Source organism: Ruegeria sp. C8 (genome assembly GCF_056537565.1).
On the sequence record NZ_JBQFRV010000004.1, the window covers coordinates 227,550 to 281,642 of the forward strand.

Here is a 54,093-nt window from a genome sequence, read left to right on the forward strand (position 1 = left end):
CGGATTGCCGAAGATCACGGTTTCGGCCCTTGGAAATCCAAGTTTCAGGCCGAGATTGCTGAAGGGCGTCTTGGGCACGAAAAGGTGCTTCTGATCAAGCCGCAGACTTTCATGAATCGCTCGGGTCAATCCGTGGGCGAGGCGATGCGGTTCTACAAGCTCGACTCGACTGACGTGATCGTTTTCCATGACGAGCTGGACCTTGCGCCCGGCAAAGTGCGGGTCAAGGCGGGCGGTGGTCATGCAGGGCATAATGGGCTGCGATCCATTCATGAGCATATCAGTCCGGCCTATGATCGGGTGCGTTTGGGCATCGGGCATCCCGGACGGAAAGAGATGGTCTCGCCCTATGTTCTGGGTGACTTTGCCAAAGCCGATGGGGACTGGCTGGAAGACGTACTGCGCGGCGTTGCAGACGGCGCGGGCCATCTTGCGGATGGTGACGGCGGCAAGTTCATGAATGCGGTGGCTTTGCGTACTGCGCCGCCCCGCTCTTCCACCTCGCCAAAGCCCGAAAAAACGGCCCCAAAACCTGAGGCGAAGCCTGTGCCCGAAGACGACAACCGCTCGGCCATGCAAAAGCTCTTGGACAAGTTCAAATAGCCTGCGCCCTTGGTGCCGTAAGGTCTTGATTGCGGAATGCGGCGTCTCGCGCTCCTATATCAACGGAGAGGGAGGCATTTCATGAAAGCTCTGTTCAAATGGGTGTTGCGGATCACTCTGGCACTGGCCCTGGCCGCAGTGGTTGTCGGCGTCTGGAAGCGCGAAGAGATTCAACGTCTATTGGCCGTGAACTCTTTGTTTTCCGAAGAGAAGATCGTCCAGAACTTCTCTCACATGGACGAGGCTTTCCTGACCGCCAATCTGCCTCGAGGCAACGGCCCAACATGGGAGCTGCCTTACGGCCCCGGTTTTGACCTGCCCGAAGGGACCGATGACTGGATCGAGGATCGCGCCGTGACCTCGCTTCTGGTGATGCAGGACGGCCAGATCCGGTTCGAAGAATACTATATGGGGACGGGTCCCGACGATCGCCGAATCTCCTGGTCGGTGGCCAAAAGCTATATTTCGGCGCTTCTGGGGATTCTGCTGGACGAAGGCGCGATCACATCGCTTGACGATCCGGTGGTGAAATACGCGCCCAACCTGACCGGCAGCGCCTATGAGACCGCCTCGATCCGCAACGTGCTGAACATGGCCAGCGGGGTTGTCTTTGACGAGGACTATTTTGACCCGAACTCTGACATCAACCGGATGGGCCGTGTTTTGGCCCTCGGGGGCGAATTGGATGATTTCACCATCGCGCTAGAGGACAGCTTCATCGAACCCGGGGAGAGCTGGCAATATGTGTCGATCGACACCCATGTCATCGGCATGGTGATCCGTGGCGCCACCGGGCGCAGCGTCACGGAGCTGATGACCGAGAAGATCGTGCAGCCCCTGGGGCTGGAACGCGATGGATACTATGTCACCGACGGGGCAGGCGTGGCTTTTGTGCTGGGTGGTCTGAACTTCACCACGCGCGACTTCGCGCGCTTTGGCCAAGTGATCCTGCAGGGCGGAGAGCATGACGGCGAGCAGCTGGTGCCCTCAGAGTGGATCAAGGAATCGACCTGGCCCAGCGCCCCGACCGAGCCGGGAAAGATCGGCTACGGCTATCAGTGGTGGATCCCCGTTGGTGCGCATGAAGGAGAATTTCTGGCCCGTGGGGTCTATGGGCAATATATGTATTTCGACCAGCCTCGTGGCGTTCTGATCATGACGACCGGTGCGGATCGCAAATTCCGTGATCCGGGCGTCAACGAACAGAATGTCGAAATGTTCCGCAGTATCGCGCAAAGCCTGTAAGGTGAGCCTCATGCAGAAAGAAGACAGCATCAATGTTCTCGGCGGCGTCCTTGCCGATTGCTCGAAAGACCCGTTGACCGGGTTCTTCCGGGATGGGGCCTGCAACACCTGCATCGAGGATCAGGGCAGCCACACTGTCTGCGCCGTCATGACGGCTGAGTTTCTGGCTTATTCGAAATACGTTGGCAACGACCTCAGCACCCCTCGACCCGAGTTCAACTTTCCGGGCCTCAACCCCGGGGACAGCTGGTGTCTTTGCGCCGGTCGCTTCCTTCAGGCGCATGACGAAGGCTGTGCGCCCAAGGTCCATCTTGAAGCCACGCATCAGCGCGCACTTGAGATCGTGCCGCTGGACATCTTGCGCCAACACGCAGCGCGCGCCATTTGACGGCGGGCGGGGAATACTCTCTATACCAACAGCCAGCCGACATTTCGTTTCGCCAGCCTGAATCAAGACAGAATGGGAATACCATGAGCTTTATAGCAATGAACCGTTTCAAGGTCCGGCCCGGCAGTTAGGCCGATTTTGAAAACATCTGGAAGGAACGCCAGAGCCGTCTGAACGAGCTGAAAGGGTTTCAGGAATTCCGCCTACTCAAAGGGCCTGAAGGCGACGGATATCGCCTGTATTCCAGCCATGTGATTTGGGATAGCCACGCAGATTTCGAAGCCTGGACCAAGTCGGAACAGTTCCGCGACGCGCATAAGAATGCAGGCAACAGCAAGACCCAATCCGCCTTGATGGGCCTGCCGCAGTTCGAGGGTTTCGAAACCGTCCTAAAAGAGGGCTAGAGAAAAACCGGCCCTTTCTGGGGGCCGGTTCCATCAACTTGACCGAATATTAGTCCGCCGTGCGGCCTTCGGTGTCCGACATGTCGAAGTTCAGGTACTTGGCGACAGTCTGCACGTCCTTGTCGCCACGTCCGCACATATTCATGCAGATCAGGTGATCCTTCGGCAGATCCGGTGCAATCTTCATCACGTGGGCCAGTGCGTGGCTGGGCTCCAGCGCCGGGATGATGCCTTCGGTGGCACAGCACAGTTGGAACGCCTCAAGCGCCTCTTTGTCAGTGATGGCGACATAGTTCGCACGACCGATATCGTTCAGCCAGGAATGCTCAGGCCCGATGCCCGGATAATCCAGACCGGCCGAGATCGAATAGCCTTCGAGGATCTGGCCGTCATCGTCCTGCAGCAGATAGGTCCGGTTGCCATGCAACACACCCGGACGACCACCGGTCAGTGAGGCGCAATGCTCCATCTTCTCGTTCACGCCTTTGCCACCTGCTTCGACGCCGATGATGTTGACGTCCTTGTCGTCGAGGAAGGGGTAGAACAGACCCATCGCGTTCGACCCACCACCGATTGCGGCGATGATCGTGTCAGGCAGACGGCCCTCGGCCTTCATCATCTGTTCTTTGGCTTCCTTGCCGATGATCGACTGGAAGTCTCGCACCATCGCCGGATAGGGATGCGGACCGGCTACAGTGCCGATGCAGTAGAACGTGTCGCGCACATTGGTCACCCAGTCGCGCAGCGCGTCGTTCATCGCGTCTTTCAGTGTCCCACGGCCTGAGGTTACGGGAATCACCTCGGCCCCCAGCAGACGCATGCGGAACACGTTCGGAGCCTGACGCTGCACGTCATGGGCCCCCATATAGACGATACATTTCAGGCCGAATTTGGCACAGACGGTGGCGGTGGCCACGCCATGCTGCCCTGCCCCGGTTTCCGCGATGATCCGGGTCTTGCCCATGCGACGCGCCAGAATGATCTGGCCCAACACATTGTTGATCTTGTGCGCGCCGGTGTGGTTCAGCTCATCACGTTTGAGGTAAATCTTCGCCCCGCCCAGATGCTCGGTCAGGCGCTCGGCGTAGTACAGAGGCGACGGGCGGCCCACATAGTTTGCCCAGAGGTCGTCCATCTCGGCCCAAAACGTCGGATCATCTTTGGCTTTGTCATATTCCTCTTCCAGCGACAGGATCAGCGGCATCAGCGTCTCGCTGACAAAACGCCCACCGAAAATGCCAAAACGCCCCTGTTCATCAGGGCCGGACATGAAGGAATTGAAAAGATCGTTGGCCATGGAAGTCTCCCGCGTCGTATCCGTTGTTCATAGGAGGTAGCGGCAGGTTTTGCCATGGGCAAAACGCCTCATTCGGCAGCCAAGGTATGATGCCGCCAAAGCTCAAGCGCTTGCTCAACCGTTGGGATCCCTATGCAAGGGAAATGGTGGAACTGGTTCACATCCGCCAAGCGGTTCGCCTCCAGCATCAGGCGACGGTGCGGGCCTGATTGGGCGAAGGTCAGCATCGCCTCGATATCGTGCCAGACGCTGAGCGAGAAATAGAGACCGTCTTGACGGAAAGTCGCCGCATGCAGGCATAGCGGATCGCCCCGCGCTTGCCGCAAGGCCTGCCTTGCTCGCCAGAAAAACTCTGGCGCGTTGTACCAGTGTTTCAGAGAAACGCCGCCTATTGCCGCCAGCATGTTTTGTACCCCTCCGTCGAGAGATACGGCGCGAATACGAGATCAGATCACTGCGTCGCGTCGATAAATGCCTTCATTAGGGCGGCATCTTTCACCCCCGGCGCGCTTTCGACGCCGGATGCGACATCAACCTGACGCGCGCCAGTCATGCGGATCGCCTCGGCCACATTGTCAGGTGTCAAGCCACCGGCCAGCATCCACGGCTTGCGCCAGTATTTGCGCCCTGCCAACAGACGCCAGTCAAAAGCCAAGCCGTTGCCGCCGGGCAAAACGGCATTCTTTGGCGGCTTGGCGTCAATCAACAGCTGATCCGCCACTTCACTGAACGCATCAATGGCGGCAAGGTCAGCCTCATCGGCCACCCCGATCACCTTCATCACAGGCAAGCCATACCGGTCTTTGATCTGCTGCACGCGTTCAATCGACTCGCCCCCATGCAGCTGCAGGATATCGAACGGAGCATTCTGCGTGATGTCGTCCAGCACCTCATCCGGGGCATTCACCACCAACGCCACCTTGGCCACGCCCGCCGGTACATGGGTCGCCAACTTGGCGGCCTGCTGGGGCGAGACATAACGGGGGGATTTGGCGAAGAAGTTGAACCCCAGATACCGCGCGCCTGCATCAACCGCAGCGCGCACGTGATCAGGGGCGGTCAAACCGCAGATTTTGACAGACACATCAGGCATTGCTTTGGCTCAGCTTGCCTCATCCAGAATGGCGAGAACCTCGTCCTTGCCTTCATTCTGCTTTTTCTTGAGCTTCTTGACCTCGCGCTCAAGCTTGCGAACTTCGCCTTTTTTGACGGTCGCATCACGACGATGCTTATGCTCGCGCATCCATTCCCACAGGAACCCGATGACCAGACCGGCCACAACGCCGCCCAGCACCACCAGAAACAGCGGTAGAGAAGTGGACAGGTTGAAACCCAGCAGCTCGGCCAGAGGGTCGGGCATCAGCTTGAGTTCAACGGATTCTACGTTAGCAAGGGAAACCGAGACCAAGATGATCCCCAGTGCCCCCAGGAAAGCATATCGAATGTAGCGCATCATAAGGTCAGGCTTTACCGTTCAATCGGTCCCTAAGCAACTTACCCGTCTTGAAAAACGGCACACATTTTTCTTCGACCTGCACAGTTTCGCCGGTGCGCGGATTGCGACCCACGCGGGCGTCGCGCTTTTTCACCGAGAACGCGCCAAATCCGCGAAGCTCGACCCGGTCGCCACGCGACATCGCATCGGTGACTTCCTCGAAAACTGTATTCACAATCCGCTCGACATCGCGTTGATACAAATGCGGGTTTTCATCAGCAATTTTTTGAATCAATTCAGAACGGATCATGCGCGCTACCCTCCCAGGCGACCGGTTTACCATCTCTAGTGTTCTGGACAGTATAGAAAAAAACCCGGTTCGGGGGAACGTAAACTCTGTGTGTAGAAGCTGCTATTTCGGGCAAACTCGCATGATTTTTAGCTTGAACACCCAAAATCCCGTTCATGCACATAGTATGTACATTTTAGCGCCCAATTTTGGAACTTGTTGATTCGCAACAAAAACGGCCCCGCACAGATGTTCGGGGCCGTTGAATTGTATCGGGTCAGAGACCGGGTTTAGTCGCCGGATTTCAGCGCTGCACCCAGGATATCGCCCAGCGATGCGCCCGAGTCGGAGGAACCGTACTGTTCCACGGCCTCTTTCTCTTCGGCGATCTCGCGTGCCTTGATCGACAGACCCAGACGGCGGGTCTTGCTATCGACATTGGTGACGCGGACGTCGACCTTGTCGCCGGTGTTAAAGCGCTCAGGACGCTGCTCGGCGCGGTCACGGCTCAGGTCCGAACGACGGATGAACGATTTCATGCCTTCGTATTCGACCTCGATGCCGCCATCTTCGATCGCGGTGACTTCAACGGTGATGACCGAGCCACGCTTCACGCCGCCCACGGCTTCGGCGAACTTGTCACCGCCCAGGGCTTTGATCGACAGCGAGATACGCTCTTTTTCGACGTCAACTTCCGAGACAACGGCCGAAACCATGTCGCCTTTGCGGTAGTTCTGGATCGCATCCTCGCCGCGCTCGTCCCAGGACAGGTCGGACAGGTGAACCATGCCGTCGATGTCGCCTTCGAGGCCAATGAACAGACCGAATTCGGTGATATTCTTGACTTCGCCTTCGACCTCGGTGCCCTCGGGGTGTGTTTCTGCAAACACTTCCCATGGGTTGCGCTGAGTCTGCTTCAGGCCCAGAGACACGCGGCGCTTGGCGCCGTCGATTTCCAGAACCATGACGTCGACTTCCTGGCTGGTCGAAACGATCTTGCCGGGGTGGACGTTTTTCTTGGTCCAGGACATCTCGGAGACGTGCACCAGACCTTCGACACCAGCTTCCAGCTCGACGAACGCGCCGTAGTCGGTGATGTTGGTGACGCGACCCTGATGGACCGAGCCCAGCGGGTACTTCGCAGCAACCAGATCCCACGGATCTTCTTGCAGCTGCTTCATGCCCAGGCTGATGCGGTGGGTCTCTTTGTTGATCTTGATGACCTGAACCTTGATGGTTTCGCCGATCGTCAGGATCTCGGACGGGTGGTTCACACGGCGCCATGCCATGTCGGTGACGTGCAACAGGCCGTCAACGCCGCCCAGGTCAACAAATGCACCGTATTCGGTGATGTTTTTGACAACACCCTCGACGGTCTGACCTTCGGACAGGTTGCCGATAACTTCGGCACGCTGTTCGGCACGCGATTCTTCCAGGATTGCGCGGCGCGACACAACGATGTTGCCACGGCGCCGGTCCATTTTCAGAATCTGGAACGGCTGCTTCAGACCCATCAGAGGGCCAGCGTCGCGCACGGGGCGAACGTCAACCTGCGAGCCGGGAAGGAACGCAACTGCGCCACCCAGATCGACGGTGAAGCCGCCTTTGACGCGACCGAAGATTGCACCTTCGACGCGCTGGTCGTCGGCATATGCTTTTTCCAGACGGTCCCATGCCTCTTCACGGCGGGCCATCTCACGCGAGATGACAGCTTCGCCACGGGCGTTTTCTGCGGCGCGCAGGTAAACTTCGACCTCGTCGCCTACAGCGATTTCAGGGGCTTCGCCGGGATTTGCGAATTCTTTCAGATCAACGCGGCCTTCCATTTTGTAGCCTACGTCGATGATGGCTTGGCCGGCTTCGATCGCCAGAACCTTACCTTTGACAACAGAACCCTCTTCGGGTGTGTCCATTTCGAAGCTTTCATTCAGGAGGGCTTCGAATTCCTCCATGGATGCGTTAGCCATGTGGCGTTGTTTTCCTTTACATACGTTTTTTCTGGCCGAGCGGTTGTTTCCGCCGGTCTTGTTTCATGATGTCCTGGGGCGTGATCCGGGGCGCATCTGACTACACAAACACAAAGGGCCGAGGTAACCCGGCCCTGCTCAGATACGTCATCCGGACGTTAACCGCCCTTGTTCAGACAGCGCGCGTATAGGCTGTTTCAGCCAGATACGCAAGGGCAAAGCCTAAATCTCGGCACCGCAACGGGTGTCGAAGAATACTCTGCCCATGCCTAAGCGCCCTAGAACAATTGCAGGTCCTTCGCACCGCTTTGGATTTCGGCCAGGTTCGGCATGTTCTGAACCACAACCGGAGCAGGCTTTGCGCCCGGCGTGGCCACAGTGGGCTTGACTGCAGCCGCCTTGCCAAAAGCTGGCTTCTTCAACTCACCCCGAATATCGCGCAGAAGCGTTTTGTGATCCGGCATTGTTTGCAGAATCTCATTGAGGTGCATGCGCGCGCCCTTCCACCAATGGAACCAGATCGGTTTCTTCAATGGACGCAGACGGTCGCGGATGCCTTCGCCATAGCCCGTATCATAGACCTGTTTGCCCAACAGAACCGTCTGGTAGACGCGGTGATCGAACAATGAGACGAACTCAATGTCATGTTCCATCGGCAAGCGATGCTGCCAAAGTTCAAGGTTCTCGGCCAACCGGTCAGGTAGTTTCATTTCGGTCCGCGCGTCGATCCAGTATTGATCATCGGTGCGGTTACCAAGGCGGTAGTGCAGACAGATGAACTCCAACACCTCGTTATAGAGCTTGTCCATCTGCCGGTTGTAACGCTTCCGCAAGGCTGGTTCGATGTCCTGCGTCGGCAGATGCTCGGCAAACCAGCGCACGGCATGGTCGATCATGTGGATCGCGGTGCTTTCCAGAGGCTCGATGAACCCGCCAGACAGACCGATCGCCACGCAGTTCTTGACCCATGCGTTCCGCACGCGCCCAACGCGCATCGGGATCACGCGCGGCGTCAGACCCTTGCCGCTGTCGCCCAGCCACTCAAGATATTCATCTGCTGCCTGATCATCCGTCCGGTGCGCAGACGAAAACACATAGCCCGTGCCGACTCGGTTGAAGAGTGGCACGCGCCATGTCCACCCCGCCCCAAGCGCGGTTGAGCGGGTCAGGCTTTCAATCTTTTCCGTATCCGGATGTTCAATCTGCAACGCCATGGCCCGGTCATTCGGCAGATAGTCCGAGTAATCCATGAAGGGTTCACCCAGAGCCTGATTGATGATCAGACCACGGAACCCTGTGCAGTCAATGACCATTTCGATGTCATGACGGCCTTTGCGCTCGAGCATCAGGTGACTGACATTGCCCTGCTCATCCAGCTCGACCGATTGCACCTCATCCTGAATATGCTCAACACCGCGCTTGGTGCAGACCTTGGTCAGCATGCCCGCGAACTTCACGGCGTCCAGGTGATACGCGTAACCAAAGCGCTGCTCGAATTCCGGTGCCCCCAAGGGCCGAGCGCCTTTGCACATCCGACCCAGATCATCATGCGGCGAAATGGACTGGGTGAAATCCCGATCCCCGTTGCCAAAACGCAGGAAATATTCGGCCGTCTCCAACCCCTCCAGCATCTGACCATGGGCAAACGGGTTCACATAGTCGATGCGATTGCCCTTGGCGTCCTTGTTCCAATTGCAGAACTTCACGCCCAGCTTGAATGAGGCATTGGTTTCGCGAAAGAAGTCCCGCTCGGAAATACCCGCCTGCCTGAGTGTGACCGGCATTCTGGGAACGGTTGCCTCGCCCACACCGACGGTCGATATATTGGGGCTTTCGATCAGGCAGATACGTGGGCGATCCTTGGGCGCGGAGGTGCGCGACAGCACCATCTCCAAAATCAACGCGGTCATCCAGCCCGCGGTCCCACCACCCACGATGGTGATTTTGCGCAAACGTTTGGTCATGTTTGTCTGTCCCTGTTGGCTTAGGGAATTTTGTGGCCACTTCCCCCTTTTTTGGAGGTTTCCGGCGGCCTTCCCTTTATTGCTTGTGTGGGGAGCATAACAGTTTTGTTACATCTGGCTAGGGCCCTGTCGATGTGGCTATTTTACCCTTCTTGAGCAGATACTTAATGGGTTTCACTTGGTCTTTTGGCCCCAAATTGATAGCGCCAAAAATCCGGCTACGCCGAGCTGTGTCAAATTGAAACGCGGTCACATTCCGATTTCAGATTTCCTCGCCCTTTTTCAAAAGATCGTCGATCAGCGCACGCTGCAGATCGCCGCTGTCACCCCCTCCGAACTCAGCCGCTCCGCCCGAATAAAGAGTGCCATAGGTGTTTGCGATGTTCACTGTCTGCGCCAGGCCCGAGATCAGCTGATCCTTTTTCAGCGGCGACAGAGGATGGATGAACACGGCCCAAAGGGTTCCGTTGGCAATCGCATAGCGCGCGTCCAGCGTGCTGTCGAAATTGGCCTGCATCATCCGTTGCAGATCCTCCACAGACAGATCTGCCGTGCTGCTGATAGGCACCATAGCGCGCATTCGATCGGCCACTACATCGGTGATCACCAGAACCGGCACATCCGCAATGGTGATCTGGAACCCTGGCCCGCTGGGCTGCGTCTCCGGATCAAGCGCAAAGAGGATCCTGCCCAACCGCTCATATGTCATCGGAGGTTCGCCCTCAGGTACGGGCGGTTCGGCCTGTTGCGCGCTCACGCTGCCGGCGATGAGGAACAAAATCACAGCTAGTCGGATCATGAGGCCGCTCCCATAGTTGCCCCCCTACCTTAGAAATCAACCGGGTCACTGGCCAAACAAAGCTGTGTGAAGTGTTTTTGCGTGTAATCCAGATGTTTGAACGATCTGCACAGCTTCATGGCTTATCTGCGATTACGCGTACAAAACACCTGTCCTAACTTTGTCACATCGGCGGAGGGATACCTCAGCCCGGATATGAAAATGAAAGGATGACCCAAATGAAATCGCTCGTCTTCACTGCTTTTGTTGCTGCGCTTGCCCTGTCGGCCCCGGCCTTTGCTGCGGATGAAATCAATGTCTCCAAAGGCATCTCGGCGGCTGGTGCGCCGCTTGCTGCGCATGGGGTGGATCTGGTCGCGCTGGTCAACAGCGGCAACCCGGTCGAGGGTTTTGCCACCCACTCGGCCACCTATGATGGCGCGTCCTACTACTTCACCACGGCCGAAAACCGCGAGGCCTTTGAGGCTAACCCAGCAGCCTACCTACCCCAGCACGGCGGCTTCTGCTCATTCGGAGTTTCGGTCGGCAAGAAGTTTGACGGTGACCCGGATCAATACCTGATCGTGGACGGCAAATTGTTCCTGTTCCTGAACGCAGAAACCCGCGCCGCGTTTCTAAAAGACGTGGTTGGCACTGCCAAAACCGCTGATGACCAGTGGGCAAACATCAAGAGCATCGCCGTCGGCGAACTCTGATCCGCTCAGACAACGGCCCGCAGTTACGCTGCGGGTCTTTTTTGTCTGATGATGTCGATGGCCGTTGCCAGAGCGTCGTCGATGCTCAGTTCGGACGTGTCCAGCAGAACGGCGTCTTCGGCGGGTTTCATGGGGGCGGTACTACGCTCCGCATCGCGCGCATCCCGTTCGCGCACATCGGCCAGGACCTGATCACGCGTTACATCAGACCCTTTGGCGCTAAGTTCCAAAAACCGGCGTTCAGCCCGCACCTCCGCGCTGGCGGTGACGAACAACTTTACCTCAGCCTCGGGGCAGATCACCGTCCCGATATCGCGCCCATCCAATACGGCCCCATCCGAACGTCGGGCAAAGGCGCGTTGGAAATCGACCAGCGCGGCCCGTACCTCAGGGATGACCGCAACTTTTGACGCCGCCTGCGCGATCTCAGCCGTGCGCAGATCGCCTTGCTCCAGTTCCTCTGCGGTCAGAGCTTGGGCCGCCGCGACGGGATCAACCCCATCCAACACGCGCCGTCCTACCGCTCGATACAACAGCCCCGTATCCAGATGCGCAAACCCGAAATGCGCCGCGACGCCTTTTGAGATCGTCCCCTTGCCCGCCGCCGCTGGGCCATCAATGGCGACGGTAAAGCTCATGTCCGTTCGACCTTGGCACCCAGCGAGGCCATCAGCGGCTCGAAGATCGGGAACGAGGTTGCAATCGGGCCGCCATCATCGACCGAGACGGGCTTTTTCGCACCCATGCCCATCACCATGAAGGACATCGCGATCCGGTGGTCCAGAAAGCTTTCGCAGGTGCCGCCGCCGGGGACGTTGCCGATGCCCAGCCCTTCGACCGACCACCAATCGTCGCCTTCATTCACGGTCAAGCCGTTGGCCCGCAAGCCGCGCGCCATCGCGTCGATCCGGTCGCTTTCCTTGACGCGCAGCTCTTTCACGCCGCCCATCATCGTAGTACCGGTCGCATTTGCCGCCACCACAGACAGAACCGGGTATTCGTCGATCATCGAGGCTGCGCGCTCGGCCGGGACCTCGATCCCCTTCATGTTGGGCGAGTATTTGGCACGCAGATCGGCAACGGGCTCACCGCCCTCTTCGCGTTCGTTTTCATAGGTCAGGTCCGCGCCCATCTCACGCAGAGTAGTGAAGAGGCCTGCGCGGGTCGGGTTCAGACCGATGCCCGGCACCAGCACGTCCGAACCGGGGGTGATCAGCGCCGCGCAAACCGGGAAAGCTGCGCTCGACGGGTCACGCGGCACGGCAATCACCTGAGGTTTCAGCTCGGGTCGACCGGTCAGCGTGATCACGCGGCCCTCATCCGTATCTTCAACCGTGATCTCGGCCCCGAAACCGGCCAGCATCCGTTCCGAGTGGTCACGGGTGGCTTCTTTCTCGACAACAATAGTCTTGCCGGGGGCGTTCAGCCCCGCCAGCAGAACGGCTGATTTCACCTGCGCCGAAGGAACCGGAACCTCGTAGCGGACCGGGGTCGGATCCGCCGCGCCCACGATGGTCATCGGCAGGCGCCCGCCCGAACGGCCAACCGACTGCGCGCCGAACAGCGCAAGCGGATCGGTAACCCGCGCCATCGGGCGCTTGTTCAGACTGGCATCACCCGTAAAGGTCGCCGTAATCGGAGAGGTTGCCATCGCGCCCATGATCAACCGCACGCCAGTGCCCGAGTTGCCGCAGTCGATCACCTGATCGGGTTCGGCAAAGCCGCCTACACCCACGCCATGCACTGTCCATTCACCGCCGCCATGGTCCGTCACCTCGGCCCCAAATGCGCGCATGGCCTTGGCAGTGTCCAGAACATCCTCGCCCTCAAGCAGGCCCGAGATTTTGGTTTCCCCAACCGCCATCGCGCCAAGGATCAGCGACCGATGCGAGATCGACTTGTCGCCGGGCACCTCAGCCGTTCCGTTCAACGGGCCGCTGGGATGCGAGGTCATCGGGATGGGCGTGCCGTGTCCGGACATGGGGGCTCCTGTTTTCGCTATCAGTCCATGCCGATTAGCGAATTGGGACCAGTTGGTCCAGCGGCAATGAGGGGATGGGTGCCTCTCAGCTCTCTCCCAGCCATTTTGCCGGGTTTTCCTCGGCGATTTGGCGAAAGATCTCTTCGCCCAGAACGTTGCGCAACCGGATACAGACCGCCTTTTCCGACAATGCCTGTTGCCGGGTTATGTAGTAGTCTGAGCCGAACAAAACGCGCGACCGCAGGCGTTCGCTTTCTTTATCTTCGCCCATCAAGAACAAACGCAGGAACGGCGCATAGTCTTCGAATTGGAAAAGAGTGTAGGAGATATCCGTCCACAGGCCATCGTGGTCTCCGCTGCCGATCATCGTGCGGATGGATCTCAGCCAATTCCGGTTGAATGCATCGTCCAAAGGGTCGCTGTGATCGGGATTGACGTAGGCATGCCAGTCTCGCTGCCCACCAAAATGTGCCAGACAGATCCGAAGGTCAGGAAAGGCCCGCATCACCGGAATAAACGCCTCAGGCTCTGTATAGCGGTCAGCCCAATAGTCGGAAAGATACCGCCCCTGAACCCCGCCACGCGAACAATGCGACATCACAGGCAGGTTCTCATCCTGCAACCGCGGATAGACATGCTGCATCAGAGCCGGGTCATTCGGTGCAAATCCCAAACGAGGATAGAGCTTGACCCCCCGAAACCTCAGATCGTCAATGGCGCGCCACAGCTCTGTGGCATTGGGATCAGCCCGCGGGTCGATCGTTGCGAAGGGAATCACCGAGGTGCCAACCTCAGGGTCAGTGGCCAACTGCGCCAGTTCGTCGTGCTGGTCGCGCAGGGGCACCTCAGGCGCGCCGAAGCCAAAGGCCGACAGATCCATCGGCAAAACGACAAAGCGGGTATTGCTGGGGTAATGTCGCTGCAGGTTATCCAGAATCTCACGCTGGCTGCCTTCATCCGTCTCCTGCTGAAAGCGATAGAGCCGATCCAGTTTATCGGCGACGCCGAGCTGGCCGATCAGTCTGGCACCAAAAGCCAGAGCCTTGATCAACCATGGCATCTTCTTGAACGGTTTGAGCGCCGGATAGGGATAGTCCTCGGGCACATGGCGCGAGTGAAACAGATGCGTGTGGCAGTTGGTAATCCGAATATCAGACATCGTAATCCTTGAAATAAGCTATGCTGAAAACGCGTAACGCGCACAGCCTAGCATAGCGTGCAGGATTACAGAAATTTGAAACGGGTCAGGCTTCCGTCCGGCGGAAGGTCAGATAGTGCGGTGTCCGCCCTTCCCGCAGGGCTTTTTGTTCATAGCGGGTCGAGATCCAGTCGCCCCAAGGCTCGCGCCAATCGGCAGGGCGTTCAGCCAACCATTCGAAACCAGCGCGAGGTACTTCCTCAAGCGTCTGGCGTACATAATCGGGAATGTCTGTGGCCACGCGGAAGATCGAGCCGGACTTCAGGACACGAGCCAGAGGCTCAAGATGCTCGGGCGTCACGAAACGGCGGCGATGGTGGCGTGTTTTGGGCCACGGGTCGGGATAAAGCAGGAAGGCGCGTGAAATGCTGGCCTCGGGCAGCACATCGAACAGGTCGCGCGCATCGCCGGGATGCACGGCAAGGTTCTCGACCCCAGCCTGACGGATCTTACCAAGCAGCATGGCAACGCCGTTGATGTATGGCTCGGCCCCGATGATCCCGATATCGGGGTTGTTCGATGCCTGATGCACCAGATGTTCACCACCGCCAAAGCCAACTTCAAGCCAGACATCCTTGCCGCCAAACAGCGCGTCGAGGTCCAGCGGGTGGCGTTCGGGGTTCGTCTCCCAATCGACAGCACCGGGGGACAGGGCATCGAGGTCTTCGTTCAGATACGTCTTCTGGCTTTGCTTCAGGGTTTTGCCCTTGAAGCGGCCATAGAAGTTTCTGCGGGGGCGTTGGGGTGTCTGGTTGCTCATGGCGGTGCCCTTACTGTGGCGCGCGTCTTGTGACAAGGGGCTGACCCTCGGAGCATCTCGAAAAAGAGAAAGGGCGCATCCTGCGAGACGCGCCCCTTTTGTCTTGGATCAGACCGCCGCCTTTAGGGCGTCGATGAGATCAGTGCGTTCCCAGCTGAAGCCGCCATCGGCAGCGGGTTCACGGCCGAAATGACCGTAAGCTGCGGTGCGCTGATAGATCGGCTTGTTCAGTTGCAGATGCTCACGAATGCCGCGCGGCGTCAGATCCATGACCTGACCAACAGCTTTTTCGATCACGGCGTCCGCGATCTGGCCGGTTCCATGGGTGTCGGCGTAGATCGACAGCGGTTTGGAGACGCCAATCGCATAGCTCAGCTGGATGGTGCAGCGTTCTGCCATGCCGGCGGCGACCACGTTCTTGGCTAGGTAGCGCGCGGCATAAGCTGCCGAGCGGTCCACCTTGGTTGGGTCTTTGCCCGAGAACGCCCCGCCGCCATGAGGGGCCGCGCCGCCATAGGTGTCGACGATGATCTTGCGGCCGGTCAGGCCCGCATCTCCGTCTGGGCCTCCGATCACGAACTTACCGGTCGGGTTCACGTGCCATTCGGTATCAGCGCTCAGCCATCCTTCGGGCAGGGTTTCGGTGATGTAGGGCTCGACGATCGCACGGATGTCGTCCGAGGTCAGCGCTTCATCCAGATGCTGCGTGGACAGAACGATCGAGCTGACGCCAACCGGCTTGCCATCGCGGTAAACAACGGACAGCTGCGATTTCGCGTCCGGGCCCAAAGCAGGCTCGCTGCCGTTTTTACGCACTTCAGCCAGACGACGGAGGATCGCGTGCGAATACTGGATCGGGGCCGGCATCAGCGCAGGGGTTTCCGTGGTGGCATAGCCAAACATTATGCCCTGATCGCCCGCACCCTCATCCTTATCACCCGAGGCATCAACGCCTTGAGCGATATGAGCGGACTGTTCGTGCAGCAGGTTCGTCACTTCGACTGTTTCGTGGTGAAACTTGTCCTGCTCGTAACCAATATCCTTGATACAGGCGCGCGCGATCTCGTCGATGCGGCCCATATAGTCGTGCAGCTTTTCCTGATCAGACAGACCTACTTCGCCACCGATGACGACCCGATCGGTCGTAGCAAAGGTTTCGCACGCCACGCGCGCTTCGGGTTCTTCATTCAGAAATGCGTCGAGTACGGCGTCCGAAATCCGGTCACAGACCTTATCCGGGTGCCCTTCGGAAACCGATTCCGAAGTAAAAGTGTAGTTCTGTCGGGACATAAATGTGCTCCATTGAAGTTCCTCTGCCACGCCAGGAAGCCGTTGTGACAGGCACCAAGGGCATACGCGCCTTGCGAAATGGCGTCAATCGGAAACTAGGCGCTGCGCGGCCGCGGCATGCGCCATAGCAACACGGCCAACAAGAGAAAGACCCCGAACACGGGCAGGTCCCCCATGCGGGAATAAATCGTCGGCGCAAGAGGCAACGGCAGATCGGCGTCCACAAACCCGGCCTGCCCCAAAGGAAGCGATGCGGTAATCCGCCCCAAAGGGTCGATCATCCCCGAAATGCCGGTATTGGCGGACCGCATAAGTGGCAGCCCCTGCTCAATCGCCCGCATCTGGGCCTGGGCAAGATGCTGGTAAGGGCCGGAACGGGTTCCGAACCACGCATCATTGGTGATCTGCAAGATGAAATCGGCGCGTTCCGGCGCGCCGTTTACGTCTTGGGGAAAGACGGCTTCGTAGCAGATCAGCGGCAGCGCCTGCCCCAGCTTGCCCGCCTGCATCACTGCAGGCCCCGGCCCCGAACTGAATCCATGACCAGCCGTTGTGGCCATGCCGTGAATACCGAAACGGGCCATCAGGTTTCCGAACGGGACATATTCGCCAAACGGGGCCAGATGGTGCTTGTCATAAAGACCCGTCTGCTGCCCGTTCTCATCGAGATAGATCATCGAGTTGTAGATGCGAGGGCCGTCCCCTCGCTGAATGCCCAGAATAACCGGAACGCCCTGAGCTGCATCCGTGGCGGCCTCAAGATAAGGATCGGCGCTGCTGAGCCACGCCGGAATTGCAGTCTCGGGCCAGACGATCAGGTCGGGACGTGGCTCTGCCGCGGTGAATTCGATCTGCCGAGCGAAGAAAAGGGGCGCGTATGCAGGATCCCATTTCTGATGCTGAGGCGCATTTGGCTGGATCAATCGGACAGTATTTTCGCCATATTCAATGGTCGGTCTGCCGGAAGCGTAGACCACGGCAAGAACCGTGGCACCTGCGAACGCAACGACCGGAACCAAAAGCGAGCGGAGAGCCACAGGTTGCGCCATCGCAGCCCCAAGCGAAAACGTTACCGCGAAGGTCAGCGCAGCCAGCCCATAGGGACCAACCAAAGACAAAATTTGCGCAACCGGTGTGTCGACCCAGACCTGCGCAACCCCGGCCCAGGGGAAGCCGGTCAGAAGATAACCGCGTCCAAACTCAGCCAGCGACAATGTCAGGGCCAGCGACACAGCCTGCCGCGCGGCCGGAGCTTCAACCCGCCGCGCCGCCCAGAATGCCACTGCCCAGAACAACGCCAGTCCGCCAGCCATGAAGACCAGCGCAAACGGAGCCATCCACGCATGGCGCTCGGCGTCCACTTGGAAAGGCTCGATGATCCAACTCAGCGCATGGGCGAAGTAGCCGGTGGCAAAGGCCCAGCCCAACCACGCGGCCCGCGCGCGGGTTTCACAGGCGAGAAAGAACGCGGGAATTAGGGTCAGCGCAATCAGCGTCAGCGGCCAGTAGCCAAACGGCGCCAAGCCATAAGCGCCCAGCGCCCCCAAGGCAGCTGCGGCACCAAGTCTAAGCCAGAAAGGCCAACCCCGGACAGGGATCATGCAGCGACGTCCGGCAACATGACGCGCAGACGCTTGATGCGGCGCGGGTCGGCATCGATCACCTCGAACTCCGGGCCTTCGGGATGCAGTACAACCTCACCCCGCGCCGGAACACGACCCGACAGCATGAAGACTAGACCGCCCAGAGTTTCGATCTCTTCCTCGTCCACATCCTCGTGGCTGGTCAGAGAACGTCCGATCTCGGCCTCAAAATCCTCAAGCGGAACGCGGGCCTGAACGACGTAGCAACCCGGCTTTTCCTGCAGCCAAAGCTGATCTTCATGCGCGTCATGCTCATCGGCGATTTCGCCGACGACCTGCTCAATCAGGTCTTCGATGGTTAACAATCCGTCAACGCCGCCATATTCATCGATCACCAACGCCATGTGACGGCGTTCGGTCTGCATCTTGGTCAGCAAAACACCGATAGGCATCGAGGGCGGCACAAACAGCAGCGTGCGCAGCATCGAGGTCAGGTCGAACTCGGCTCCGCCACCATTGAACCCATGGGTTAGAGCAAAGTCCTTTAGGTGGACAAAACCCAGCGGCGTATCCAGCGTACCTTCATACACGGGTATCCGCGACAGGCCGCTTTCGCGAAAGACCTGAGCCAGTTCATCCTTGGAAATCGTTGAGGGAACCGAGACGATTTCAACGGTCGGAATGGCGACATCCTCAACCCGCTTGCGACGCAGGTTAACCATGCCGCGATGTTGATTGTCGGCTATTTCATGCCCGTTGACCGGAGCGCTTTGCTCCTCTTCGGCCCCTGAGATGGCATCCATAATCCGCGAAAAGAAACCGCTTTTCTCTTCAATGTCCAAATTCTCAGACTGCGCGCTTTGCGCCGCCCTAGAACTGCCGTCTGTATCGCCCATTGTCCTCTTCCAATTGATCGGGTGAAATAACCCGCTTCACCTATTATATGGGTCATTGATACCCAGTTTGCCAAGTATCTTGACCTCAATCCCTTCCATCAAGGTCGCATCGGGGTCACGAATGTGATCATACCCCAGCAAATGCAACGTTCCGTGAACGATCAGATGCGTCACGTGATCAGACATGGATTTGCCCGCCTCAGCCGCCTCGCGCGCGCAAGTCTCGTATGAGATCGCAATGTCCCCGAGGGCAATTTCGCCGGTAAAATCGGGTTCCGGCAGTTCGGGGGTTTCACCTGCGACATCCGCTGCGAGGTCTTCGGCGGGCCAGCTCAGAACGTTCGTCGGTGTTGGTTTTTCCCGGAACTCGGCGTTCAGTTCCGCAATTCGGGTGTCATCGCAGGCCAGCAGGCTGACCTCACACAAATCCGGATCCAGCCCACAATGGTGCAGAACCGCTTCAACCGCGCGCGAAGACAGAGGCTCCAGCCCCTGCCAGCGGTCGTCTTCCACGGTGAGTTCAAGATTCATCCTGTCGCCTCAAAGCCTGACGTTGGACCTTGAGTTATCCTGTCTCGCGCCCTGAATCGGCCTCATACGCTTCGATGATTGCGGCGACAAGCGGATGCCGCACCACATCTTTCGAAGTAAAGTAGTTGAAGCTGATATTCGGGATCGTTTTCAGCAGCCGTTCGGCATCTGCCAGCCCAGATTGAACCCCACGCGGCAAATCGACCTGAGACCGGTCACCCGTGATAACCATACGGCTACCCTCGCCCAGACGGGTCAGGAACATCTTCATCTGCATGGTCGTCGCGTTCTGCGCCTCATCCAGCACCACAAAAGCATTGGCCAACGTCCGCCCTCGCATGAACGCCAGCGGAGCGATCTCGATTCGCTTTTCCTCGATCAGTTTTGCGAGCTGTTTTCCGGGCAAAAAGTCGTTCAGCGCGTCATAGAGCGGCTGCATATACGGATCGACCTTGTCCTTCATGTCGCCCGGCAGATAACCCAGCTTTTCCCCGGCCTCGACCGCAGGACGGCTGAGGATGATGCGGTCCACATGGCCACCGATGAACATCGACACGCCAACGGCAACGGCCAAATATGTCTTACCGGTACCCGCCGGGCCGATTCCGAAGGCCAGTTCATTCTGGAAAAGCGACTGCACATAGGCTTTTTGCGCATCCGTGCGGGGTTCGACCAGCTTTTTGCGGGTCTTGATTTCAACGGTACCACCCTTGAACATCTCAAGCTGGTCGCCGTCCCGACTGCCAGTCCCCTGTTCTGAGCCGCCCATGCGCAGCTCCCGGTCCACATCGGCGGCTTCAACCTCGCGCCCGCCTTCCAGACGGGTGTAGAGGGCTTGCAAAACCTCGATAGCGTTTTTCTGCGAATCCTCTTCGCCCATCACCACCAACTGATTGCCGCGGCGCACAATCTGGACCGAGAGCTTCTGTTCGATCTCGGTCAGGTTGCGGTCATATTCGCCACATAAATCAATCAACAAGCGGTTGTCGGGGAATTCTACAAATGCCTCGCGCTGGGGCATCTCATTTTGCGGTGGGGTAAGGGCACCGATGGCCAATCCGTTCTCCTGTCTTGGCGTTTCACCTTGAGCGTAGACAAGAACTCGGACCAGGTGCAAGCCACAGTTTCAAAAATTCGCTCGGCGATGACAAAAGCGCCGATCGGGCGCTTTGCCCCGGTTTAGAACTTGTAGTTCAAACCGAACCTCAGACCGCGATAGTTCGGTGTGGATTTTGTCGAAAAACCCGAAGAGAATTCAATATCCTTGGAATCGAACTGGACATATTCAAACTCACCTGTGATCGACCAGTCTTCCGTCAGATAATGTTCCGCACCAATGCTGAGCGAGAACCCGTTGCGGCGATCCGAAGTTTCAAATGACTGTGTGCCAGTGGTGGACGAAATACTGTTTGTGGTCTCTACGTCACCCCAAAGGTAACCGACACTGACGAAGTAAAGGATTCGCCCGCTGCGGTTGGTTAGGCCATTCCGAAACCGCAAGGTGACAATATCCGAGACTTCTGACCCGCCTTGAACCGTCTCAGAGCCGACTACAGTGGAAACACTGTCGTCCAGCGATCCGAAATCATATCCCAGCTCAAATCCATAAACATAGTCACGACCGCCCCGAGCCGGCAGGACACCCCGCCAGCCGCCACGCACACCGCCATAGGTTCCGCTGATGTCCTGATCGCCGATTGCGAAAGTATCGGTTGGCGTGGTCAGACCGAACCGATCATCGCCCCCACCGCCATACCCTGCCGTCACACCGAGATAGAAGGCACTGACATCGTCGCTGAAGCGCTTGTCGCTGATCACTTCGGGATCAGATATGTCCCCCGTTTGATCGCTCGCCCAAGTCGCGCTGGCCCCAAAAGCCACTAAAGTTGCGACCGACACAGACCAGAGACCTTTGCACTTCAGAACCACCACTCAATACCCTCCATCGACGCCACTTTCGTGATCGGCAAAAACAAACCTTCCGCACGCGGTCGAGGCCCATCAGAAAACTTGGCTCCTCTCGGAACATAGTTCCAATTCATAAATCAAGGGTAAATTTTAGATATATTCGTACTGGCACGACGTGCCCGCAAAGAACCACCTTATTGCAACAGTTCCCCGGCCAAAGAGTTCGCGCCAGACTTCACGATACGCACCTTCCGCAGGTCTCCCACGTTCAGGTCAGACCCAACCACGTGCACCGAGTGAAGATAGTCCGATTTTCCAACCATTTGCCCTTCGAGCCGCCCGGGTTTCTCAAACAGAACGCCGACAGTGCGACCGACCATGGAATCTTGAATCTCGCGCTGATGCTTGGTGATCAGAGCTTGCAAGCGTTGTAAGCGGTCATCCGCCGCCGCCGGGTCAACCTGGGCGCGTTCCGCCGCCGGAGTCCCCGGACGGGTCGAGTACTTGAACGAGTAGGCATAGCCGTATTTGACCTGCTCAACCAAATCCAAAGTCGCCTGGAAATCCTCTTCGGTTTCTTCCGGGAAGCCGACGATGAAATCCCCCGACATCACGATATCCGGACGCGCAGCGCGGATACGCTCGATCAGGCGCAAATAGCTGTCCGCCGTATGGCTGCGGTTCATCCGCTTGAGGATCCGGTCCGACCCTGCCTGCACCGGCAAGTGTAGGTAGGGCATCAACTTTTCACAGGTACCATGCGCCTCAATCAGATCATCTGCCATGTCATTGGGATGCGAGGTGGTGAAACGGATACGCTCCAGCCCGTCGACCTTGTTCAATTCCCAGATAAGCCCAGCCAGCGTCATGTCTCCATTGGGGCCGGCACCGTGATAGGCGTTGACGTTCTGACCCAGCAGAGTGATCTCGCGCACGCCGCGTTCGACCAGATCCTGCGCTTCACGAATGATGCGGTCGGCCGGGCGGCTGACCTCGGCCCCGCGGGTATATGGCACAACGCAGAAAGCGCAGAACTTGTCGCAACCCTCCTGTACCGTCAAAAACGCCGTTGGGCCGCGTTTGGCTTTGGGACGGTTCTTAAGCTTTTCGAACTTGTCCTCTTCGGGGAAATCCGTGTCCAGAGCTTTGGCACCTTCACGAGTCTTGGCCTCCATCTCCGGCAAACGGTGATAGCTTTGTGGTCCGACCACCAGATCGACCAGAGGCTGACGGCGCATGATCTCTTCACCCTCGGCCTGCGCAACACAGCCCGCCACCCCGATCTTGAGGTCGGGCTTTTCCGCCTTCAAACCCTTAAACCGGCCAAGTTCGGAATAAACCTTTTCGGCGGCCTTTTCTCGAATATGGCAGGTGTTCAGCAGGATCATGTCTGCATCGTCTGGCGACTTGGTCTCGACATATCCCTGCCCGCCCAAGGTCTCGGCCATACGCTCGCTGTCATAGACATTCATCTGACAGCCATAGGTCTTGATAAACAGCTTTTTGGGTTCAGACATGGATCGGGCCTTTGCAGTCGCTGGATCGGCGTCATCTATATGCTTCGAACGCCGCTTGCAATGCCGGCGCAATTACCCGAATTTGGCGAAACTTTCCAGCAAGACGCGAATGAAAACCGGCGATGCAGTACGAATCCCTCGACAGCCTTCTGAATTCAGGCCAATCCGCCCTGTCCAAAGGCCCCGTGGCCCTGATTTTCGCCGAAGACGAGACCGAGGTCGAAAGCACGCTGCACCACCATCTAGGCCTCGGCTTCAAGTCCGTCGTGGCTTTCATGCCCGCCGAATTCACCCTCAGCGAGGACCTGTCCGCGCGGATACATCGCGTGACGTTCAGATGCGCGCCCCGGACAATGGTGTTCGACGCGATCATTCGCATCACGAAAGCCGCACCCGGCGTCTGGATGTATTACTGCTACAACGCTGAATACCTGTTCTACCCTTTCTGCGAAACACGCAGCATAGGGGAATTGCTGGCCTTCCACACCGAGGAACGCCGAAACGCAATGTTGTGCCACGTGATCGACCTCTATGCCGGTGATCTGAGCCAGTTCCCGAACGGCGTAGCCCCTGACCAGGCCATGCTGGACAGCACCGGTTACTATGCCCACACCCGCCATGACGCCACCGGCCGACCAGTCGAGCGTCAATTGGACATGTCCGGCGGCTTGCGCTGGCGGTTTGAAGATCACATCCCCTATGAACGCCGTCGCATCGACAGAATCGCCCTATTCAAGACCCGCAAAGACCTGATACTGCAGCCCGACCACACGTTCAACGAGGCCGAATACAACACCTATGCATGCCCGTGGCACCACAATCTGACGGCCGCGATCTGCTCATTCCGGGCGGCAAAAGCCCTAAAAAGCAACGCAGGTTCAGCCTTCGATATCTCGAGTTTCCGTTGGCACAATTCCGTCTCGTTCGAATGGACATCGCGCCAATTGCTCGATCTGGGATTGATCGAACCCGGCCAGTGGTTCTGATCCGCTCTTCATCTGGCCGAAAATATCCCGGGGGAGGCGCCGCAGGCGGCGGGGGCAGAGCCCCCTATCGCGGCAGCAGCATCGGGAACCAGTCTTCCCGCAACCGCTGCCCCGGCACCATATCATGCCCCGGAAACGGAGGCGACGTGCGGCCCGGACGCTCGACATAGCGCGCATCATCCCCGACCAGCCTTAGTGAAAACGCCCGGCGACGACTGTCCGAGTGATTCCCTCGCGCCCCATGCAGGGTGCGGTAGTTGAACGCGACCGCGTCACCGGGCTCCATTTCGAATTCGACCACTTTCATCCCTTCCGCATCCGGGTCGGGTACCGGGATGTACTGGCCTTCATCAGCAAAGAACCCCTCTTCGCTGACCCAGCGGGTCGGCAGCACCTCTTTCTCCCACCTGTGCGATCCCGCAACACAGCGCAGGGTGGCCTGTTTCACCGGATCCAAAGGCGACCAGAAGCTGATCGTCTGCTGCCCTTCGACAAAGTAATACGGCCCGTCCTGATGCCAGGGCGTCGCCATCGAGGTGCCTGGCTCTTTCACCAGCACATGGTCGTGAAACATCTGCACGGTTTTCGACTGCATCAGGTCAGCTGCGACCTCAGCTGCCGGAGAGGTCTCGATCACCTCGCGGAACTGCGGAATACGGGTCCAGTTGCAGTAATCATCAAAGAACAGCCCGGTCTGCCCTTCCTTTTTATTGTCCGGCGCATAGGGTCCCGGCTCGGCCATATTGGCGGCAACCCCGTCGCGCAACGCATCCACGTGATCGGCAAAAAGCCCTTTGATCAGGACTACCCCGTCGGTCTGATAGGTGTCGATCATGTCCTGAGAAACAAGAGGGTGTGGCATGTCGGTCTCCTTGTGCTTGCCCCCGTTTAAAGGGCAACAAAGCCTTCTGTTCAAATCATATCTTTCGAAGTAAAAATTAACGTGATGTTATATATCTCACTTCGCCAATACGAATATGTCTGCGCCATCGGCCGCCATGGCAGCTTGTCGTCCGCGGCCCACGCGCTGAACGTATCGCAACCTGCCTTATCGACGGCCCTGACGCGGGTTGAGTCGCTTCTGGGATATCCGCTGTTCATGCGTCGGAGGGGGGCGGCGATGACCACAACCCCTCAGGGCCGCCTTTTCATCGAACAGGCGGAAAAGCTGTTGCACTCTGCCGCGCAGATCGAAAATCCGACAGATGCGCCGCACGGGTCTTCACACCTGCGGCTGGGCTGTTTCATTGACCTGGCACCGTTTCATCTGGCCTCTGCCTTGCGCAGTCTGCAAACTGCCCTTCCCGATGTGACCATCACCTATCAGGTGGACAGTTTCGAGGGCTTGCTGGACGGTCTCATCAACGGTCAGACGGATATCGCGATCACATATGACCTTGGCATGGATGCAGGGTTTACCCGGCAAGAGCTGTTCGACAGTGTCCCGCACGCCTTGCTCCCACCTGATCACCCGCTTGCAGAGGCTCGCAGTGTGACTTTGGCCGATCTGGAACTGGAACCCCTGATCCTGTCAAAAGAAGGGCTGTCCGCTCAGCACGTCCTGAACCTGTTTCGACGTAATGGCCTGAACCCAACTGTCGCCCACAGGGCCGCGACGCTTGAGATTCAGCGCAGCCTCGCAGCCCATGGGGAAGGAATCGCAATCAGCTACGCCAGCCCAAACAATTCGACGAGCTATGACAATCGAACGCTTGTGCGTCTGCCGATCCTAGACAAGGACGCTGCTGAACCTGTCGTCTTGGCGCGCCACGGAACCGGCCCCGTCGAAGCCACATTGGCGTCAGCGGAACGTATCCTGTTTGATACGTTAGTCCGAGGCCAGAACTAAGGTTTCTTGCGAAGACGGATAACCACATCGACCGAGGCGATCTCGACCCCTTCCGGCGCCTTCGGGAGGCGCTGGATCACCAACTCTTCGGACGGAGCGTCACTCAGCCGGCTTTCATCTTCCCAATAGAAATGCGGGTGATCATGGGTGTTGGTGTCAAAATAGCTTTTCGACCCATCCACCGTGATCTCTTGCAGCACGCCCGCATCGCAGAACGCGCGAAGCGTATTGTAGACCGTCGCAAGCGACACCGCGTCGCCCTTGGTCTTCGCGGAGTCAAACAGGCTTTCCGCTGTGACATGCCGGTGACGACCATCGCCCACAAGCAACTCGGCCAGCGCAACACGCTGTCGCGTCGGGCGCAATCCGGCGCTCTCCAACCAGTCTGTAGCTATCTTACGGCTCTGAGGTGTCATGAATCCGATACCCATTTTTGCTGCTTATATATATAGGGGCGCAGGGATGCCAATTTCAAATGAAATTCATTCGCAAAGACCGCTAGGTCGCAACATCATCCGGCCACTGCTCTTGCAGGACCTTGCATACGGGTGCTAGGTGAGGCCAAATGTAATGAACAGACCCAAGGCAGAAGAGGCGGCAAGAATGGCCCAATTCCCAAGCAGTTTTGACAAAGAGGATCTGCTGAAATGCGCGCGAGGCGAACTTTTTGGCCCCGGCAATGCGCAATTGCCTGCCCCTCCGATGCTGATGATGGACCGGATCACCGATGTTTCAGGTGACGGAGGTGCACATGGCAAAGGCCATGTTGTCGCGGAATTCGACATCACGCCTGATCTTTGGTTCTTTGACTGCCATTTCCCCGGCAACCCGATCATGCCGGGCTGCTTGGGTTTGGATGGCCTGTGGCAGCTGACGGGCTTCAACCTGGGCTGGCGCGGCTGGCAGGGGCGCGGCTACGCCCTGGGCGTGGGCGAAGTCAAACTGACCGGCATGGTCCGCCCGGACCGTAAGATGCTGACCTATTATGTTGATTTTACCAAAGCCGTACAAACACGCCGTCTGACCATGGGGGTCGCGGATGGCCGTGTCGAAGCGGATGGTGAAGTAATTTACCAAGTCAAAGATATGAAGGTTGCACTGTCCGAAAGCTGACGCCAGCGGACATTACGCCAACAGGAACGGAACACAGGAGAACGCATATGCGTCGCGTCGTCGTCACCGGTTTGGGGATCGTCTCCTCGATCGGGAACAATGCCGAAGAGGTTCTCGCCTCGCTCAAAGCAGGTAAGTCCGGCATCGAGGCCAATGAGCAGATGGTCGAACATGGCTTTCGAAGCCAGATCGCCGGGTCGCTCAAGATCGACGTGTCCGAGCGCGTGGACAAACGTACCCTGCGCTTCATGGGGCCAGGTGCGGCCTACGCGCATATCGCGATGGGACAGGCGATTGCCGATTCCGGGCTGACCGAGGAACAGGTCGTCAATCCGCGCACCGGGTTGGTTGCCGGATCCGGCGGACCGTCCACCAGTGCAATGCTGACCGCGCATCAGACGGTACTGAAAAACGGCGCCACCAAGCGGATCGGGCCTTTTGCCGTGCCGAAATGCATGTGTTCCACGATTTCCGCGAACCTTGCCACCGCCTACAAAATCAAAGGTATCAACTACTCGATCACTTCGGCCTGTTCGACCTCGCTGCATTGCATCGGCAACGCCGCGGAACAGATCATGCTGGGCAAGCAGGACGTGATGTTTGCAGGTGGCGGCGAGGAGTTGGACTGGACCCTGTCCTGCCTATTCGACGCGATGGGCGCGATGTCGTCTAAGTATAACGACACTCCGCAGAAAGCCTCGCGCGCGTTCGATCAGGACCGCGACGGCTTTGTGATCTCGGGTGGTGGCGGCATTGTCGTGCTTGAGGATCTGGACCATGCATTGGCGCGCGGTGCCAAAATCTACGCCGAGGTGACCGGCTATGCCGCAACCTCGGACGGTCATGACATGGTGGCCCCGTCCGGCGAAGGCGGTGAGCGCGCGATGCGTCTTGCGCTGTCGACCCTGCCCGAAGGCCGCAAGGTTGGCTACATCAACGCGCACGGCACCTCGACCCCGGTCGGAGATGTGGGTGAAGTTGAAGCCGTCCGTCGCATCTTCGGCGAAGGCAACGTGCCGCCGATCTCATCCACCAAGTCGATGACCGGGCACGCACAAGGCGCAGCCGGCGCGCTTGAGGCGATCTTCTGCCTGCTCATGCTGGACAATGATTTCATAACGCCGTCGATCAATGTCGACACACTAGCCGAAGGCATCCAGCCCGGTGAAATTGCAACTCAAGTGGTTGAAAATGCAGGTTTGGATTCGGTCATGACCAATAGCTTCGGCTTTGGTGGCACAAACGGATCCATGGTCCTGTCAAAGTATAACGGGTGAACGAGATGTCAGAAGTTCTAAAAGGGAAACGCGGCCTGATCATGGGTGTCGCCAATGACCGGTCGATTGCCTGGGGTATCTCGAAAGCGATGCACGAAGCAGGGGCTGAGCTGGCTTTCACCTATCAGGGCGACGCGTTCGGGAAGCGCCTGCAGCCATTGGCCGAAAGCCTTGGCAGCGACTTTATGGTCGATGCGGATGTCACGGATGACGACTCGCTGGACCGCGCCTTTGGCGAGCTGGGAGAGCGCTGGCCCACCATCGACTTTGTCGTCCACGCCATCGCCTATTCGGACAAGAACGAGTTGACAGGCCGGTTCCTGAACACCACACGAGCTAATTTCAAGCATTCGATGGATGTATCGGCCTACTCGTTCATCGAGGTCGCGCGCCGCGCATATCCGTTGATGAAGGACAATGGCGGCTCGCTGCTGACACTGACCTACCAAGGCTCGAATCGTGTGGTTCCGAATTACAACGTCATGGGCGTTGCCAAGGCCGCGCTGGAATCGGCGACACGCTATCTGGCCAACGACCTCGGCCCCGAGGGCATCCGTGTGAACGCGATTTCACCTGGTCCGATGAAGACCCTGGCCGGGGCTGCAATTGGCGGTGCGCGCAAGACCTACAAGTTCTGCGACCAGAATGCGCCGATGCGCTCGAACGCTACGCTGGAGGCCGTTGGCGGCACAGCGGTTTACCTGACCTCGGATGCGGGGGCTTGCACCTCGGGCGAGATCATCCGGGTGGATGGCGGTTTCCACGTGCTTGGAATGCCACAGCCGGATTTCATGTGACCATATCTTTCCCAGACGCCGCCAAGATTTGACCATCTTTCGGCGTCAGGGATATGGGCATGAGCAAAACTGACCAAATCCTTGCCAGCAATACGCGTGGCACCCTGACCAGACGGAAAACGGGGTTCCTAAGCCCCCGCGCCCGTGTTCTGCTTTTGACGCTGACCACATTGCTGGTGTTGTTCGTGTTCTTCACGCAACCGCAAGTCCGTGCAGCGCTTGACGGGCTTTGGGGCTAGAACCCCAAGCCTTTAGCTCACCGAGACAACCTCGATATCGAAAATCAAATCCTGCCCAGCCAGCGGGTGATTGGCGTCCAGCGTCACCGTGGCCTCGTTCGCCTCGACAACCGTTACCGGCAGCGCCTGACCGTCCGGGGTCTGCATCTGCAACTGGGTTCCCGGCTCTAGTGGGATATCATCCGGAATACCCTCACGCGGGATGTCCTGCCGCATCGCCGGGTTGATCGGGCCATAGGCGTCGACACATGCAATCTCGACCCGCTTCTTGTCACCAACCGCCAGTCCTGGCATCGCACTGTCCAGGCCGGGTATGATCTGGCCCGAACCAACAACGAACTCTAACGGATCGCGCCCGTCTGAGCTGTCAAACACGGTCTCGTCCAGCAGCGTGCCAGTATAGTGGATGCGAACGGTGTCGCCTTGTTTGATCTCAGACATTGGGCCTCCGGGGCTTGTGGGAAATTAGGCGCCGAACACAAGCGCGCTACGCCGGAGTCTGACGCAGCGCAGGATGCATCCATCTGATTCTGATGTCCAGATTGCGTTGCAAGCGCGCGCATTCTCTTCTCGTCGCTTGCAAGCGCGTCTTCGCTAAAAACTATACCCGGTTGGCTGAACAAGAACATCCGATCCTATCGACAAGATGTTATCGCTAAGGATCGAAATAGAGATTGACCGGCGGCGGTGATCTCTGTCATCAGCGTCCTCATGTCCGGTTCCGGGTTCGCCCGGAGAAAAGGGAATGCGGTGCGGGGAATTCTGATCCACCCAATGCCGCAACTGCCCCCGCAACTGTAGGCGGTGAGCAGGGCTGACATGCCACTGGGTTCCACCTGGGAAGGCCAGCCCGATGCTTTGACCCGCAAGTCAGGAGACCTGCCGGATATGCACCCTCGGAAGGGGTGTGTCACCGATGCCGGGGTGTGCATTGGGCCGGTGCCCTCATTTTGAGGCAAAGGGTCCCGTTCACCTCGAAGTCAAATAAGAAAACGTGCCGGGGTTGGCACGAAGGGACGAGGGAAAGACCCTATGAAAAAACTGCTCTGCACGGCTGCTGCTGCGCTGGCAATTCCAGCGATGGCGCAAGCGCATTTTCTGCTGGAATACACCACGGACACGCTGATCGAGGCACCGGGCGACGTGCCGGTCAAGCTGATCTTCTGGCACCCGTTCGAAAACGGCCATGTCATGGATCTGGACAAGCCGCAGGAATTCTACGTGATCCACAACGGCGATAAAATCGACCTGCTGGACACGCTGGAACCCATCCGGTTCTCAAGCCCTGAAAATGAAGGCGCAGCCTTTCAGGGATCTGTTCCGGTCAAGCGCTCGGGCGACTACGTAATGGTCACTGTGCCTCAGCCCTATTATGAAGAGGCCGAGGATATCTATATCCAGCAGATCACCAAGGCGTTCCTGAACCGCAACGAATTGCCGACCGACTGGATGAACCCCGCGGGTCTGGCGACCGAGATCGTGCCGCTGAACAAGCCCTACAATATCATCGCAGGCTCGACCTTCACCGGTCAGGTGCTGGCAAACGGCGAACCGGTTGTCGGCGCTGAGATCGAGATCGAATACATGGCCGCCAAACCCAGCTTTGACAGCCAAGCCTCGTCCGAACCTACCGTTTCACCGATGCCCGGAGGCGCTGTTGTCGCCATTTCCGGCGCCAATGGCTATTTCTCTTTCGGTGTTCCGAAAGCTGGTTACTGGGGCTTTGCCGCGCTGGGCGCTGGTTCGGAAACCGAACATGAAGGCAAAGAGCTGAGCCAAGACGCGGTGATCTGGATCCGCGCCTGGGACATGGAGTAACCCCGATGCACATCGTCGACGGAGCCCTGTCCAACCCGGTCGTCATCGGCGGAGCCGTTGCCGCCGCTGGTGGGGTCGCAATGGGCCTCAGGTCGCTGGATCTGGACCGCATCCCCACAGCAGGGGTGCTGGCGGCCAGTTTCTTCGTGGCCTCGCTGATCCATGTTCCGATCGGGCCGTCGTCGGTGCATCTGATCCTCAACGGTCTAGCCGGGCTTCTGCTCGGCTGGGCTGCCTTCCCGGCCTTGTTTGTGGGTCTGCTCCTTCAAGCCGTTTTCTTCGGCTTCGGCGGGCTGACGGTGCTGGGGATCAACGCGCTTAACATCGCTTTTCCGGCCGTTCTGGCGGGGCTGCTGTTCCGGCCTCTGATTGGGCGTGGTTCACCTGTTCATGGCGCGATCTGGGGCGGCATAGGCGGCGCCTTTGCCATTGCGGCCACGACCGTCATGGTGGGCATCTCACTGGCCCTGTCCGGGGACGAATTCCTCCCCGCCGCCAGGCTGGTCTTCTTTGCCCATATCCCCGTGATGATCATCGAGGCCGTCCTGACAGGTTTCGCCGTCCTGCTGGCGCGAAAGGTCAAACCCGAATTGTTTCTGACAAGGCCCGCCACATGAGACAGCTTGCCCTCATCCTGGCCCTATGCGCAGCCCCTCTGCCCGCGCTGGCCCACAAGGTGATTGCCGGGGTCTTTGCATCCGGCGATGCGATCGAAGGGGAAATTGGCTTCTCCAACGGCACCATGGCGACCGATACCGAGGTTGTCGTAACCGATCCAAACGGGGTCGAGCTGGGCCGGGCCACGACCGACGCAGACGGGTTCTTCATCTACACGCCCACAACACCCGTCGCCCATACCTTCTTTGCCGACCTTGGCGCCGGTCACGTGGCCGAGGTCACCATGCCCGCCGAGGACGTCGCCAAGATCATGGGCGTTGCCGTCCAGAACACGCCCGCAGCGTCGCCTACACCAGCTCCCGCCTCAGAGGGCGTCACCGTGGCCTCCCTCAGCGATGAGGAACGCCAGGCCATTGCAGCAGCCGTCCGAGACGAAATACGCCCTCTGCGCCGGGAAATCGCCGCCTATCGTGAACATAACGACCTACAGACCATTCTAGGCGGCATCGGTTACATCTTTGGCCTGTTCGGGCTGGGCTTCTACCTCGCGGCGCGGAGGAAACTGGCAGGCTGATGGCACACGTACTGGGACCACAGGAACGGACGCTGGCCGAGGCTGGCACGATCGGTCAACAGGGGTTGATCACCTCGCTTGATCCGCGCGTGCGCATCGTCATGTCCGTTTTGTTTGCGGTCGTTGTGGTCTCCCTATCCTCCCTCCCCGCGCTTGCGGCGGCGTTGATGATCGCGCTGGCCCTACTGGTGCTATCCCGACTGCCTTGGCGCAAAACGCTCAAGCGGATGGCGATGATGGACAGTTTCATCATCTTCATGCTGGTCCTCCTGCCCTTCACCATGCCCGGCGACCCGATGTTTACCATCTGGGGGTTTCCGGCCAGCTGGCAGGGGCTCTGGAAAGCCGTTGAAATCGCGCTGACCGCGAATGCCGTGATCCTGACCGTGATGGTTCTGGTCGGCACGATGGAGCCTGTTACGTTGGGCCACGCCCTGCACCGGTTGCGCTGCCCGGAAACACTGGTGCATCTTCTTATGTTCACAATCCGCTACATCGACGTCCTGCATGAGGAATATCAACGCCTCCGCTCAGCCATGAAAGTCCGAGGCTTCCGCCCCGGTACCAACTGGCACACCTATCGCAGTTTTGGCTATCTGGTTGGGATGATGCTGGTCCGGGCCATCGAACGGTCCGAGCGTATCCTCGGCGCGATGAAATGCCGGGGGTTTTCGGGCAAGATGCTGTTGCTGCAGGACTTTACCCTGACACGCCGAGATATTGTCTTTGCTGCCGGGCTAGGGGCCCTCTGCCTTGCCCTGATGATTGTGGAATTCGCATGACACTTATCGCGTTACACGACATCTGCTTTGCCTACCACGGACAGGACCCGGTTCTGAATGGGGCAAGCCTACAGCTGGAGGCCGGGCAACGCCTGTCTCTGACCGGTCCGAACGGGTCCGGCAAATCCACTCTCCTACGTATCACACTTGGGCTGCAACGGCCGTCTTCGGGTACGGTGACCGTCTTTGGCAAAACACGACAGGCCGAGGCCGATTTCCACGACGTCCGCCGCCATATCGGTCTTGTCTTTCAGGACCCCGACGACCAGCTGTTCTGCCCCACCGTGGCTGAAGACATTGCCTTTGGTCCGCTGAACCTCGGCAAAACGCGGGATGAGGCGCTTGCGATCGTGGATCGCGTTTTGGGCGACCTCGACCTCATGCACCTAAAGGAACGGACCACGCATAAACTGTCAGGCGGCGAAAAGCGTCTGATCACGCTGGCAACTGTTCTGGCGATGGAGCCGCAGGCCCTGCTGCTGGATGAGCCAACCAATGCGCTGGACACCAAGAACGAGGCGCGGTTGCTCGAAATCCTGCAATCTCTGCCTCAGGCTATCCTTCTGGTCAGCCATTCTCCTGCATTTCGCGATGCGCTGGCCCCGGACAGGCTTGAATTGCAAGACGGTAAGCTTGTCGCTGTGTGAGAAAGCCCATCCTGGTCGTGCCGATGCAAACTAGTTTGTAACTCCGCAAAACAAAAAACCCCGCGTCGAGGACACGGGGTTCTTTTTTGAAAGCTGTTGGCTTTCTTATTCTTCTGCGGCCTCTTCGGCTGCAACGCGAGCTTTGTCAGCCGCGCCTTTGGCGTCAACGTCACGATCAACGAATTCGATGATCGCCATCGGCGCCATGTCGCCATAGCGGAAGCCAGCTTTCAGGATACGGACATAACCGCCCTGACGCTCGGCATAGCGGGGGCCCAGAACTTCGAACAGCTTTGCGACGTCTTTGTCTTCTTTCAGCTGTGCTGCGGCCTGACGGCGTGCGTGCAGGTCGCCGCGCTTGCCCAGAGTGACCAGCTTTTCGATGATCGGGCGCAGTTCTTTTGCCTTGGGCAGAGTTGTTTTGATTTGCTCATGCTCGATGAGCGAGCCAGCCATGTTTGCAAACAGAGCCTTGCGGTGCTCATGAGTACGGTTCAGGCGGCGGTAACCACGTGCGTGACGCATTTTTCAGTTCCTATATTGCGTTTTGCTTTGTCTGGCCGGCGATGCGTGTCACCGGCTCTCCTTGGGGCGGAAGTGCCCATACAGTCCCCGGACGCCCGGGCATTGGGGAAGACGCGCTTAAAACGCGTCTTCGAATTTCTTCGCCAGATCTTCGATGTTGTCGGGCGGCCAATCCTCGACATCCATGCCGAGGTGCAAACCCATGCCGGACAGCACTTCTTTGATCTCGTTCAGCGACTTGCGGCCGAAGTTCGGGGTGCGCAGCATCTCGGCTTCGGTCTTCTGGATCAGGTCGCCGATGTAAACGATGTTGTCGTTCTTCAGGCAGTTTGCCGAACGGACCGACAGTTCCAGCTCGTCGACTTTCTTTAGCAGCAGCGGGTTGAACTCCAGACCATCGTCCTCGTCCTGGCGGCCAGCCGATTCCGGCTCGTCGAAGTTTACGAAGATCGACAGCTGGTCTTGCAGGATACGAGCGGCATAGGCCAGCGCGTCTTCCGGCGTGATCGAACCATCGGTTTCGATCTTCAGGGTCAGCTTGTCATAGTCCAGAACCTGCCCTTCACGGGTCGGCTGAACGTCATAGGCAACCTTTTTGACCGGCGAGTAGATCGCATCGATCGGGATCAGGCCGATGGGTGCATCTTCGGGCTTGTTCTTCTCAGCCGAAACATAACCCTTGCCAGTGTTGACGGTCAGCTCCATGAACAGGTCGGCACCATCATCAAGGTGGCAGATGACGTGATCGCGGTTCAGAACCTCGATGCCAGCGCTTTCGCTGATGTCACCAGCGGTGACAACCGCGGGGCCCTTGGCATTGATCGACAGGCGCTTGGGGCCTTCGACTTCCATGCGCAGCGACACGCCTTTGAGGTTCAGGATGATGTCGGTGACGTCTTCACGCACGCCCGCCACGCTCGAGAACTCGTGCAGGACGTTGTCGATTTGAACGCTGGTGATGGCCGCACCTTGCAGCGAGCTCATCAGAACGCGGCGCAGCGCGTTGCCCAGTGTCAGACCAAAGCCACGCTCCAGCGGTTCAGCAACCAGAGTTGCCTGACGCGCAGGGTCGTTGCCCGGCTTGCCGTCCAGCTGGGTCGGCTTGATCAATTCTGCCCAATTCTTGTGGATCATGTAATCCCTCCATTCCTGTCCGCGCCCCATGACCAACAAGGTGCAGACGCCCGAGGTTCAAAATGACGTGCTGGGGCCGTGCAAAAACACAGCCCCAGCCAAATTCAAAATCGCTTAGACGCGGCGGCGCTTCGGCGGGCGGCAACCGTTGTGAGCGATCGGCGTCACGTCGCGGATCGACGTGATGTTGAAGCCCACGGCAGCCAGCGCGCGCAGAGCCGATTCACGACCCGAACCGGGACCCTGAACTTCGACTTCCAGCGTCTTGACGCCATGTTCCTGCGCCTTTTTGCCTGCATCTTCTGCAGCCATCTGAGCGGCGTAGGGTGTCGATTTCCGCGATCCTTTGAAGCCCATGGTACCGGCAGACGACCACGAAATCGCGTTGCCCTGCACGTCCGAGATCAGGATCTTGGTGTTGTTGAAGGTCGAGTTCACATGGGCGACGCCCGATGCGATGTTCTTACGCTCTTTGCGCTTAACGCGAGTCTTATCACGTGCCATCAGTCAGACCCTCCCTTATTTCTTCTTACCAGCGATGGCCTTTGCGGGGCCTTTGCGGGTACGAGCGTTGGTGTGGGTACGCTGACCGCGAACCGGCAGGTTGCGGCGGTGACGCAGACCGCGGTAGCAGCCCAGGTCCATCAGGCGCTTGACGTTCATTTGAACTTCACGACGCAGGTCACCTTCGACGGTGAAGTTTTCGTCGATGAATTCGCGGATTTTCAGAACTTCGGCGTCGGACAGTTCGTTGACGCGACGGGTCGCTTCAATGCCCACGGCTTCGCAGATCGCTTTGGCCGAGGTGTTGCCGATTCCGGTGATATAGGTGAGGGCGATTGGTACCCGCTTTGCAGTCGGGATGTTTACGCCGGCAATACGTGCCACGTGTCACTTTCCTTTTCGTTGCGGTTCCGTAACTCCAGAACCTTTTTTCACAACGCCTAACCGTGGCAGTGTCGCCAGAGGGCTCAGCATTTTATGATATGTTCATGTGAACGGATTACCCGCGCACAATTCGATTCTCTTCCGAGATAGCGTCCAATAGTGTTGCGCGACCCGCGCGTCAAGCGCAGATCGCATATTGATCCCGAATTCACTCCGCAAGCTCGATTTCAGGGAAGGTCCAGCTCCCGTCGATCACTTCGGGAGAGGGTTGGTAGAGACGCACGGCGTAGTTCCATCCCTCCATGATCGGCAGGCAATTCACACGGCCGTCTTCACATCCACCGAAATGCACGGTCATCGACCCGTCCGGGTTGCTGTCGCCGGTCACCGAGTTGATCACGTAGACACCCAGATCGTTCTCTTCAAAGAACCCCGCCGCGTTATACAGGCTGACCGACCAGAACGCGCCAACCGGAACTTCGGCGGGAACGTCCAGCTTGTACGCCCCCAACTCCAGCCCCGGCTCGACGTTCAGATAGAAGGCCTCTGCCTCTGGCAAACCACCCCAGCCGAACGCTGTTCCCAGCAGGTGGCGCACGGGGTCAACGGCCTCTTTCGCCCCAAACGTACCGGTGCTGTCGGGCGAGAAACGCGCAAGCTCCAATACGGCGCTCAGCACTTCGTCAAACGCATCCTTGTCATAGTGCGCTTCGTCAAAGGGACGCGCGGAATTGGCCTGCAGCGTTACCCCATCCTGCAACGCCGTCACTTCGGCTATGTCTGCGGGGTCCCCTGAATCCACAAGGTACCGAAACAACAGCGCAACATAGGACGTATCGAACTGGTCGACCGTCAGCTCATAGGTTCCACCGCTAAGAAACACATCATTGACGTAGTGATCCTGATTGACCACCTGCACCGAGACATAGCGATCCCCGGTCTCTGGCACGGTCAGCACAGCGCCGTCCGAGATATCGACGACGGCCATGCTATAAAGCGTATCCCGGTTCATGCGGATCGTCGGCTGCATATCCAACGGTGTCGGCTCACGCAAATGAAACAGCGTGTTGACGCCCCCGGACTGCGCCAAGTACTTCCGAAATTCGATATCGGTCGCCGCGCGGACAAAGTTGTCGATGGTCACCGGCGTCTGCTCTGCACAGGCACCAATCGCTGCCATGGTCAGAGCGGACGTCACCACGAGCGTTTTAATCGACAGGCTCATAGCTCTCTCCCAATAAAAAATGCGCGCGTTTGACGAAAAGATACCTCGTCAAGCGCACGCATTCAATTGTCAGGATATGTTACCTTAGGGCAGCTTCGATCGCGCCCTGAACCTCTTCTATCTCGCCCAGACCGTTGATCTTGGTCAGTTGACCCTTGGCATAATAGTAACCGATCAGCGGCGAGGTTTTCTTGTAGTACTCCATCAGGCGGGTCTTGAGGCTTTCCTCATTGTCATCCGCGCGGCGTTTGAAGTCATTCTCTTTGCCGCAATTGGAGCATTTGCCGTCCGCAGGAATCGGCTTGGTGATGTCATTGTAGACCTCGCCACAGCCACCACATGTCGAACGTGCAGTGATCCGCTGAACCAGCGCAGTGTCGTCGACTTCCATCTCGATCACGGCATCCAGGCTGTTGCCGGTACTGTCCAGCAACTCACCCAGTGCGTCGGCCTGTGCCAGTGTGCGCGGGAAGCCGTCAAAGATGAAGCCACCCTCTGCGCCCGCGTCCAGCTTTTCACGGATCAGGCCGATCACAATCTCATCGGTCACAAGCTGCCCTTTGGCCATAACCTCGGCCACACGGTTGCCCATCTCGGTGCCGCTATCCTTGGCCTCACGCAGCATGTCACCGGTGCTAAGCTGCACCATGCCGCGTGTTTCGACCAGATGACGCGCCTGGGTACCTTTACCGGCACCCGGGGGGCCAAGCAGAATGATATTCATCGACGAGCAGCTCCCTTTCTGCCGCGTTTCTTGCCTTTGCCGCGCAGTTGGGACTTTTCGATAAGCCCTTCATATTGGTGCGCCAGCAGGTGGCTCTGAACCTGTTGGATCGTGTCCATGGTTACAGAGACGATAATCAGAACCGAGGTGCCGCCGAAGTAGAACGGGATGGCAAACTGGTTCCGAACGATTTCAGGCAGCAGACAGACCAGCGCGAGGTAGGCCGAACCCAGAACCAGAATGCGGTTAACCACGTATTCCAGATATTCGGCGGTTTTCTTACCAGGGCGAATGCCGGGCACGAAACCGTTCTGCTTCTTCAGATTGTCAGCCACGTCATCGGGCTTGAAGGCCACATTGAACGTGTAGAAATACGCGAAGAACACGATCATTGAGGCGAAGAACAACAGATAGAGCGGCTGTCCCGGGCCAAAGTTCGCCAGCAGCCAAGACATGACCGGACCGTTGGCCGCACCCGACGAGAAGGTCGAGATCGTTACCGGCAGCAGCAGCAGTGAGCTGGCAAAGATTGCGGGGATAACGCCCGACGGGTTGACCTTGACTGGCAGGTGGCTGGAGCCGCCTTCGTAAACCTTCATACCGGCCTGACGGCGCGGGTATTGAATGTGGATCTTGCGCAGGGCCCGTTCCATGAACACCACAAAGGTGATCACGGCGATGACCATGAGGATCACACCAACGATCACGGCGGGGCTGATTGCCCCCGAACGACCCGAGGCGAAGAACTGCGCCAGAGCGGCCGGAACCTCGGCGATGATGCCGACGAAGATGATCAGAGAGATGCCGTTGCCGATGCCGCGCGCGGTGATCTGCTCACCCAGCCACATCAGGAACATGGTGCCGCCAACCAGAGTGATCATGGTCGACATACGGAAGAACAGGCCCGGATCGGTCGCCAGATCACCCGATTCCAGTGAAACAGCCAGACCATAGGCCTGCACGGTGGCCAGCGCCACAGTACCGAAACGGGTATATTGGTTGATCTTCTTGCGCCCCTGCTCGCCCTCTTTCTTGAGCTGCTCGAGCGCGGGAACCATGGATGTCAACAGCTGCACGATGATCGAGGCCGAGATATAGGGCATGATGCCGAGGGCAAAGATACCCATTCGACCCAGCGCCCCGCCGGTGAACATCGAAACCATGCCGCCGATGCCTTGCCCCGCTTGCTCCATGAATTCACGCAGCGCTTGTCCGTCAATGCCCGGCACCGGAATGAAGGTGCCAAGGCGATAAACGATCAACAAACCCAGTGTGAACAGGATGCGGTTGCGCAGATCGGTGGCTTTGCCAAGGGCAGACCAGCTTGTGTTGGCTGCCATTTGTTCTGCTGCTGATACCATAAATCGGTCTCTCTTATGAAAACACCGCCCAGAACCGTTTTCCGGCTCGGGCGGCGTCTGGGAAAACTTAGTGCTCTATGTAAGCGGGTCTTCGCCCGCTCACAAGCGCTTACTCTGCCGCAGCAGCTTTTGTGACCGTCAGTGAGCCGCCCGCTTTTTCAACTGCCTCAACGGCAGCTTTCGAAGCACCTGTCACTTCCAGGTTCAGCTTGGCGCTGACTTCGCCTTTGGCCAGAACGCGGATACCGTCCAGCTTGCGACGAACCAGACCCGAGGCAACCAGAGCGTCCTCGGTGATGGCAGCTTTGGCGTCCAGCTTGCCGGCGTCGACGAATTTCTGGATCAGGCCCAGATTGATAACGGCGAATTCCTTGCGGTTCGGCTTGTTGAAGCCACGCTTGGGAAGACGCTGGTACAGCGGCATCTGGCCACCTTCGTAGCCATTGATGGCCACACCCGAACGGGATTTCTGACCTTTGATACCACGGCCACCCATTTTACCCTTGCCGGAGCCCGGACCACGGCCAACGCGGGTCCGTTTCGGTGCGGCGCCTGGGTTATCGCGCAATTCGTTCAGTTTCATATCGCTTCTCCTAAGCCGGATGTGACCCCCGAAGCGTGATGGGACAAACACGGCGTTTCTTGGTTTTGATTCTCGTGGACGCAATGCCACCGGGGCGCTCTACAGCTTTGTGGCCCGCGTTGCAAGTGGCGCGTGGATGCGTGGCCCGCCAAAGGCAAAAGAGACGCCCAAAAGGACGCCTCTTCGCGTGTGAGTGGTGGGGTAGGTCAGGCGCAGTAAGCGTGCTTGTGCGCAATATCAGCGATATCGCAGCGACGGACTCCGATATCGTCCAGCTCGCGATTGCTGAGCCGTTGCAATTCGGAGTAGGTCCGCTGGTATTCGGCAGCCCGAGCCCGCGCGACTTTGATGCGTTCAATAAGTGCGGAAACGCGCGCGCCGAAATTGAAGGTCGAGGGGGTGAGTGTTGCAGTATGTGCCATTTTCTTTCCTTTCAGACCGAGGCGTATTCCCCGGCAAATTTTGTGTTCCTTTTGGATACAGCGAGCAGATAGGAAAGGGCCGCGTGGCCGACAACGCCAGTTACGGTCTAGCCGCTATGCAAGGCGGACATATCCAGATTTGAAGGCGGATCAGTGCGGCACACACCCCTCAAATCCTGCCAAAATTGACGAATCGAGCGGTTTCCGATAACTTTGTTATATTGTTTAATGTGTTATGGAGCGTCAAATGACGTGGAATTTTTGCACGTGTTTTGCAGTGGTTTTAATGGCTGCAATTGCATTAACGGCTGTATCAACGGCCCCGGCGTCAGCCTGCAACCCAAGATATCAGCTCTGCTGAACCTGGGTCCCAATCGTCACGCCCAGAATAACGTTGCTGCGTGATGAAAACCTGTCTTGGCAAAGGGGTCGGACATGTCGTTCTGGACCGGAAAGAAAGAGTCGCTTGTTCAAAGCCTGGTCGAGATCACCTTCAAAGCCGTTCTTTCAGGCCTTGTAATCGTGTTCTTCGCTCAGTTTCTGATCGCCATGGTGGACAACCGGATCGAAGTGGCATCGAAACGCGATGCGCTGAATACGTTTCGCAATGACCAGCTGACCACGCTGACCACGCGGTTCACACAGGCTTACATGTCCACCGACTGCGCACGCAGCCTGCGGAGTGTCGACGCTAATACCTGTCAAAGCGAGTTTTCGGCCTTCCTGACCGAACTCAAAACGATCTACCTTGAGCTTAGGATTCACTATCCTGACCAAGAGTTCGGCACCCTTCTGAGCCTCGAATCCCTAGCCGAAACGATGCACGCGCAGCCTGCGGAAATTGATCAAGCCGATCTCGACGTTTTTGCATCCACTTTTGGCGCCTCATTGGACGAAATGGCGCAGAATTTCCGATAGAAATGAGACTTTCGATGATGAAAAATACAGTTTATGCCCTCGCTCTGGCCTGCTCAGCCTCTAATGGTTTTGCCCAAACAACCTCGAACGGCATCCCTGAGGGAGGACGCTGGGTCGTGGGCGGGACATTTGCGCTGTCCAATATCGGTAACAATGAACCGAGAGGCAAAAAGAGCTACTCTGGTGCAGAGAAAGAGGCCAACAGGGTCGCCACCTTCTTGCCCGGCATGACGATCGTCTACAATCTTGAACCTACGCCGGGACGGTCCGGGTATCTTTCAGGTACAACGCATAACGGGATCCGTGTCGTGGTGCTGGAGGGTGAGCTTTCGAACGGTGCATTTAGCGACCGTGACACTACAGATGTTGTGACCCACCATTCTTACACCGGATGCCGGGATCTGGCTTGCACCTCAGAGGCTGAAGTTGGAATCGGGTTCTCGTTCCAGATTGAAGAAGCCGACGATGACAAGCTCGTCCTGTTCAATCCACAGTCGGAATTGCGTATCGTGCATACGAGGGAGGGGTTCGATCAGTTGGAGGCACGCGGCTACACTACTCAGGTCAAGGATCGCGTTCATCCCCGCCTAATCATTCACGACGGCTACGCCTCCGAAGTGTCGACGGGCTGCGGCCTTGTGCGCAGTGTCCTGCCCGACATAAAGGCCCCCAAGGCAGAGTATGAAGCCAAGCCATCCGAGTGGGCGGCCAACAGTCCAAACTGGTCACTAAAGGCGATCGAAGTCTTTGGCTTGGGCGACGTCGCGCTGAATGCTGCAGGTACAGAATATGTCGGCACTTTGGCCGCTGAAATCGGGACCGGCACGGAATCCGCAAGCGGCCCTGTGTCGTTGGACTTCACGGTCATCGCGTATCGGGATTCCGAATGGGTTAATGAAGAGTTCTACAAATTCGGTGGTCTGGCCCAGACGGTCACGTGCCGCCGTGAGAACCCAAGCTTCGGCAAGCTACTGCCGCGCTATGTCGAAAACGCCTATCTGCATTTCGATGTGACGCCGGGGGAAGAGCCTCAGGACTTTCCTCTGGCTGGCCGTGAACTGCCCGATCAATTCGAAGGCAACAAGGACCTTCAGGATGAACTACGGGCCTATCTTCCGCGTGCCTTCTACTACAGCGTGAACAACCACCGACAGTATCAGGCCCTGTTCGAGGCGATTGTTGCCGAGACGTCGATCCTCTACCCGTCTGCAATTGCGAATGTCATCGCACGTCTGAACGCGTCATGCGCGCGTCAGAGCCGAAAAGACTGTGCAAAAATCGTGGATCGGGTCGGAAACCTGAACAACAACTAAAGCGACACTAAGGTTCCGGTCGGTTTGGTTGTCCTATTTTGCGGCCAACCAAAATGGCTACTTCCATAGCATTTCAAACTAGGCTGATCTGGCGCTTAAATGGCCGCTTTGCGGCTTTCATCCAGATAGATCTCGCGAAGGCGTTTGGCGATTGGGCCGGGGGTGCCATCGCCCAACGACACGCCATCGATCTCAACCACCGGCATGACAAACGCGCTGGCCGAGGTGGTGAAAGCCTCGTCCGCCTCTTTCGCCTCGTCGATGGTGAACAGACGTTCCTCGACCTCCATCTGCGCCTCGGCAGCCATGCGCAGAACAGCCTTGCGGGTAATGCCGTGCAGGATGTCATTCGACAGCGGACGGGTGACGATCTTGCCGTTCTTCACGAAATAGGCGTTGTTACTGGTGCCCTCGGTGACGTGACCGTCTTCGATCATCCACGCATCATCACACCCGGCAGCCTTGGCCATCATCTTGCCCATCGACGGGTAGAGCAGTTGCACGGTCTTAATGTCACGACGCCCCCAGCGGATATCCTCGATCGAGATGATCTTGGCGCCCTTTTGCGCCGCAGGACTATCCGCCAGACCAGGCTTGTTTTGCGTGAACAGAACCAGCGTCGGCTTGGTGTCGGCGGAGGGGAACACAAAATCCCGGTCCCCATCGCTGCCGCGTGAGACCTGCAGATAGACCAGACCTTCGTCGATCCCGTTCAACTCGACCAGCTTGCGGTGGATCTCCAGCAGTTCATCCTTGGTGCAAGGCTCAGCCATCTGCAGCTCGTCCAAAGAACGTTTCAGGCGCACCGCGTGGCCTTCAAAGTCGATCAGCTTGCCATCCAGAACGCTGGTCACCTCATAGACAGCATCTGCCATCAGGAAACCACGGTCAAAAATGGATACCTTGGCCTCGGTTTCGGGCAGGTATTCGCCATTCACGTAAACGGTGCGGGTCATGTCACTCTCCTCAGCCCCAGAGGTCCACGCTAGGCGGATGCACTCCGGCGTCGTCAAAAATCAGCGGGTTGGTGCGGTCTTCGGCCAACAGAAGCGGGCCGTCAAGGTCTGTCACCATCGCACCCTGTGCCAGCAATGTCGCAGGGGCCATGGCCAGCGAGCTGCCGACCATGCAGCCGACCATAACCTTGTAGCCCTCAGCCAACGCCGCCTCGCGCAGCAGCAAGGCCTCAGTCAGACCACCGGTCTTGTCGAGCTTGATGTTCACCACATCATATTTGCCCTTCAATTTGGGCAGGCTGGTCCGGTCATGACAGGATTCGTCCGCGCAGACAGGTACCGGACGCTCCATGCCAATCAGCGCGTCATCCTCACCTGCAGGCAAGGGTTGCTCGACCAGTTCTACGCCCAGCCGCACCAGATGAGGTGCCAAATCCGCATAGACCTCAGCCGACCAACCTTCGTTGGCGTCGACAATAATCTTGGATTTCGGCGCGCCCGCGCGCACGGCCTCCAACCGGGGCATGTCGTCCGGAGTACCCAGCTTGATCTTCAAAAGCGGCCGTTGCGCGTTTTCTGCCGCCTGCTTCTGCATCGCCTCGGGCGTCGCCAAAGACAGGGTAAAGGCGGTGATTTCAGGCCCCGGAACCGGCAGACCGGCCAGGTCCCAGGCGCGCTTGCCCGCGCGCTTGCACTCCAAATCCCAAAGAGCGCAGTCTACCGCGTTCCGAGCGGCACCGGCAGGCAGCAGCTCCATCAGCGATTGCCGGGTGAACTCGGCAGGCAGCGCCGCGATTTCAGTCTCGACCGACTCAAGCGTCTCATCATAGCGCGCGTAGGGCACGCATTCACCCCAGCCCTGATGGGTTCCGTCTGAAATTCGAACCGTCAGAACCTTTGCTTCGGTTCGCGACCCGCGCGAGATGGTAAACACCTGCGCCAGCCGAAACACATCACGAGAGACCTCAAACTGCACGCACCTGCTCCTTCATCTTTTCAAAAACGCGCCCGCCGGAGGCGATCTTCCGGCGGGTTTCTTTGATCACAGAGCGGAAATAGCATCCACCAGTTTTCCAGCACCAAAGCGGTAAGGGTCGGTAGTGGGCAGGCCCATCTCTTCCTCGACCTTGGCCAGATAGGCCTTGGCCTCGTCCTCGCTCAGGTGCTGAGTGTTGACCGAGATGCCGGCAACCTGACAGGCCGGATTACCAACCCGTGCCAGAGGCAGAGCCGTGTCGCGCAGCTGCTGCAGCGTCGGCAGCGAATACTCGGGCAGGCCGCGCATATGGGACCGTGTCGGCTCATGGCACAGGATCAGCGCATCGGGCTGACCGCCATGGACCAGCGCCATGGTGACGCCCGAATAGGACACGTGATACAAAGAGCCCTGCCCCTCAATGTGATCCCAGTGATCATCGTCATTGTCAGGCGTCAAGTACTCGACCGCACCCGCCATGAAATCCGCAACAACCGCGTCGAGCGGAACACCTTGGCCGGTGATCAGAATACCGGTCTGACCGGTGGCGCGGAAAGTGGACTTCAAGCCGCGCTTGCGCATCTCGGCATCCATCGACATCGCCGTATACATCTTGCCCGCCGAGCAATCGGTGCCAACAGCCAGGCAACGCTTGCCGCTGCGTTTTTTGCCGTTTGCGATGGGGTATCCAACGGTCGGCACGCGCACATCGTGCAGGGTGCAGCCGTGGGTCTGGGCGGCCGCGACCAGATCGCCTTCGTCCCGCAAAAGGTTGTGCAGGCCCGACGCGATGTCATAGCCCATTTCGAGCGCCTCGATCAGAACGGTTTTCCAGGCCTCGCTGATCACGCCGCCGCGGTTGGCAACACCGATCACCAGCGTCTTTGCACCGGCCTCTTTGGCCTCGGCCAAAGTCATGTCGGTCATACCCAGATCGGCCTTGCAGCCCTCCATACGGTACTGGCCTACAGCGTTTTCCGGACGCCAATCACGGATGCCGATAGCAACTTTGGCGGCCAACTGGTCAGGCGCATCGCCCAAAAACAACAGATACGGTGTCTCGATCATTGCGTCGCACTCCTTTGATTCCGCGCCAAACTAAAGAACCACGTGAACGAGCGTTTCGCGAATTTTCACTACATACATCCCCTCACCAATATTTTTTCGCGCATTTTGACGCCTGATCGCAAAATTCTTCGAAGTTTTTAAACTGAACAATCTTTAAGCACTCGCAAACTGTGCCTTGCACAAGAAATGCTGCGCACGCATTGCCGCATCTGCACAATGACCCTTGCGCCGCATTGCGCAATTTAATATCCCGAACGAGAACCAAAACGTAACTTCATTACTCTTGCGAGGTCCCGATGAGTTTCCGCATCCAACCCGCCGCTCCGGCGCGGCCAAACCGTTGCCAGTTGTTCGGCCCCGGCTCGAACACCAAGCTGTTCCCGAAGATGGCGGCCTCTGCTGCGGATGTGATCAACCTGGATCTTGAGGATTCGGTTGCACCCTCTGACAAGGACGTCGCCCGCGCCAATGTCATCGAAGCACTGAACTCCGTCGATTGGGGCAACAAATACATGTCCGTTCGGATCAACGGGCTGGATACGCCCTATTGGTATCGCGATGTGGTGGACGTTCTGGAACAGGCCGGAGATCGCCTTGACCAGATCATGATTCCCAAGGTCGGCTGCGCGGCGGATGTCTATGCCGTGGACGCTCTGGTCACCGCGATTGAGCGCGCCAAGGGTCGGAGCAAGCCGATCTCGTTTGAAGTGATCATCGAATCCGCTGCGGGTATTGCCCATGTCGAGGAAATTGCAGCCTCATCGCCCCGGATGCAGGCGATGAGCTTGGGTGCAGCGGATTTCGCCGCTTCCATGGGCATGCAAACCACCGGAATCGGAGGTACGCAAGAGAACTACTACATGCTGCGCGAAGGCGAGAAGCATTGGTCAGACCCGTGGCATTGGGCGCAAGCGGCCATCGTCGCCGCGTGCCGCACCCATGGCGTTCTGCCGGTCGATGGACCCTTTGGGGACTTCAGCGACGATGAGGGCTATATCGCACAGGCCAAACGCTCGGCCACTTTGGGTATGGTTGGCAAATGGGCGATCCACCCCAAGCAGATCGCACTGGCCAATCAGGTCTTCACCCCATCGGACGAGGCGGTCTCGGAGGCGCGCGAAATTCTGGCCGCGATGGAACAGGCCAAAGCCAATGGCGAAGGCGCGACAGTCTACAAAGGCCGTCTGGTAGACATCGCGTCGATCAAACAGGCCGAGGTCATCGTGGCGCAATCCGAATTGATCGCAGCGAACGGCTAAACCAAATCGGATCAAGGCACCAAAACGGTGCCTTGTTCTGGTTCAGTTATGTCCGAAGATATCGTTCGGGACCCATTCGAGATCCTGACCGTCCTTGCCCCATTTCATCATAAGGCAAGAGCTCCCGCCCTTCTGAAAGTACAAAGTGGTAAGCTCGTACCACCCCGCCTCGGGAATCTCGACTTCGGTAACACCGTTGCCTTCACAAGGTTGCGCCCCATCAAAGTACCCGATGGTCTGGCCCCCCAACTTTGTTTCCGCACCATCGTTTGAATAAACCTCAAACTGGTACGTGCCTGGTTCATCAATCCTGATCAGCCCGGTGATCTCCGCCGCGACGTTGTAAGGCTGGGAGGCCGTCATGACCGGGTCACCATCCTCGGTATCGCGAAAATCAAATGCGGGCACCGGGTCCGCGGCAACACCGATCGTGTCGATCAATTCCCGTGCCTGCTCAAGGCTTTTGATCTTTTTCGGCGCTTCAGCATAGACCACGTTCAAGCCCGGCTTCACATCGGTCTGGACCGGAGCAAGCTCTGCAGTTTCCGCCGCAAAGCTTGCCGTGCCTGAGAGAACCGCAAGGGTTGAGATTATTGCTAGTCGCGAAAACATGTCGCCTCCCCCAAATGATATCTGTCAGGCCGCACCGAAGCATTTTGCGGAAATAGAGTCAAATTCCCGTCCAATAAGAAGTAAACCTTCGATCAACTCCGCAAATCCTTGGGCGAACCCATGACCACATATGACGTGATCGAAGTGACATGGGGCAGTGTTCCCAGCACATCGGTGTGAAAAATCTTGTACGAAGGAAGGTCCGCGCATTCCACGCGCAACAGATATTCTATTGTACCGGTGATATTGTGGCATTCAACCACTTCGGGCGCGCGTTGCAAGGCCCGTTCAAAGCCTTCCTGAGCTGCCTTTGTATGCTCTCCCAGACCAACGCCGATATAGGCGACAAAACCCTTACCCAGCGCGGTCGGGTCCAGAACAGCGCGGTATCCGGTGATGACTCCGGCCTTCTCCAACTCTTGCACGCGGCGCAAACAGGCCGAGGGAGATAGCCCGACACGATCCGCAAGCTCAAGATTACTAATGCGCCCATCCGATGAGAGTTCACGCAATATTTCGCGGTTTATTCGATCCAATTTAGTCATTAGTTGTCAAACTAGATCATTCACGCACAATAACGCAATTTCATTTGCACCATTTGGGGTAAATATCCCCCGCATGACCTACGACATCCTTCTGGCCCTGATCGCCTTTGCCTTCGTCTCGTCCATTACACCGGGACCGAACAACCTGATGCTGATGGCATCTGGCGCCAATTTCGGCTTTCGCCGCACGATCCCGCATATGCTGGGGATCGGTCTTGGCTTTACATTCATGGTTCTGCTTGTTGGCGCGGGTCTGGTGCAGATGTTCAACCAATATCCAGCCAGCTACACGATGCTGAAAGTCGCCTCGGTCATTTACCTGCTGTATCTGGCGTGGAAGATCGCGCATGCCGCACCGGCCGAGAAAGGCGCGGATGTGGGGACGCCGATGAGCTTTCTGCAGGCCGCCGCCTTTCAATGGGTCAACCCAAAGGCCTGGGCGATGGCGTTGACCGCGACAACGGCTTATGCACCGAGTCAGACCCTCAATGTCATCATCATCGTTGCGCTTGTGTTCGGAGCGGTCAACTTGCCCTCAGTCAGTACCTGGACGGTTCTGGGGCAACAAATGGCGCGGGTCCTGACGAATCCGCGCCGGTTGGTGGTGTTTAACTGGACAATGGCGGCCCTGCTAGTGGCCTCGCTCTATCCGGTGTTGTGGCCGAGCTGATCACTTCAGGGGCAGGCAAATCTCGGTCAACAGATCCTCGGGCGCAGTGTCGCGCGGATCGTTGAGGTAGATCTCGTAGCAGGGTCGATCTGCGGGCTCTTGCCCTGATTCAGGCAGCCAGTTTCCAAAAAGACTGTGGTAGGCGGCCTCCAAGCCAGAATAGGGTCCCTTGTAAGTTAACACCGCCGTCTTTCCCCCGGAGATCTGCACGTCCTCCATCCCATCGGGGGTACCTTCCCCACGGAATTCGGCCCCGGCATAGCTGCGCAACTGATCCTCTGGCACCTCATCCGGGCTGTCAAAGTAGATACCAAGCACAGGGCCAACCTGCGGCCAAAGCTGACGGGATTCGCACAGTGCGCCGAACGCTTCAAAGCTTTTGCCAATTTCGGAATATGCGCCTTTGTGCGGCAAGGCGATCACGCGGCGGGCGGGTTCGGTTCGGGTGGTCACGGGATGCATCGGATATCCTCCGGTTTTGAAGTTTGGATGGGCTGGCAGAAACTGACCGGCCTTGCGGAAGGCGGCAGGACTGTTGCCATAGGCCTCGGTAAAGGCCCGGATGAAAGAGTTCGGGTTGGGGTAGCCAACGGAATGCGCAACCTGCGACACCGAGCTGTCTGACCGGACCAGTTGGACCGCAGCACGGTGCAGCCGTATACGACGCACCGCTTGGGCGCAGGTCTCGCCCGTCAATGCGCGGAAAACGCGGTGCCAATGAAACCGCGACATCGCGGCGACATCGGCCAGCGCATCCAGTGACAGATCCCCATCGGGGTGATCGTGGATATAGGTCAGCACCCGCAGGATGCGGTCCTCGTAACTGGTTGCCATTTGGCATCCCTTCCTTCTCTCTGCCCAATCGTGGTCGCATAATCGCCTCTCACAAATCTTGCTGAGTTGCATCCCAAGCGACCACACGTCATATAGCAGGGAACTTCCGCGTTGAGAGGCGTCATGACCCAGTATCTGGATTTCGAAAAACCGCTGGCCGAGATCGAAGGCAAAGCAGAAGAGCTGCGCGCCCTGGCCCGCGCCAATGAAGAGATGGATGTGGCCGAAGAAGCCTCGGCTCTGGACGCCAAGGCCGCCAAGCTGCTGGATGAGCTGTATGCCGATCTGACCCCCTGGCGGAAATGTCAGGTCGCCCGCCACCCCGAACGGCCCCATTGTCAGGACTATGTGAAGGAACTGTTCACCGAGTTCACTCCGCTGGCCGGAGATCGCAACTTTGCCGACGATCTGGCGGTGATAGGCGGGCTGGCCCGGTTCAACGACCAGCCGGTGATGGTGATCGGGCATGAAAAAGGTTCGGATACCAAATCGCGCATCGAACGGAATTTCGGCATGGCCCGCCCCGAAGGATACCGCAAAGCCGTCCGCCTGATGGAGATGGCCGGGCGATTTGGTCTACCGGTCGTGACCCTGATTGACACCGCCGGGGCCTATCCCGGCAAGGGTGCTGAGGAACGCGGTCAGTCCGAAGCGATTGCCCGGTCGACCGAGATGTGTCTGAAAATCGGCGTGCCTCTGGTTTCGGTCATCATCGGCGAAGGTGGCTCTGGCGGGGCTGTGGCCTTTGCCACCGCGAACCGCGTCGCGATGCTGGAGCATTCGGTCTATTCGGTGATCTCACCCGAAGGCTGCGCCTCGATCCTGTGGAAAGATGCCGAGAAGATGCGCGAGGCCGCTGAGGCGCTGCGCCTGACCGCGCAGGACCTTTACAAGCTAGGTGTTTGCGACCGCATCATCACCGAGCCCAAAGGCGGGGCGCATCGGGATCGTCCGGCCGCGATTGAATCGGTCCGTGCCGCCATCGGCGCCATGCTGAAAGAGCTGGACGGTAAGGATGCGGCGGCTCTGATCAAGGACCGCCGTCAGAAGTTCCTGGATATCGGCTCAAAAGGGCTGGCGGCGTAAACCGTCAGCCGCCCAACCGGCGCAACAGCTCAACCGAAGGCTTGCCGGTGACCGGCAGACCATTGGCGCGCTGATAGCCGCTGATCGCAGCCTCAGATTTCTTGCCGATCACCCCGTCCGCGCCTTCGGTATCGAACCCGGCCGAGGTCAGGCGGCGTTGCAGCTCTTTACGATCTTCCAGCGTGAGCCCTGTTTCATCCGGCCCAAACGACGCCTTGAACGGCGCGCCGCCGGCGATCCTGTCGGAAAGATGGCCCACGCCGATCGCATAGCTGTCCGAGTTATTGTAGCGCTTGATCACGTTGAAATTGCGGAACACGGCGATCTTTGGCCCCGGCACCTGAGGCTGCAAGACCGCAACGGGCGTTCCGGAAACGGTACCGACCTCTCCGCCCCAGGGCTGACCCCGCACCCAACCAGCGCGCGACAGATAGGCAGCAGTTGAAGCCAGTGAGTCCGACGGATCCTCGGACCAGATATCGCGCCGCCCATCGCCGGTGAAATCGACCGCATAGGCCAGATACGAGGTCGGAATGAACTGCGTATGCCCCATCGCGCCAGCCCAGCTGCCGGTCATGTTGTCCGCCGATGTGTCGCCCGCTTGAATGATCTGCAAGGCCGCGATCAGTTGCTTTTCGAAAAACGCACCGCGCCGCCCGTCATAGGCCAAGGTCGAGGTTGCCGATATCACCGGCACATCACCGCGGCGCGCGCCATAGCGGCTTTCCAGCCCCCAGACGGCCACAACGACCTCTTTGTCGACGCCGTATTGCGCCTCAATCTGCGACAGAACGCCGTTGTGGCGTTGCAGCATCTGTTTGCCGGTGCTGATCCGCTCATCCGAGGCGGCGATGGCCAGATAGTCCTCAAGCGAGCGTTTGAACTCGACCTGATTGCGGTCCCGTTCGATCACGCCGGGCAGATACCCTGCCCCCTGAAACGCGCGGTTCAGCGTGGATTGTGAGATGCCCTGCGAAGAAGCGCGGGATTTGAAACCTGCCACCCAGGCATCATAGCCCGCATTGGAAACAGGCTGCATTCTGGATGCAGGCGCGCGCGCCGGAGTGGTCGCATCACTGCACGCCGCCAAAAATGCCGCACCGAGGCCGAGTGAAAAACTGCGTCTATTGATCATGGCTGAAATCTGCTCTGGTTTGTGATTTGCCTTAGCGTAGCGCAGTCCGCGCCAGCAAACCAGAACGACCGATCAGAGCGACAGCCAAAAAGGCCGTTCGGCAATTGGCCGCCTAAAGCGTTTTGCGTTTACCTGAAGCAAGGCCATCGAAATGCGCGTTCGACCTTAGGAAGAGGCAGCGTATTTCGATTCAAATCAACGCAAAGCGATCTAACTGACCAGCAACCGCAAGCCCTGCGTCACGTCCGAGCGAACCGCGAGGCGCAGGCCCGGCTCGTCCCCCGCTTTCAACGCAGCGATGATCAGCTTATGGTAATGCGGCGGCTCTGTTCGCCGCAAACGGCCATAAAGCGCACGCATGGTCGGCCCAAGCTGTAGCCAAACGGTTTCCGCCATGGCCAACATCGCAGGCGCCTGAGCGCGCAGATAGAGCGTTCGGTGAAATTCCAGGTTTGTCCGGATATAGCCCACTGCATCGCGCTTGGTCACCATCTCGGCGACGTTCATATTGATGCTCTGCAACCGGTCGATCAGCGCCATGTGCGCGCGAGGCAAAGCACGGCTGGCCAACTCAACCTCCAACAGCGCCCTCAGGGCTGCCAGCTCTTCAATCCGGTCATTTGTCAGCTCAGGCGTCGAGACGCGCCCCGACGAGGAGAGAAACAAAGCCCCCTCAGCCGCCAACCGGCGCACCGCTTCGCGCGCCGGCGTCATCGAGACGTCAAATTCCTTGCCGATTCCCCTGAGGGTCAAAGCCTCGCCCGGCGCAATCTCTCCGTGCAGGATGCGCGATCTCAGGGTGCGATAGACCCGATCATGCGTTGCGATACTCGAGTCCGTGGGCCGTGTCGTTATCATGCCCTCATGTGATCACAAAATTCGGTGACGTCAACTCGCTGGTGAGTCAAATCGGAAGCGATGCAACACGGCTCCATTGTCCCTAAGCCAGCGACGCGGGGTATCATATGGGCCGAATATACGCTCCACCTGTGCCCAGAAGGCCGGCGAGTGGTTCATCTCGGCCAGATGCGCCACCTCATGCGCAGCGACATAGTGCAGAACTTCAGGCGGGGCGAGAATCAAGCGCCACGAGAACATCAGCCCCCCGTGGGAACTGCAGGACCCCCAGCGCGACCGCGTGTCCCGCAGTGACAGGGTCGTGTAGGACCGGCCCAGAATGGCGGCGTAGTCATCACAGGCCTCGCTCAAACGATCCCGCGCAAGTTCTTTGAGGAAGCGGGCCAATCGACGCCCCTCAGCCCCTGCTGGGACGGCCACCGTGTCCGCGCCCAACTGAACGCGCCGTCGGGTTGCCGGGACGATTCGGCGTTCAACGCCTTCGACAGGGATCAGGCCGCCGACGCGAACGTCCTCCCTCTCGGGCTGGCCCGCCAGATTCTGGCGGATCCAATCTTCCTTGCTACGCGCGAAGTTCAACGCCTCGACTTCGGGCACGCCGTTTGGATAAGTCAGGGTAACTCGTCCGTCCAATTGGGAAATCCGCAGACTGATCCGTCGCGCCCGCGAGGATTTGCGCAGCGTCAGCGGCACTGGCGGCCTGCCCGGCAAAGCGTGTTCCCCCATATCCCGTCCTCTTCCGCGCAAAGGCTTTGACAGCACCCGCCGCCTGTGGCAGGTGAACTGAATCTTTTAGACGACTCACCTGATATCAAGGGGATTTGACATGCCCAAGGAAGAATGGGGCGTAAAGCGCGTTTGTCCGACCACCGGTAAGCGGTTTTATGACCTGAACAAAGACCCGATCGTCAGCCCCTACACGGGCGAGATCGTGGAACTTGAAACCGGCAAGAGCCGGATGATCGCCGCCGATGCCGAAGATGCGGCAACCAAGAAAGCGCGCGAAAACGCATCCGAGGATGATCTGGTTCTGGATGATGACGACAATGTCGACGTCGATCTGGATGACGATCTGCTGGATGATGACGACGACAGCAATGATGATGTTTCGCTGGACGACATCAAGGACATGTCGTCGGAAGACGAAAACTGATCCGATACGGGGGCGGCCAGTGGTCGCCCTTTTTCGTTGCGAGAGACGGCGCCTAGTTTTTCGCAAAATTCAAAATTTGCTCTTGCACTCGTGCGCGCTGTCTCATAAACGTCCGCCCACTGCTTCGGCAGTACTTGGAAGGGGCCTTAGCTCAGTTGGGAGAGCGCTTGCATGGCATGCAAGAGGTCAGGGGTTCGACTCCCCTAGGCTCCACCATTTTTCTCCTCAGTTCGAATTCACTCGCAGTCACACGGCTTTGTAAACAAGGCCTTTGACGTGCCAGTCTTTCTCACCCCCAAGGAAACTCGGGCTCTGCCAGAGGTCCCATTGTGGGGGTCTGTGTGGGGTTCGCCAGTGAGAAAGTATGCAAGATGACCAAACTGACTGACAAACAAATC

At 58.3% G+C, this 54,093-nt stretch carries 63 protein-coding genes, 1 tRNA gene and 2 riboswitches (2 of these 66 running past the window's edge); of the genes, 24 read left to right on the forward strand and 40 right to left on the reverse strand.

Annotated elements, in window-relative coordinates:
• The 4 genes from pth to ACR0KL_RS08010 form a co-directional block, all read left to right on the forward strand.
• Positions 1 to 603: the 3' portion of an aminoacyl-tRNA hydrolase gene (pth, locus tag ACR0KL_RS07995; RefSeq protein ID WP_170676963.1), read on the forward strand. It extends 81 nt beyond the left edge of the window; the window shows 603 of its 684 coding nt (coding positions 82-684); its start codon lies beyond the left edge, outside the window; the stop codon is at positions 601 to 603.
• 81 nt (positions 604 to 684) lie between these two features.
• The gene (locus ACR0KL_RS08000; protein ID WP_480776850.1) at positions 685 to 1,848 is read left to right on the forward strand and encodes a serine hydrolase domain-containing protein; all 1,164 of its coding nucleotides are present in this window, start codon (positions 685 to 687) and stop codon (positions 1,846 to 1,848) included.
• 10 nt (positions 1,849 to 1,858) lie between these two features.
• Positions 1,859 to 2,236, forward strand: a complete 378-nt coding sequence (locus ACR0KL_RS08005) for a DUF2237 family protein (RefSeq protein WP_170676960.1) — start codon at positions 1,859 to 1,861, stop codon at positions 2,234 to 2,236.
• A gap of 146 nt (positions 2,237 to 2,382) precedes the next feature.
• Entirely contained in the window at positions 2,383 to 2,640 is a 258-nt protein-coding gene (locus ACR0KL_RS08010) for an antibiotic biosynthesis monooxygenase family protein (protein WP_480776866.1), read from the forward strand.
• A 49-nt stretch (positions 2,641 to 2,689) separates the two neighbouring features.
• On the opposite strand, the gene trpB is transcribed toward ACR0KL_RS08010, so the two are convergent.
• The 8 genes from trpB to ACR0KL_RS08050 all read right to left on the reverse strand — a co-directional run bounded on the left by trpB (position 2,690) and on the right by ACR0KL_RS08050 (position 10,391).
• Positions 2,690 to 3,937: a tryptophan synthase subunit beta gene (gene trpB / locus ACR0KL_RS08015; RefSeq protein WP_170676958.1), complete on the reverse strand. Its 1,248-nt coding sequence runs from the start codon at positions 3,935 to 3,937 to the stop codon at positions 2,690 to 2,692.
• Between the two features lie 68 nt (positions 3,938 to 4,005).
• On the reverse strand, positions 4,006 to 4,341 hold the full coding sequence (locus ACR0KL_RS08020) for a hypothetical protein (protein WP_170639260.1): 336 nt from the start codon (positions 4,339 to 4,341) through the stop codon (positions 4,006 to 4,008).
• Positions 4,342 to 4,388: 47 nt separating this feature from the next.
• Complete coding sequence (locus tag ACR0KL_RS08025) at positions 4,389 to 5,030, reverse strand: phosphoribosylanthranilate isomerase (protein ID WP_170555615.1); 642 nt, start codon at positions 5,028 to 5,030, stop codon at positions 4,389 to 4,391.
• 9 nt (positions 5,031 to 5,039) lie between these two features.
• Positions 5,040 to 5,390: a lipopolysaccharide assembly protein LapA domain-containing protein gene (locus ACR0KL_RS08030; RefSeq protein ID WP_170378121.1), complete on the reverse strand. Its 351-nt coding sequence runs from the start codon at positions 5,388 to 5,390 to the stop codon at positions 5,040 to 5,042.
• Between the two features lie 7 nt (positions 5,391 to 5,397).
• Positions 5,398 to 5,682 carry an integration host factor subunit beta gene (gene ihfB / locus ACR0KL_RS08035; RefSeq protein WP_008758048.1) on the reverse strand — a complete coding sequence of 95 codons (285 nt, stop codon included), beginning with the start codon at positions 5,680 to 5,682 and terminating at the stop codon, positions 5,398 to 5,400.
• A 269-nt stretch (positions 5,683 to 5,951) separates the two neighbouring features.
• Complete coding sequence (gene rpsA / locus ACR0KL_RS08040) at positions 5,952 to 7,628, reverse strand: 30S ribosomal protein S1 (RefSeq protein ID WP_170377709.1); 1,677 nt, start codon at positions 7,626 to 7,628, stop codon at positions 5,952 to 5,954.
• A 278-nt stretch (positions 7,629 to 7,906) separates the two neighbouring features.
• The gene (locus ACR0KL_RS08045) at positions 7,907 to 9,592 is read right to left on the reverse strand and encodes a tryptophan halogenase family protein (RefSeq protein WP_170676956.1); all 1,686 of its coding nucleotides are present in this window, start codon (positions 9,590 to 9,592) and stop codon (positions 7,907 to 7,909) included.
• A 262-nt stretch (positions 9,593 to 9,854) separates the two neighbouring features.
• Positions 9,855 to 10,391, reverse strand: coding sequence for a hypothetical protein (locus tag ACR0KL_RS08050; RefSeq protein WP_480776851.1), 537 nt, complete (start codon positions 10,389 to 10,391; stop codon positions 9,855 to 9,857).
• Positions 10,392 to 10,609: 218 nt separating this feature from the next.
• Between ACR0KL_RS08050 and ACR0KL_RS08055 the strand changes: the two genes are divergently transcribed.
• Positions 10,610 to 11,086 (forward strand): YHS domain-containing (seleno)protein, encoded by a 477-nt coding sequence (locus tag ACR0KL_RS08055; protein WP_170639257.1) that lies wholly within the window; start codon positions 10,610 to 10,612, stop codon positions 11,084 to 11,086.
• 23 nt (positions 11,087 to 11,109) lie between these two features.
• Here ACR0KL_RS08055 and cmk read toward each other — a convergent pair whose 3' ends face one another.
• From cmk to miaB, 11 genes are all read right to left on the reverse strand, one after another.
• Entirely contained in the window at positions 11,110 to 11,724 is a 615-nt protein-coding gene (gene cmk, locus ACR0KL_RS08060; RefSeq protein WP_170676950.1) for a (d)CMP kinase, read from the reverse strand.
• Positions 11,721 to 13,067 (reverse strand): 3-phosphoshikimate 1-carboxyvinyltransferase, encoded by a 1,347-nt coding sequence (aroA, locus tag ACR0KL_RS08065; RefSeq protein ID WP_170676948.1) that lies wholly within the window; start codon positions 13,065 to 13,067, stop codon positions 11,721 to 11,723. The genes cmk and aroA overlap by 4 nt, the downstream gene beginning before the upstream one ends.
• Positions 13,068 to 13,152: 85 nt before the next feature.
• On the reverse strand, positions 13,153 to 14,226 hold the full coding sequence (locus ACR0KL_RS08070) for an amidohydrolase family protein (protein WP_170676946.1): 1,074 nt from the start codon (positions 14,224 to 14,226) through the stop codon (positions 13,153 to 13,155).
• Between the two features lie 85 nt (positions 14,227 to 14,311).
• The gene (trmB, locus tag ACR0KL_RS08075; protein WP_170555630.1) at positions 14,312 to 15,025 is read right to left on the reverse strand and encodes a tRNA (guanine(46)-N(7))-methyltransferase TrmB; all 714 of its coding nucleotides are present in this window, start codon (positions 15,023 to 15,025) and stop codon (positions 14,312 to 14,314) included.
• 108 nt (positions 15,026 to 15,133) lie between these two features.
• Complete coding sequence (gene metK / locus ACR0KL_RS08080) at positions 15,134 to 16,315, reverse strand: methionine adenosyltransferase (protein ID WP_170555632.1); 1,182 nt, start codon at positions 16,313 to 16,315, stop codon at positions 15,134 to 15,136.
• A 5-nt stretch (positions 16,316 to 16,320) separates the two neighbouring features.
• Positions 16,321 to 16,369: riboswitch (SAM-SAH riboswitch) on the reverse strand.
• Between the two features lie 41 nt (positions 16,370 to 16,410).
• Positions 16,411 to 17,916, reverse strand: a complete 1,506-nt coding sequence (gene lnt / locus ACR0KL_RS08085; RefSeq protein WP_170676944.1) for an apolipoprotein N-acyltransferase — start codon at positions 17,914 to 17,916, stop codon at positions 16,411 to 16,413.
• On the reverse strand, positions 17,913 to 18,794 hold the full coding sequence (locus ACR0KL_RS08090) for a hemolysin family protein (RefSeq protein WP_170640489.1): 882 nt from the start codon (positions 18,792 to 18,794) through the stop codon (positions 17,913 to 17,915). The genes lnt and ACR0KL_RS08090 overlap by 4 nt, the downstream gene beginning before the upstream one ends.
• Before the next feature lie 36 nt (positions 18,795 to 18,830).
• Complete coding sequence (gene ybeY, locus ACR0KL_RS08095; RefSeq protein ID WP_170676942.1) at positions 18,831 to 19,325, reverse strand: rRNA maturation RNase YbeY; 495 nt, start codon at positions 19,323 to 19,325, stop codon at positions 18,831 to 18,833.
• A 34-nt stretch (positions 19,326 to 19,359) separates the two neighbouring features.
• Positions 19,360 to 20,382 (reverse strand): PhoH family protein, encoded by a 1,023-nt coding sequence (locus tag ACR0KL_RS08100; RefSeq protein WP_170676938.1) that lies wholly within the window; start codon positions 20,380 to 20,382, stop codon positions 19,360 to 19,362.
• A 122-nt stretch (positions 20,383 to 20,504) separates the two neighbouring features.
• A complete protein-coding gene (locus ACR0KL_RS08105) occupies positions 20,505 to 21,257 on the reverse strand; it encodes an outer membrane protein (RefSeq protein ID WP_170377673.1) in 753 nt (250 codons plus the stop codon).
• A gap of 170 nt (positions 21,258 to 21,427) precedes the next feature.
• Positions 21,428 to 22,750, reverse strand: a complete 1,323-nt coding sequence (gene miaB, locus ACR0KL_RS08110; RefSeq protein WP_170676937.1) for a tRNA (N6-isopentenyl adenosine(37)-C2)-methylthiotransferase MiaB — start codon at positions 22,748 to 22,750, stop codon at positions 21,428 to 21,430.
• A 122-nt stretch (positions 22,751 to 22,872) separates the two neighbouring features.
• Between miaB and ACR0KL_RS08115 the strand changes: the two genes are divergently transcribed.
• A complete protein-coding gene (locus ACR0KL_RS08115; RefSeq protein WP_170676936.1) occupies positions 22,873 to 23,736 on the forward strand; it encodes a hypothetical protein in 864 nt (287 codons plus the stop codon).
• Positions 23,737 to 23,800: 64 nt separating this feature from the next.
• Here ACR0KL_RS08115 and ACR0KL_RS08120 read toward each other — a convergent pair whose 3' ends face one another.
• On the reverse strand, positions 23,801 to 24,598 hold the full coding sequence (locus ACR0KL_RS08120; RefSeq protein ID WP_480776852.1) for a phytanoyl-CoA dioxygenase family protein: 798 nt from the start codon (positions 24,596 to 24,598) through the stop codon (positions 23,801 to 23,803).
• Positions 24,599 to 24,682: 84 nt separating this feature from the next.
• Between ACR0KL_RS08120 and ACR0KL_RS08125 the strand changes: the two genes are divergently transcribed.
• Complete coding sequence (locus ACR0KL_RS08125; protein WP_480776853.1) at positions 24,683 to 25,585, forward strand: LysR family transcriptional regulator; 903 nt, start codon at positions 24,683 to 24,685, stop codon at positions 25,583 to 25,585.
• On the opposite strand, the gene irrA is transcribed toward ACR0KL_RS08125, so the two are convergent.
• Positions 25,582 to 26,001, reverse strand: a complete 420-nt coding sequence (irrA, locus tag ACR0KL_RS08130; protein WP_170677289.1) for an iron response transcriptional regulator IrrA — start codon at positions 25,999 to 26,001, stop codon at positions 25,582 to 25,584. The two genes, ACR0KL_RS08125 and irrA, sit on opposite strands and share 4 nt — an antisense overlap.
• Before the next feature lie 187 nt (positions 26,002 to 26,188).
• Here irrA and fabA point away from each other — a divergent pair, with 187 nt between their 5' ends.
• From fabA to ACR0KL_RS08150, 4 genes are read left to right on the forward strand one after another with little or no spacing between them, the layout of a single operon-like run.
• Complete coding sequence (gene fabA / locus ACR0KL_RS08135; protein ID WP_170378117.1) at positions 26,189 to 26,698, forward strand: bifunctional 3-hydroxydecanoyl-ACP dehydratase/trans-2-decenoyl-ACP isomerase; 510 nt, start codon at positions 26,189 to 26,191, stop codon at positions 26,696 to 26,698.
• 47 nt (positions 26,699 to 26,745) lie between these two features.
• Positions 26,746 to 27,975 carry a beta-ketoacyl-ACP synthase I gene (fabB, locus tag ACR0KL_RS08140; RefSeq protein ID WP_480776854.1) on the forward strand — a complete coding sequence of 410 codons (1,230 nt, stop codon included), beginning with the start codon at positions 26,746 to 26,748 and terminating at the stop codon, positions 27,973 to 27,975.
• A 5-nt stretch (positions 27,976 to 27,980) separates the two neighbouring features.
• Positions 27,981 to 28,772, forward strand: coding sequence for an enoyl-ACP reductase FabI (locus tag ACR0KL_RS08145; protein ID WP_480776855.1), 792 nt, complete (start codon positions 27,981 to 27,983; stop codon positions 28,770 to 28,772).
• 59 nt (positions 28,773 to 28,831) lie between these two features.
• Positions 28,832 to 29,011 (forward strand): hypothetical protein, encoded by a 180-nt coding sequence (locus tag ACR0KL_RS08150; protein WP_480776856.1) that lies wholly within the window; start codon positions 28,832 to 28,834, stop codon positions 29,009 to 29,011.
• Positions 29,012 to 29,023: 12 nt separating this feature from the next.
• Here the strand turns inward: ACR0KL_RS08150 and ACR0KL_RS08155 are convergent, their stop codons facing one another.
• The gene (locus ACR0KL_RS08155; RefSeq protein WP_480540144.1) at positions 29,024 to 29,452 is read right to left on the reverse strand and encodes an FKBP-type peptidyl-prolyl cis-trans isomerase; all 429 of its coding nucleotides are present in this window, start codon (positions 29,450 to 29,452) and stop codon (positions 29,024 to 29,026) included.
• A 258-nt stretch (positions 29,453 to 29,710) separates the two neighbouring features.
• Positions 29,711 to 29,912: riboswitch (cobalamin riboswitch) on the forward strand.
• Between the two features lie 131 nt (positions 29,913 to 30,043).
• On the opposite strand from ACR0KL_RS08155, the gene ACR0KL_RS08160 reads away from it, so the two are divergent.
• Genes ACR0KL_RS08160 through ACR0KL_RS08180 form a run of 5 tightly spaced genes read left to right on the forward strand, consistent with a single transcriptional unit; the run spans position 30,044 to position 33,450 of the window.
• On the forward strand, positions 30,044 to 30,829 hold the full coding sequence (locus ACR0KL_RS08160) for a DUF4198 domain-containing protein (protein ID WP_480776857.1): 786 nt from the start codon (positions 30,044 to 30,046) through the stop codon (positions 30,827 to 30,829).
• A 5-nt stretch (positions 30,830 to 30,834) separates the two neighbouring features.
• A complete protein-coding gene (gene cbiM / locus ACR0KL_RS08165) occupies positions 30,835 to 31,446 on the forward strand; it encodes a cobalt transporter CbiM (protein WP_170639241.1) in 612 nt (203 codons plus the stop codon).
• On the forward strand, positions 31,443 to 32,021 hold the full coding sequence (locus ACR0KL_RS08170) for a cobalt ABC transporter permease (protein WP_170472128.1): 579 nt from the start codon (positions 31,443 to 31,445) through the stop codon (positions 32,019 to 32,021). Before cbiM ends, ACR0KL_RS08170 begins: the two co-directional genes overlap by 4 nt.
• The gene (gene cbiQ / locus ACR0KL_RS08175) at positions 32,021 to 32,803 is read left to right on the forward strand and encodes a cobalt ECF transporter T component CbiQ (RefSeq protein WP_170676928.1); all 783 of its coding nucleotides are present in this window, start codon (positions 32,021 to 32,023) and stop codon (positions 32,801 to 32,803) included. The genes ACR0KL_RS08170 and cbiQ overlap by 1 nt, the downstream gene beginning before the upstream one ends.
• Complete coding sequence (locus ACR0KL_RS08180) at positions 32,800 to 33,450, forward strand: ABC transporter ATP-binding protein (RefSeq protein WP_170676926.1); 651 nt, start codon at positions 32,800 to 32,802, stop codon at positions 33,448 to 33,450. Before cbiQ ends, ACR0KL_RS08180 begins: the two co-directional genes overlap by 4 nt.
• 105 nt (positions 33,451 to 33,555) lie before the next feature.
• Here ACR0KL_RS08180 and rplQ read toward each other — a convergent pair whose 3' ends face one another.
• The 9 genes from rplQ to ACR0KL_RS08225 form a co-directional block, all read right to left on the reverse strand.
• Positions 33,556 to 33,975 (reverse strand): 50S ribosomal protein L17, encoded by a 420-nt coding sequence (gene rplQ, locus ACR0KL_RS08185; RefSeq protein WP_170334079.1) that lies wholly within the window; start codon positions 33,973 to 33,975, stop codon positions 33,556 to 33,558.
• Positions 33,976 to 34,092: 117 nt separating this feature from the next.
• Complete coding sequence (locus tag ACR0KL_RS08190) at positions 34,093 to 35,109, reverse strand: DNA-directed RNA polymerase subunit alpha (protein WP_170377644.1); 1,017 nt, start codon at positions 35,107 to 35,109, stop codon at positions 34,093 to 34,095.
• Positions 35,110 to 35,223: 114 nt separating this feature from the next.
• Complete coding sequence (rpsK, locus tag ACR0KL_RS08195) at positions 35,224 to 35,613, reverse strand: 30S ribosomal protein S11 (protein WP_008757289.1); 390 nt, start codon at positions 35,611 to 35,613, stop codon at positions 35,224 to 35,226.
• Positions 35,614 to 35,628: 15 nt separating this feature from the next.
• Complete coding sequence (gene rpsM, locus ACR0KL_RS08200) at positions 35,629 to 35,997, reverse strand: 30S ribosomal protein S13 (RefSeq protein ID WP_170377641.1); 369 nt, start codon at positions 35,995 to 35,997, stop codon at positions 35,629 to 35,631.
• Between the two features lie 208 nt (positions 35,998 to 36,205).
• Positions 36,206 to 37,222: a DUF1254 domain-containing protein gene (locus tag ACR0KL_RS08205; RefSeq protein WP_480776858.1), complete on the reverse strand. Its 1,017-nt coding sequence runs from the start codon at positions 37,220 to 37,222 to the stop codon at positions 36,206 to 36,208.
• Between the two features lie 79 nt (positions 37,223 to 37,301).
• Positions 37,302 to 37,946, reverse strand: coding sequence for an adenylate kinase (locus ACR0KL_RS08210; RefSeq protein WP_480776859.1), 645 nt, complete (start codon positions 37,944 to 37,946; stop codon positions 37,302 to 37,304).
• Positions 37,943 to 39,307, reverse strand: a complete 1,365-nt coding sequence (secY, locus tag ACR0KL_RS08215) for a preprotein translocase subunit SecY (protein ID WP_480776860.1) — start codon at positions 39,305 to 39,307, stop codon at positions 37,943 to 37,945. Before secY ends, ACR0KL_RS08210 begins: the two co-directional genes overlap by 4 nt.
• 109 nt (positions 39,308 to 39,416) lie before the next feature.
• Positions 39,417 to 39,890: a 50S ribosomal protein L15 gene (gene rplO / locus ACR0KL_RS08220; protein ID WP_170377635.1), complete on the reverse strand. Its 474-nt coding sequence runs from the start codon at positions 39,888 to 39,890 to the stop codon at positions 39,417 to 39,419.
• 206 nt (positions 39,891 to 40,096) lie between these two features.
• Positions 40,097 to 40,312: a DUF1127 domain-containing protein gene (locus ACR0KL_RS08225; protein WP_170472137.1), complete on the reverse strand. Its 216-nt coding sequence runs from the start codon at positions 40,310 to 40,312 to the stop codon at positions 40,097 to 40,099.
• 435 nt (positions 40,313 to 40,747) lie between these two features.
• Here ACR0KL_RS08225 and ACR0KL_RS08230 point away from each other — a divergent pair, with 435 nt between their 5' ends.
• Both ACR0KL_RS08230 and ACR0KL_RS08235 read left to right on the forward strand, forming a co-directional pair.
• A complete protein-coding gene (locus ACR0KL_RS08230; RefSeq protein WP_480776861.1) occupies positions 40,748 to 41,230 on the forward strand; it encodes a hypothetical protein in 483 nt (160 codons plus the stop codon).
• Between the two features lie 14 nt (positions 41,231 to 41,244).
• Positions 41,245 to 42,543, forward strand: a complete 1,299-nt coding sequence (locus tag ACR0KL_RS08235) for a hypothetical protein (RefSeq protein WP_480776862.1) — start codon at positions 41,245 to 41,247, stop codon at positions 42,541 to 42,543.
• A 95-nt stretch (positions 42,544 to 42,638) separates the two neighbouring features.
• Here the strand turns inward: ACR0KL_RS08235 and ACR0KL_RS08240 are convergent, their stop codons facing one another.
• The 3 genes from ACR0KL_RS08240 to dgcN form a co-directional block, all read right to left on the reverse strand.
• A complete protein-coding gene (locus ACR0KL_RS08240; RefSeq protein WP_170676918.1) occupies positions 42,639 to 43,499 on the reverse strand; it encodes a D-amino-acid transaminase in 861 nt (286 codons plus the stop codon).
• Between the two features lie 10 nt (positions 43,500 to 43,509).
• Entirely contained in the window at positions 43,510 to 44,475 is a 966-nt protein-coding gene (gene dgcA, locus ACR0KL_RS08245) for an N-acetyl-D-Glu racemase DgcA (protein WP_170676916.1), read from the reverse strand.
• Between the two features lie 66 nt (positions 44,476 to 44,541).
• Positions 44,542 to 45,543 carry an N-acetyltransferase DgcN gene (dgcN, locus tag ACR0KL_RS08250; protein ID WP_170676914.1) on the reverse strand — a complete coding sequence of 334 codons (1,002 nt, stop codon included), beginning with the start codon at positions 45,541 to 45,543 and terminating at the stop codon, positions 44,542 to 44,544.
• 296 nt (positions 45,544 to 45,839) lie between these two features.
• Between dgcN and ACR0KL_RS08255 the strand changes: the two genes are divergently transcribed.
• Positions 45,840 to 46,802: an L-malyl-CoA/beta-methylmalyl-CoA lyase gene (locus ACR0KL_RS08255; RefSeq protein ID WP_170676912.1), complete on the forward strand. Its 963-nt coding sequence runs from the start codon at positions 45,840 to 45,842 to the stop codon at positions 46,800 to 46,802.
• 42 nt (positions 46,803 to 46,844) lie between these two features.
• On the opposite strand, the gene ACR0KL_RS08260 is transcribed toward ACR0KL_RS08255, so the two are convergent.
• The gene (locus ACR0KL_RS08260) at positions 46,845 to 47,414 is read right to left on the reverse strand and encodes a PA14 domain-containing protein (protein WP_170676910.1); all 570 of its coding nucleotides are present in this window, start codon (positions 47,412 to 47,414) and stop codon (positions 46,845 to 46,847) included.
• 92 nt (positions 47,415 to 47,506) lie between these two features.
• On the reverse strand, positions 47,507 to 47,959 hold the full coding sequence (locus ACR0KL_RS08265) for an Lrp/AsnC family transcriptional regulator (protein WP_170676908.1): 453 nt from the start codon (positions 47,957 to 47,959) through the stop codon (positions 47,507 to 47,509).
• 73 nt (positions 47,960 to 48,032) lie between these two features.
• Here ACR0KL_RS08265 and ACR0KL_RS08270 point away from each other — a divergent pair, with 73 nt between their 5' ends.
• Positions 48,033 to 48,629, forward strand: a complete 597-nt coding sequence (locus tag ACR0KL_RS08270; RefSeq protein WP_170676906.1) for a LysE family translocator — start codon at positions 48,033 to 48,035, stop codon at positions 48,627 to 48,629.
• On the opposite strand, the gene ACR0KL_RS08275 is transcribed toward ACR0KL_RS08270, so the two are convergent.
• Entirely contained in the window at positions 48,630 to 49,463 is an 834-nt protein-coding gene (locus ACR0KL_RS08275) for an AraC family transcriptional regulator (protein ID WP_170676904.1), read from the reverse strand. It lies immediately after the preceding gene.
• 123 nt (positions 49,464 to 49,586) lie between these two features.
• On the opposite strand from ACR0KL_RS08275, the gene ACR0KL_RS08280 reads away from it, so the two are divergent.
• On the forward strand, positions 49,587 to 50,549 hold the full coding sequence (locus ACR0KL_RS08280) for an acetyl-CoA carboxylase carboxyltransferase subunit alpha (RefSeq protein ID WP_480776863.1): 963 nt from the start codon (positions 49,587 to 49,589) through the stop codon (positions 50,547 to 50,549).
• A 4-nt stretch (positions 50,550 to 50,553) separates the two neighbouring features.
• On the opposite strand, the gene ACR0KL_RS08285 is transcribed toward ACR0KL_RS08280, so the two are convergent.
• The 3 genes from ACR0KL_RS08285 to ACR0KL_RS08295 all read right to left on the reverse strand — a co-directional run bounded on the left by ACR0KL_RS08285 (position 50,554) and on the right by ACR0KL_RS08295 (position 53,268).
• A complete protein-coding gene (locus ACR0KL_RS08285) occupies positions 50,554 to 51,684 on the reverse strand; it encodes a lytic murein transglycosylase (RefSeq protein WP_170676900.1) in 1,131 nt (376 codons plus the stop codon).
• A 210-nt stretch (positions 51,685 to 51,894) separates the two neighbouring features.
• Complete coding sequence (locus ACR0KL_RS08290; protein WP_170676898.1) at positions 51,895 to 52,542, reverse strand: GntR family transcriptional regulator; 648 nt, start codon at positions 52,540 to 52,542, stop codon at positions 51,895 to 51,897.
• Between the two features lie 30 nt (positions 52,543 to 52,572).
• On the reverse strand, positions 52,573 to 53,268 hold the full coding sequence (locus tag ACR0KL_RS08295; RefSeq protein WP_170676896.1) for a YgjP family zinc-dependent metalloprotease: 696 nt from the start codon (positions 53,266 to 53,268) through the stop codon (positions 52,573 to 52,575).
• Positions 53,269 to 53,368: 100 nt separating this feature from the next.
• Between ACR0KL_RS08295 and ACR0KL_RS08300 the strand changes: the two genes are divergently transcribed.
• The 3 genes from ACR0KL_RS08300 to ACR0KL_RS08310 form a co-directional block, all read left to right on the forward strand.
• Positions 53,369 to 53,695: a TIGR02300 family protein gene (locus ACR0KL_RS08300; protein WP_170640531.1), complete on the forward strand. Its 327-nt coding sequence runs from the start codon at positions 53,369 to 53,371 to the stop codon at positions 53,693 to 53,695.
• A 140-nt stretch (positions 53,696 to 53,835) separates the two neighbouring features.
• Positions 53,836 to 53,911 (forward strand) — tRNA-Ala (locus ACR0KL_RS08305).
• 155 nt (positions 53,912 to 54,066) lie between these two features.
• A protein-coding gene (locus tag ACR0KL_RS08310) for an Arm DNA-binding domain-containing protein (protein WP_480723538.1) crosses the window boundary here: on the forward strand, positions 54,067 to 54,093 show its beginning. It continues 267 nt past the right edge of the window; only the first 27 of its 294 coding nucleotides appear in the window; the start codon lies at positions 54,067 to 54,069; its stop codon lies off the right edge, out of view.

Bases quoted from the DNA above. Each gene is read 5' to 3' on its own strand.
- ACR0KL_RS08270 (WP_170676906.1), top strand. From the start codon at position 48,033: ATGACCTACGACATCCTTCTGGCCCTGATCGCCTTTGCCTTCGTCTCG.
- cbiQ (WP_170676928.1), top strand. From the start codon at position 32,021: ATGGCACACGTACTGGGACCACAGGAACGGACGCTGGCCGAGGCTGGC.
- cmk (WP_170676950.1), bottom strand. From the start codon at position 11,724: ATGAGCTTTACCGTCGCCATTGATGGCCCAGCGGCGGCGGGCAAGGGG.
- lnt (WP_170676944.1), bottom strand. From the start codon at position 17,916: ATGATCCCTGTCCGGGGTTGGCCTTTCTGGCTTAGACTTGGTGCCGCA.
- ACR0KL_RS08290 (WP_170676898.1), bottom strand. From the start codon at position 52,542: ATGATAACGACACGGCCCACGGACTCGAGTATCGCAACGCATGATCGG.
- metK (WP_170555632.1), bottom strand. From the start codon at position 16,315: ATGTCCCGACAGAACTACACTTTTACTTCGGAATCGGTTTCCGAAGGG.
- miaB (WP_170676937.1), bottom strand. From the start codon at position 22,750: ATGTCTGAACCCAAAAAGCTGTTTATCAAGACCTATGGCTGTCAGATG.
- ACR0KL_RS08145 (WP_480776855.1), top strand. From the start codon at position 27,981: ATGTCAGAAGTTCTAAAAGGGAAACGCGGCCTGATCATGGGTGTCGCC.
- ACR0KL_RS08090 (WP_170640489.1), bottom strand. From the start codon at position 18,794: ATGGGCGATACAGACGGCAGTTCTAGGGCGGCGCAAAGCGCGCAGTCT.
- ACR0KL_RS08045 (WP_170676956.1), bottom strand. From the start codon at position 9,592: ATGACCAAACGTTTGCGCAAAATCACCATCGTGGGTGGTGGGACCGCG.
- ACR0KL_RS08300 (WP_170640531.1), top strand. From the start codon at position 53,369: ATGCCCAAGGAAGAATGGGGCGTAAAGCGCGTTTGTCCGACCACCGGT.
- ACR0KL_RS08155 (WP_480540144.1), bottom strand. From the start codon at position 29,452: ATGTCTGAGATCAAACAAGGCGACACCGTTCGCATCCACTATACTGGC.
- ACR0KL_RS08260 (WP_170676910.1), bottom strand. From the start codon at position 47,414: ATGTTTTCGCGACTAGCAATAATCTCAACCCTTGCGGTTCTCTCAGGC.
- rpsK (WP_008757289.1), bottom strand. From the start codon at position 35,613: ATGGCACGTGATAAGACTCGCGTTAAGCGCAAAGAGCGTAAGAACATC.
- trmB (WP_170555630.1), bottom strand. From the start codon at position 15,025: ATGAGCAACCAGACACCCCAACGCCCCCGCAGAAACTTCTATGGCCGC.
- ACR0KL_RS08210 (WP_480776859.1), bottom strand. From the start codon at position 37,946: ATGAATATCATTCTGCTTGGCCCCCCGGGTGCCGGTAAAGGTACCCAG.
- ACR0KL_RS08020 (WP_170639260.1), bottom strand. From the start codon at position 4,341: ATGCTGGCGGCAATAGGCGGCGTTTCTCTGAAACACTGGTACAACGCG.
- ACR0KL_RS08115 (WP_170676936.1), top strand. From the start codon at position 22,873: ATGCAGTACGAATCCCTCGACAGCCTTCTGAATTCAGGCCAATCCGCC.
- ACR0KL_RS08225 (WP_170472137.1), bottom strand. From the start codon at position 40,312: ATGGCACATACTGCAACACTCACCCCCTCGACCTTCAATTTCGGCGCG.
- ACR0KL_RS08280 (WP_480776863.1), top strand. From the start codon at position 49,587: ATGACCCAGTATCTGGATTTCGAAAAACCGCTGGCCGAGATCGAAGGC.
- ACR0KL_RS08120 (WP_480776852.1), bottom strand. From the start codon at position 24,598: ATGCCACACCCTCTTGTTTCTCAGGACATGATCGACACCTATCAGACC.
- ACR0KL_RS08000 (WP_480776850.1), top strand. From the start codon at position 685: ATGAAAGCTCTGTTCAAATGGGTGTTGCGGATCACTCTGGCACTGGCC.
- secY (WP_480776860.1), bottom strand. From the start codon at position 39,307: ATGGTATCAGCAGCAGAACAAATGGCAGCCAACACAAGCTGGTCTGCC.
- ACR0KL_RS08170 (WP_170472128.1), top strand. From the start codon at position 31,443: ATGAGACAGCTTGCCCTCATCCTGGCCCTATGCGCAGCCCCTCTGCCC.
- fabB (WP_480776854.1), top strand. From the start codon at position 26,746: ATGCGTCGCGTCGTCGTCACCGGTTTGGGGATCGTCTCCTCGATCGGG.
- ACR0KL_RS08005 (WP_170676960.1), top strand. From the start codon at position 1,859: ATGCAGAAAGAAGACAGCATCAATGTTCTCGGCGGCGTCCTTGCCGAT.
- ACR0KL_RS08285 (WP_170676900.1), bottom strand. From the start codon at position 51,684: ATGATCAATAGACGCAGTTTTTCACTCGGCCTCGGTGCGGCATTTTTG.
- ACR0KL_RS08050 (WP_480776851.1), bottom strand. From the start codon at position 10,391: ATGATCCGACTAGCTGTGATTTTGTTCCTCATCGCCGGCAGCGTGAGC.
- ACR0KL_RS08070 (WP_170676946.1), bottom strand. From the start codon at position 14,226: ATGTCTGATATTCGGATTACCAACTGCCACACGCATCTGTTTCACTCG.
- ACR0KL_RS08150 (WP_480776856.1), top strand. From the start codon at position 28,832: ATGAGCAAAACTGACCAAATCCTTGCCAGCAATACGCGTGGCACCCTG.
- ihfB (WP_008758048.1), bottom strand. From the start codon at position 5,682: ATGATCCGTTCTGAATTGATTCAAAAAATTGCTGATGAAAACCCGCAT.
- ACR0KL_RS08190 (WP_170377644.1), bottom strand. From the start codon at position 35,109: ATGATCCACAAGAATTGGGCAGAATTGATCAAGCCGACCCAGCTGGAC.
- ACR0KL_RS08255 (WP_170676912.1), top strand. From the start codon at position 45,840: ATGAGTTTCCGCATCCAACCCGCCGCTCCGGCGCGGCCAAACCGTTGC.
- ACR0KL_RS08230 (WP_480776861.1), top strand. From the start codon at position 40,748: ATGTCGTTCTGGACCGGAAAGAAAGAGTCGCTTGTTCAAAGCCTGGTC.
- irrA (WP_170677289.1), bottom strand. From the start codon at position 26,001: ATGACACCTCAGAGCCGTAAGATAGCTACAGACTGGTTGGAGAGCGCC.
- ACR0KL_RS08275 (WP_170676904.1), bottom strand. From the start codon at position 49,463: ATGGCAACCAGTTACGAGGACCGCATCCTGCGGGTGCTGACCTATATC.
- ACR0KL_RS08180 (WP_170676926.1), top strand. From the start codon at position 32,800: ATGACACTTATCGCGTTACACGACATCTGCTTTGCCTACCACGGACAG.
- rpsA (WP_170377709.1), bottom strand. From the start codon at position 7,628: ATGGCTAACGCATCCATGGAGGAATTCGAAGCCCTCCTGAATGAAAGC.
- aroA (WP_170676948.1), bottom strand. From the start codon at position 13,067: ATGTCCGGACACGGCACGCCCATCCCGATGACCTCGCATCCCAGCGGC.
- ACR0KL_RS08295 (WP_170676896.1), bottom strand. From the start codon at position 53,268: ATGGGGGAACACGCTTTGCCGGGCAGGCCGCCAGTGCCGCTGACGCTG.
- ACR0KL_RS08240 (WP_170676918.1), bottom strand. From the start codon at position 43,499: ATGACCCGCACCGTTTACGTGAATGGCGAATACCTGCCCGAAACCGAG.
- ACR0KL_RS08055 (WP_170639257.1), top strand. From the start codon at position 10,610: ATGAAATCGCTCGTCTTCACTGCTTTTGTTGCTGCGCTTGCCCTGTCG.
- ACR0KL_RS08025 (WP_170555615.1), bottom strand. From the start codon at position 5,030: ATGCCTGATGTGTCTGTCAAAATCTGCGGTTTGACCGCCCCTGATCAC.
- fabA (WP_170378117.1), top strand. From the start codon at position 26,189: ATGGCCCAATTCCCAAGCAGTTTTGACAAAGAGGATCTGCTGAAATGC.
- cbiM (WP_170639241.1), top strand. From the start codon at position 30,835: ATGCACATCGTCGACGGAGCCCTGTCCAACCCGGTCGTCATCGGCGGA.
- ACR0KL_RS08125 (WP_480776853.1), top strand. From the start codon at position 24,683: ATGTTATATATCTCACTTCGCCAATACGAATATGTCTGCGCCATCGGC.
- rplO (WP_170377635.1), bottom strand. From the start codon at position 39,890: ATGAAACTGAACGAATTGCGCGATAACCCAGGCGCCGCACCGAAACGG.
- ACR0KL_RS08265 (WP_170676908.1), bottom strand. From the start codon at position 47,959: ATGACTAAATTGGATCGAATAAACCGCGAAATATTGCGTGAACTCTCA.
- rplQ (WP_170334079.1), bottom strand. From the start codon at position 33,975: ATGCGTCACGCACGTGGTTACCGCCGCCTGAACCGTACTCATGAGCAC.
- ACR0KL_RS08235 (WP_480776862.1), top strand. From the start codon at position 41,245: ATGATGAAAAATACAGTTTATGCCCTCGCTCTGGCCTGCTCAGCCTCT.
- dgcN (WP_170676914.1), bottom strand. From the start codon at position 45,543: ATGATCGAGACACCGTATCTGTTGTTTTTGGGCGATGCGCCTGACCAG.
- ACR0KL_RS08030 (WP_170378121.1), bottom strand. From the start codon at position 5,390: ATGCGCTACATTCGATATGCTTTCCTGGGGGCACTGGGGATCATCTTG.
- ACR0KL_RS08205 (WP_480776858.1), bottom strand. From the start codon at position 37,222: ATGAGCCTGTCGATTAAAACGCTCGTGGTGACGTCCGCTCTGACCATG.
- trpB (WP_170676958.1), bottom strand. From the start codon at position 3,937: ATGGCCAACGATCTTTTCAATTCCTTCATGTCCGGCCCTGATGAACAG.
- ybeY (WP_170676942.1), bottom strand. From the start codon at position 19,325: ATGAATCTTGAACTCACCGTGGAAGACGACCGCTGGCAGGGGCTGGAG.
- ACR0KL_RS08160 (WP_480776857.1), top strand. From the start codon at position 30,044: ATGAAAAAACTGCTCTGCACGGCTGCTGCTGCGCTGGCAATTCCAGCG.